Consider the following 43,410-nt stretch of genomic DNA (forward strand, 5'->3'; position numbering starts at 1 on the left):
GCTCCGTTGACCTGCGGCGTGTTGTTGTTATGAGCCGCCGGATAACAACAACACGCCGCAGGTGAACGGGTTCAGAGGAGGAGGGCGGGGTCGGCTATCACGCGGTCCACGACCAGGCCGGCGGCGCCCAGGACGGCGGCGCCCTCGGCCAGGCCGGAGACCTCGACGGGCGGGGCGCCGCGCCGCAGCGAGCCGGAGCCGTTCGCGAGGACGGCCTCCAGCGGCGGGCGGATCCAGGCGGCGAGCGGGGAGAAGACGCCGCCGAGCACGATGGTGTCGGGGTCGATCAGGTTGACGACCGAGGCGAGCGCGCCGCCGAGCGCCCGGCCGGCGCGGGTCACCGCGTCCAGCGCGGCCGCGTCGCCGGCGGTGAGCCGCTCCACGAGCCGGCCGAGCGAGCCCTCCGGCCCGCCGGCCGGCCGCGTCACGGGCAGCCCGGCCGCGCGCAGCACCGCCTCCTGGCCGGCGACCTGCTCCAGGCAGCCGCGCCCGCCGCACGAGCAGGGCGGCCCGGACGGGTCGGCGACGAGATGCCCGAGTTCGCCGGCGAAGCCGTGCGCGCCGCGGAACACCCGCCCGTCCACGACGATGCCGGCGCCGATCCCGATCTCGCCGGACACGTGCACGAAGTCGCCGAGGCGGGCGCCGCCGCCGAACCACAGCTCGCCGAGCGCGGCGAGGTTGGCCTCGTTGTCGTACTCGGGCGGCAGCGCGGTCGCGAGGCCGGGCGCGCCGGTGACGGGGACGTCGCTCCAGCCGAGGTTCGGGGCGTGCCGCACCACGCCGTTGTCGCGGTCCAGCAGGCCGGGCAGGGCGACCGCGGCGCCGGCGACGGTGAGGCCCTGCCCGGCGGCGGCCGCGACCGCCTCGGCGGCGAGCGCGGACAGCGCGGCGAGGACGGCGCCGGGCTCGCGGCCGCGGTTGCCGGAGCTGATCACGTGCCGGTAGCGGACCTGCTTGGCGAGATCGAGGACGCACGCGGCCAGGTAGTCCACGTTCACCTCCAGGCCGAGCCCGGCGGCGCCGTCGCCGTGCAGGGACACGCCCACGCCGGGGCGCCCGCGCTCCCCCTCGTGGACGGGCGCGCCGTCCCGGACCAGCCCGGCGCCCTCCAGCAGGGCGACGAGGTTGGACACGGTCGTCTTGGTGAACCCGGTCAGCTCGGCGAGCCGCGCCCTGGTCACGGGCTGGTGGAGGGCCACGTGCTCCAGGACGACGGCGAGGTTCCGCTCGCGCATCGTCGCGTGCCGGACGGGGGCGTTCGCGGACTTTGTCATGAATCAACCCTAAATGAAGCGCGACTATAGGCAGGGCCGTGGCCCTCTGCTACGTTAATTAGTCCAAGCTGTTTACGAAAGGGGGCGGGATGGCCGAGGGCCTGGTGGCGGGCGTCGACTCCTCGACGCAGTCGACGAAGGTCGTCCTGTGCCGCGCGGCGGACGGCACCGTGGTGGCGGAGGCGTCCGCGCCGCATCCGGACGGCACCGAATGCCATCCCGACCACTGGTGGGGCGCGCTCTCGCAGGTCCGGGAGCTGCTGGAGCGGGCCGACGCGGTCGCCGTCGCCGCCCAGCAGCACGGCATGGTCGCGCTCGACGGCGCGGGCGAGGTCGTCCGGCCCGCGCTGCTGTGGAACGACACGCGGTCGGCTCCGCAGGCCCGCGCGCTCGTCGGGGAGCTCGGCGGCGCGGCGTCGTGGGCGGAGCGGACCGGCAGCGTCCCGCGCGCGTCGTTCACCGTGACCAAGCTGCGGTGGATGGCCGAGAACGAACCCGCGAACGCGCGCCGCACCGAGCAGGTGATGCTCCCGCACGACTGGCTGACGCTGCGGCTCGGCGCGTCCGAGCCGGTCACCGACCGGGGCGACGCGTCCGGCACCGGCTACTGGTCCCCCGCGGCCGGCGCGTACCTGCCCGACCTGCTGCGCGCCGCGCTCGGCCGCGACGCCGCGACCCCGCGCGTCGCCGCGCCCGGCGCCACGGTCGGTGAGACGCCCTGGGGCGCGGCGCTCGGCGCGGGGACGGGCGACAACATGGGCGCCGCGCTCGGCCTCGGGCTGCGGACCGGCGACGTCGTGGTGTCGATCGGCACGTCCGGGACGGCGTTCGCGGTCGCGGACGGGCCTGCCGCCGACGCCTCCGGCCTGGTCGCCGGGTTCGCCGACGCCACCGGCCGGTTCCTGCCGCTCGTCGCCACGCTGAACGCCGCGCGGATCCTCTCGTCCGCCGCCGCGATGACGGGGGCGTCGCTGGAGGAGCTGTCCGCGCTGGCCCTCGCCGCCGAGCCCGGCGCCGGCGGTCTGACCCTGCTGCCCTACCTGGACGGCGAGCGCACCCCCGACCGCCCGGACGCGACCGGCGTCCTCGCGGGCCTGACCACCGCGAACGCGACGCGCGAGAACGTGGCGCGGGCGGCGGTGGAGGCGCTGCTGTGCTCGCTCGCCGACGCGGTCGACCACCTCGCCGCGCAGGGCGTCCGGCCCCGCCGCACCCTGCTGATCGGCGGCGGCGCCCGCTCCGGGGCCGTCCGCACCCTGGCCCCCGCGATCTTCGGGACGCCGGTCACCGTGCCCGAGCCCGCCGAGTACGTCGCGCTCGGCGCGGCCCGCCAGGCGGCCTGGGCACTCGCCGGCACACCGGAACCGCCCGCATGGCCCGCACCGCCGGCCACCGAACACACCGGCACCGAACACACCGGCGGCCGCACCGCGGCGGACGTCCGCGCACGCTACGCCGCGCTGCGCGACGCCGCCCCGGAGATCTGAGGAGGAACCCCATGACCGACTACGCACCGACGCCCGAGGACCGGTTCTCGTTCGGCATCTGGACCGTCGGCTGGCAGGGCGTCGACGTGTTCGGCCCCGGCACCCGCCCGCCGATGCCCGCCGACCGCGCCGTCCGCAAGCTCGCCGAGATCGGCGCCTACGGCGTGAACTTCCACGACAACGACGTGTTCGACTTCGACGCCTCGCCCGGCGAGCGGCAGGAGAAGGTCGGCGCGTTCCGCAAGGCGCTCGACGAGACCGGCCTCGTGGTCACCACCGCCACCACCAACCTGTTCGGGCACCCGATCTTCAAGGACGGCGCGTTCACCGCCAACGACCGCGACGTCCGCCGGTTCGCGCTCCGCAAGGTCATGGACAACCTCGACCTCGCCGCCGAACTCGGTGCGAAGACCTACGTGTGCTGGGGCGGCCGGGAGGGCGCCGAGTCGGGTGCCGCCAAGGACGTCCGGGCCGCGCTGGACCGTTACAAGGAGGCGTTCGACGTCCTCGGCGACTACGTCGCCGACCAGGGCTACGACCTGCGCTTCGCGATCGAGCCGAAGCCGAACGAGCCGCGCGGCGACATCCTGCTCCCCACGATCGGGCACGCCCTCGCCTTCATCCAGACCCTGGAGCACGCCGACAAGGTCGGCCTGAACCCCGAGGTCGGGCACGAGGAGATGGCCGGGCTCAACTACGCGCACGGCCTCGCCCAGGCGCTGTGGCAGGGCAAGCTGTTCCACATCGACCTGAACGGGCAGACCGGCCCCCGCTACGACCAGGACCTCCGCTTCGGCGCCGGCAACACGCGCGGCGCGTTCTGGGTCGTCGACCTCATCGACGGCAGCGACTACAGCGGCCCGATCCACTTCGACTTCAAGCCGCCGCGCACCGAGGACGACGAGGGCGTGTGGGAGTCGGCGGCCGCCTGCATGCGCAACTGGCTGATCCTGCGCGACAAGGTCCGCGCGTTCCGCGCCGACCCCGACGTCCAGGACGCCCTGCGCCAGGCCAAGCTCGACGAACTCGCCCGGCCCACCCTCGCCGAGGGCGAGGACTGGCGCGCCGTCCGCGGCGCCACCGCCGACGCCGACGCCCTCGGCGCCCGCCGCACCGCGTTCGAGCACCTCGACCAGCTCGCCCTGGAGCACCTGTACGGCGTCCGTTCCTGACGCCGCCGTTCCGCACGGAAGCCCGTCCCTACCTCCCTGGGGGCGGGCTTCCGCCGTGTCCTGCCGGGTCCAGTGCGCCGTTCACCATGGCTCGGGTGAGGGTGCGGGCTTCTTCTAGGGTCACCGTTTCTGCGGGGCGGGTCACCAGGCCGAACAGCGTGGCGCCGTAGAGGGTGATCAGTGCCTGCACCTGGGCACGGGACGTTTCCAGCCCCAGGTCGCGGTGCATCTGGACGGTGAAGTCGAGGGTGGGCTCTTCCAGGTGGGCCAGTGCCTCGCGCAGGCGGGGGCGGCGGGTGGCCTCCAGGGTCAGTTCGTAGACGGCCAGGTAGCGGGTGCGCTGCTCGGTGGCCGAGTAGTGGAGCGACAGGGCGATCAGCTCGATGAGCGTTTCACGGTCGACGGGGGTGGATGTTCCGCCGGTCGCCGCCGTCATGTCCTGCTTGTGCAGATCGATCACGCGGTCGGCGGCGGCCTGGAGTAGAGCGTCCCGGCTGCGGAAGTAGTTGGACGCCGTGCCCGGCGGGAGGCCGGACCGCTCGTCCACCGAGCGGTGGCTCAGGCCGTGGATCCCGGCGTGTCCCAGCACCTCGATCGCGGCGTCGGCGAGGGCGCGTCGGCGCTCCAGGTTCTGCGGTGGGGGCACCCCGCCAGATTACCACTAGGGAGTCAGTACTATCATCGTAGTGATAACGAGCCTCGGGAGGCGTCATGCGGGTACTGGTGATCGGTGCGGGAGTCGGGGGGCTGGCCGCGGCCGCCGCGCTGCTGGCGGACGGGCACGAGGTGCGCGTCGCCGAGGCGGCGGACGCGCCGCGCACCGGCGGGGCGGCGGTGACGCTGTGGAGCAACGGGACCGGCGTCCTGCACGGCCTCGGCGTGTCGCTGGACGGGGTCGGCGCCCCGATCGACGTCCTGGAGCAGCTGTCCGAGGACGGACGGCGCCTGGTCACCATCGACGTCGCGCGGGCCGCGCGGGTCCACGGGCACCCGCACATCTGCCTGCCGCGCAGGCGCCTGCTGGAGCGGCTCGCGGGCGCCCTGCCGGGCGGGGTCGTCGAGTTCGGGCGCGCCTGCACCGGCGTCGTCCAGAAGGGCGAGACGGTGCGGGCCGAGTTCGCGGACGGGTCCACGGCCGAGGCCGACCTGCTGGTCGGGGCGGACGGGCGGCGCTCGGTGGTCCGCGACCACCTGTGGGGCGGCGATCCGGGCGAGCCGAGCGGCTGGGGCACCTGGCAGGGGCTCGGCGCCGTCCCGATCGGCCTGGTGTCCTCGCGCACCGGGCTGATGATCGCCGGCCGGGCCGGCAGCGTCGGGCTGATGCCCGCCGGGGAGGGGCTGCTGCAGTGGTGGTTCGACATGCCGTGGTCGCCGGACGAGCCGCCGCTCGCCGCGCCGCTCGCGGAGATCCGCCGGCTCTTCGGGCACTGGTGCGCGCCCGTGCCGGACGTCCTGGCGGCGGTCGGGGAGAGCGACGTGGAGCTCTTCCCGCACTACCGCCACCGCGTCCCGAGGACGTGGGGGTCCGGGCGGATCACGCTCGCCGGCGACTCCGCGCACTCGATGCCGCCGACCCGGGCGCAGGGCGCCAACCAGGCACTGGAGGACGCGTGGACGCTGGCGGCGGTGCTGCGCCGGACGCCGGGCGACGTGCCCGCCGCGCTGCGCGAGTACGAGCGGAGGCGCTCGCGCAAGGCGGGCATCGTCGCCCGGCACGCCGGCCGCGAGGACCTCAACCGGCTGCCCTCGTTCGTGTCGCGGCTCTTTCCCGACGGCCTGACCAGCGTCTACTACACGCGGTGGCTCGCGCAGATCAGCGACTTCCTGTGATCACGGGGCGGCTAGGGCCTCGGTGGGGGCGAGGCGGGCCGCCCGCACGGCCGGGTACAGGCCCGCGACCGCGCCGATGAGCAGGGTCGCGAGGACGCCCCCGGCCATCGCCCAGACCGGGACGACGGTCGGCCAGCCCTGCGTCACCGCGAACACGGCGGTGACGACGATGCCGATGGCGACGCCGCCGGCGCCGCCGAGCGCGGCCAGCAGCTGCGACTCGGTGAGGAACTGGAGCCGGATCTGGCCGCGGGTCGCGCCGAGGGAGCGGCGCAGGCCGATCTCGGCGCGGCGCTCCAGCACCGAGATCACCATCGTGTTGGCGACGCCGACGCCGCCGACCAGCAGCGCGACGCCGCCGAGGCCGAGGAGCAGGCCGGTGAACGCCTTGTCGGTGGCGTTCTGCGCGGCCAGCGCGTCGGAGGGCCGACTCACCTCGACCTCGGTCGGCGCCTGCGGGTTCGCGGTGGCGGCGAGCAGGTTCCGCACCTTCTCCACCGCGTCCTTGCGGGCGCGGGTGTAGACGGTGGTGGGGTGGCCGTCGAAACCGAGGTGCTCCGCGGCGGCGTCCCAGCCGACGAGGGCGGTGGAGTCCACCTCCGGCACCAGCTCGTTCGGTTCGAGGACGCCGACGACGGTGAACCACTGCGCGCCGAGCCACACCTGGACGTTCGGCGCGGCCACCCCGAGCCGGTCGGCGGTGTCCGATCCGAGCACCACGGCCGGGTACCTCGCCGTGCCCGCGTTGAGCCACGTGCCCGCGGCCATCCTGAGGCCGACGGTGTCCGGCAGGTCGAGGCGGGCCGCGAGGACGGCGATGCCGCCGTTCTCCCCCGCCGGGATGCGGTCGTTGCGGTAGACGCTGGTGTCGTCCAGCGTCGCGGTCGCCGACGCCGACTCGACGCCCGGCATCCGCCCCACCATGCCGACCGACGCCTCCGGCAGCTTCGCGTCCGCGCCGAAGAAGTCCCGGCCGGGCCCGACCGTGAGCAGGTTGGTGCCGAGCCGGTCGAGGGTGGCCTGGAGCTGGGCGCGGCTGGACGTCGAGATGCCGACCACGCCGATCATCGCGGCGATCCCGATCGCGATGCCGAGCGCGGACAGGAACACCCGCATCGGGCGGGACCGCAGGCCGAAGGCGCCGGTGCGCAGGACGTCGCGGGGGCCGAGCCGGGCCGGCGCGTCGCCGCCGGGCGGGGCCGCCGCGCTCATCGTGCGGCCTCCGCCCGCGCGTCGTCGTGGACGACGCGGCCGTCGCGCATCCGCACCTGGCGGGGCAGCAGCGCGGCGATGTCCCGGTCGTGGGTGATCAGCACGACGGTCGTGCCGCCGCCGGACAGCTCCCGCAGCAGGTCCAGGACGCCCGCGCCCGACGCCGAGTCCAGCGCGCCGGTCGGCTCGTCGGCGAGCAGCAGCGCGGGCTCCCCGACGACCGCGCGGGCGATCGCCACCCGCTGCCGCTCCCCGCCGGACAGCTGGTGCGGCCGGTGCCCGAGGCGGTGCCCGAGCCCGACGCGCTCCAGCGCGCTGCGGGCCCGGCGGCGCCGCCGCGCGAGCGGCACGCCCCCGTACAGCAGGCCGTCCGCGACGTTGTCCAGCGCGCTGACGCCGGCGGCGAGATGGAACTGCTGGAACACGAACCCGATCCGGCGGGCGCGCAGCGCCGACAGCCGCCGGTCGGTCAGCCGCGACACGTCCGTGCCCCGCACGAGGACGGTGCCGGTGCTCGGCCGGTCGAGCGTGCCGAGCAGGTGCAGCATCGTCGACTTCCCCGACCCGGACGGCCCGACGATCGCGACCAGCTCCCGCTCCGCGACGGTCAGCGACACGCCGTCCAGCGCCGTGACCCCGCCCGGATAGGTCTTGCCGACCTCCCGCAACTCCACGACCGGTGTCATGAGGGCACCCCTACCTTCATTCCTTCGCCGAGGCCGGATCCGGAGATCTCGACCCGGCCCTCGGTGAACACGCCGGTCTCCACCGGGACCGTGCGGACCCGGCCGTCCTCGACGACCTGGACGGCGTAGCCGCCGTCGCCCTGGGCGAGCAGCGCGCCGATCGGCACGGCGAGAACGCCGCGGTGCCGGTTCGCGGTGAGGCTCACTTTGACGGGCGCCTTGTCGTAGGAGCCGAGCGACTTCTGTGACGTGACCGATATCTCGACTTCGACCGTTGCGGGCTGGTCCTCCTTGGCCTTCTTCGCGACCTTCCCGACCCCGGTGACCCTTCCCTTGACGGTGTCGTCCGACGGCAGCTCCACCTTCACCTCGGCGCCCTTCTTCACGAGCCGCTGGTACCGGACGTCCAGGTCGACGGTCACGACGCGGGTCGTGCCGGTGTAGGTGAGGACGGGGCCGCCCGTCCGGTCCCCGACGTTCGCCCTGCGTTCGGCCACCCGGATCCGGCCGGACGCGACGACGGCCGCACCCGGCTCGACCCGGCCGGTCTCCGCGACGCCGAGGGCGTCCTGCCAGCGCTTCACCGCCGCGGCGGTGGCGGCGCTGTAGGTCTCGTCCACGGTGAACCCGGTGTAGCCGAGGGCCCGCAGGTTGCGTTCCAGCTGCTCGACGTCGTCGCCCTCCGTCCCGTCGGCGAGCGTCCTGTACAGCGGCAGCTTCCCGTACAGCAGCGGCACCGGCCCGTCGTCGACCCGGTAGACCGGCCGCCCCCGGGAGACCACCGCCCCGGGGGCGGCCAGCCAGGTCAGGGTGCCGCGACCGGCGGCGGTGACGGTGCGGGTGCCGCCGTAGCCGAGGGTCCCGTCGACGTCCTGGGTCTCGACGAGCGTGGTCCGCTCGATCGGCGCGGTCGCGGGCGGCAGCGAGCCGCGCGCGGCGGCGGGGTCGCCACCGCCGCCGAGGCCGGCGGTCGCGAGGCCCGCACCGCCGACCACGACCACCCCGGCCGCGCTCAGGACGATGGTGCGCGTCCTCGGCACTAGTCGTCGCCCTTCTTGCTGGACAGCCCCATCCCACCCGGCTGGAGCTTGTCGCATACTTTCTGCGCCGCCTTGAACTCCGTGCTCTCGGGGTCGATGCCGGTGCCGGGACCGGCCTTGAGCAGCATCGTGCCGTCGGGCTTGGGGTCGGGGAACTCGCCGACGCCGTGGTCGCGCATGCACTTGGAGAAGGCGCGCATCTTGGCGATCTCCTCCGGCTTGGGCTTGCGCGGCTTGCCGCCGTTCGGCATCAGGTGCGCGCACTTCTTCTGCGCGGCCTCCATCTCGGAGTCGTCCTTCGGGCCCGCGCCGGGCCCGCCGGGTTCGGCGGACGCTCGTATCTCGACCTTGCCGTCCTTCGGGTCCGGCATGTCCACCCCGTTCTTGCGCATGCACTGGGCGAACTCGCGCAGCTTCGCGTCGTCGCTCGCGCCCTTCGCGGTAGCGCTCCCACCCGCGCCGCCGCCGTCTCCCCCGCAGGCCTGCAGCCCGAGGACGAGGCCGGGGACGAGCGCCAGCGCCGCGAGCGTCTGTCGTCGCATCGGTCGTTCTCCTTGGTCGCCTCCGCCGGGCGGTGCGCCGGCGGCGGGGGCCAGTCCAGCGCCGGCCGGGTAACCCCGGCGTAACCGGATCGCGTTATGCCGGCGTTACGCCCGCTCCCCCAAGCTGGTCCCGGCAGGAACGGCGGCGCGGGACAGGGGGCGGCGGACGTGCGGGTACTGATCGCCGAGGACGAGCGGATGCTCGCCGACTCGATCGCCGAGGGGCTGCGGGCCGAGGCCCTCGCCGTGGACGTGGTCTACGACGGGGACGCCGCGCTCGAGCGCCTCGGCGTCAACGACTACGACGTGCTCGTCCTGGACCGGGACCTGCCCGTGGTGCACGGCGACGACGTGTGCCGCGCGGTCGTGGAGTCCGGCGCGCTCGTCCGGGTGCTGATGCTCACCGCCGCCGTCACCGTCCCGGCGCGGGTCGACGGGCTGCGGCTCGGCGCGGACGACTACCTGACCAAGCCGTTCGCGTTCGAGGAGCTGGTGGCGCGGGTGCAGGCGCTCGGCCGGCGGGCCCGCCCGGCGGCGCCGCCGGCGCTCGAGCGCGCCGGGATCCGGCTCGACCCGGCCCGCCGGGAGGTGTACCGGGACGGCCGGTACGTGCACCTGGCCCGCAAGGAGTTCGGGCTGCTCGCCGAGCTGCTGCGCGCGGAGGGGACGATCGTGTCCGCCGAGCGGCTGCTGGAGAAGGTGTGGGACGAGCACACCGACCCGTTCACCAACACCGTCCGGGTGACGCTGATGAAGCTGCGCCGCAAGCTCGGCGACCCTCCGGTCATCGAGACCGTCCCGGGAGTGGGGTACCGGATTCCATGACGCACCTCGGCGAGCGGCTGCGGCCGACGATCCGGATGCGGCTCACGCTGCTGTACACGGGCCTGTTCCTGTGCGCCGGGATCGTCCTGCTCGGGCTGACCTACCTGCTCCTGCAGAACAGCCTGCCGAGGAAGGCCGACCCGGTCGACGTGAACCAGGTCTTCACCAGCGGCCCCGCCGAGTGGTCGCTCACGCCGCCGCCCGGCGGGCCGCCCGCGGAGACCACCGTCCGGCGGGTGGAGGGGGTGCTGACCAAGGAGCGGGAGAACTACCAGCGCGAGACGCTGAACGCGCTGCTCACCCAGGGCGGCGTGGCGCTCGGGCTGGTGGCCGCGGCCGGGCTCGGGTTCGGCTGGCTGCTCGCCGACCGGGCGCTGCGCCCCGTCCACACGATCACCGAGACGGCGCGGCGGGTGGCGCGCAGCCACGACCTCACCGAGCGCATCTCCTACGAGGGGCCGCGCGACGACGTGAAGGAGCTGGCCGACACCTTCGACACCATGCTCGGCCGGCTGGCGCGGGCGTTCGACGGGCAGCGGCGGTTCGTGGCGAACGCCTCGCACGAGCTGCGCACCCCGCTCGCCATCAACCGGACGCTGGTGGACGTGGCGGTGCGCCGCCCGGACGCGACCGACGACGTCAAGCGGCTCGGCGAGTCGCTGCTGGTGGTGAACGGACGGCACGAGCGGCTCATCGACGGGCTCCTCACCCTCGCGGGCACCGAGGACGTCGTGGTGGACGCGGCGCCGCTCGACCTCGCGGAGGTGGCGGCGCACGTCCTGGAGCAGTCCGCGCCCGAGGCGCGCGAGCACGGCGTGACCACCGGCCGGCGGCTCGGCCCGGCGCCCGCGTCCGGCGATCCGGTGCTCGTGGAGCGGCTCGTGCAGAACCTCGTCGAGAACGCGATCCGGCACAACCACGACGGTGGCGAGTTGTCGCTCGCCACCCGCGGCCGGGGCGGCTGGGCCGAGCTGGAGATCGCCAACACCGGGCCGGCCGTCCCCGGCTACGAGGTCGAGACGATCTTCGAGCCGTTCCGGCGGCTCGGCAACGACCGGGTGCGCTCCGACCGCGGCTCCGGGCTGGGGCTGTCGATCGTCCGGGCGACGGCGACCGCGCACGGCGGCACGGTGACGGCCGCGCCGCGCCCCGGCGGCGGGCTCGTCGTGACCGTCCGGCTGCCCGCCCGCGCGCCCGCCGGCGAACAGGCCCCGCCCGGGCCGGGAGATCCGTCCCGATCGGGGTAGCGTCGTTCCAATGACCAGTGCGCAATTGCTCACCGACGGGTTCGGCAGGATCCGGGAGGTCGTCCACCGCGCGGCCGGCGGGCTCTCCCCGCGGCAGCTCGTCCACCGGCCGGCCGAGGGTGCCAACTCGATCGCGTGGCTCGTCTGGCATCTCACCCGCATCCAGGACGACCACGTCGCCGGAGCCGCCGGCACCGCGCAGGCGTGGACGGACGACGGCTGGGCCGACCGGTTCGGCCTGCCGTTCGACCCGTCCGACACCGGGTACGGGCACACGCCCGGCGATGTCGCGGACGTCCGGGTGGATTCGGCGGACCTGCTGACGGGCTACCACGACGCCGTCCACGACCGGACCGTGAAATACGTGTCCACGCTGACCGACGGCGACCTGGAACGCGTCGTGGACCGCGCATGGGACCCGCCGGTCACACTCGGGGTGCGGCTGATCAGCGTGATCTCCGACGACCTCCAGCACGCCGGCCAGGCCGCCTACGTCCGCGGCCTCCTCGAAGGCGACTGAACCGGCCGGGCGGCTAGGCGTCCTTGAGCGGGACCCGCCACACCAGGATCGTGCCGCCGCCGGCGCGGGCCCGGGTGCTGAAGGACCCGCCGAGGTCCTCGGCGCGCTCGCGCATGTTGCGCAGGCCGCTGCGGCGGCCGCCCGCGGGGATGCCGACGCCGTCGTCCTCGACCCGGAGCGTGAGGTCGTCGCCGACGTCGATGACGACGGCGGCCTCGCCGGCGCGGGCGTGCCGGGCCACGTTCGACAGCGCCTCCTGCACGACCGCGAGGAGCTGCTCGCCGACCGGATCGGCGACCGCGGTGTCCAGCAGCCCGGCGAGCCGCACCGACGGCGCGAACCCCAGGCGCTCGGCGGCGGCGTCGACCATCGCGTGCACGCGGCTGCGCAGCGACTCCTCGTCCGGCGGCGCCTGCAGCGCGAAGATGGTGGAGCGGATCTGCCGGATGGTGTCGTCCAGGTCGTCCACCGCCCGCTGCACCCGCGTCGCGACCTCCCGCTTCTGGGTGATCTTGATGGCGGCCATCAGCGTCATCGCGGTCGCGAACAGCCGCTGGATGACGGTGTCGTGCAGATCCTTGGCGATCCGGTCGCGGTCCTCCAGCAGCGCCAGCCGCTCGGTGTCGCGGCGCCGGTCGGCCAGCTCCAGCGCGACCGCCGCCTGCCCGGCGAACGCCTCCAGCAGCCGCCGCGTCCCATCGGAGAACAGCGCGCCGCCCGGCGGGTTGATCACGGTGATCGTGCCGCGCGCGGACGGGCCGGTGCCGAGCGGCACCACCAGCAGCGGCCCGACCGGCACGTCCGCCGGCGCGCCCGCCTCCCGCACCGCCGCCGAGCCGTCGGCCAGCCGCAGCGCGGTCCCCTCGGCGAACACCCGCCCCGAGACCGAGCGCTCCAGCACGAGCCGCTTGCCCCGCAGGTGGTGGGCGCCCTCGCCGTCCGCCGCCGCCAGCACGGCCGCGCGGCCCGTCTCGTCCACCAGCGTGACGCTGCTCAGCCGCGCGCCGGCGATCTCCCGGGCCCGCCGGGCGACGAGGTCGATGACGTCGTGGGTGTCGGTGCCCGACAGCAGCGCGGTGGAGATCTCGGCGGACGCCTCCAGCCACCGCTCCCGGCGCCGCGTCTCCTCGTACAGCCGGGCGTTCTCGATCGCGACGCCGGCGGCCGTGGCCAGCGCGGTCACCACGACCTCGTCCTCCTCCTCGAAGGGGCCGCCGCCGGCCTTCTCGGTGAGGTAGAGGTTGCCGAACACCTCGTCCCGCACCCGGATCGGCACGCCCAGGAACGTCCGCATCGGCGGATGGTTCGCCGGGAAGCCCGACGACGCGGGGTGCTCGGCGAGGTCCTGGAGCCGCAGCGCGCGCGGCTCCCGGATCAGCAGCCCGAGGATGCCCTCGCCGTGCGGCCAGTGCCCGATCGACTCGATCTCCTCGTCGCTCACCCCGGTCGTGACGAACCGGACGAGCCGCTCGCCCTCCTCCCCGATCACGCCGAGGGCGCCGTAGCGGGCGTCGACCAGGGTGGCGGCGGCCTCGGCGATGCGCCGCAGCACCGTCGCCAGATCGAGCTCGCCGCCGATCGAGACGACGGCCTCCAGCAGCGCGTGCACGCGGTCGCGCGTCGACCGGGCCGCCTCCAGCCGGGACTGCAGTTCGGCCAGCAGATCGTCCAGCTTCAGCTCCGGCAGGACGAGCCGGGCGCGCTCGGCGCCGGATCGGGACTCCTCACTCACACCGCCAGTATTCCCGTGCCCGCCCGGTGCTCCGCATCAGGGCTGCCGCGGCGATCCGGCGCGTCCGCCCCGCCCGCCGGGGGCGACCGACGCGATGAGGCCCGACCAGCGGGGGCCGATGTGGTCGATGTCATGCCGGCGCACGGAGCGCAGGGCGCGCTCACCGAGCCGGTCGCGCAGGCCGGGGTCCTCGATCAGCTCGCGGATCGCCGCGGTGAGGGCGCCGACGTCGCCGGCCGGGACGAGCAGCCCGTCCTCGCCGGAGGTGATCAGCTCGGCGGGACCGTACGGGCAGTCGAACGACACGACCGGCAGGCCCATGCCCATCGCCTCGATGACGACCATCGGCATCCCCTCCCGGCGCGACGACAGGACGTAGACCGAGGCGCGCCGCATCTCGGCGGGCAGGTCGCGGGTCCGGCCGCGCAGCTCGGCCCGGCCGGTGAGGCCGAGGTCGGCGATCAGCGCGCGGAGCCGGTCCCGGCGCACCCCGGAGCCGAAGACGCGCAGGGTCCAGCCGGGGTGCTCGGCGGCGATCGGCGCGTAGGCGCGCAGCAGCAGGTCGAAGCCCTTGGTGCGGACGAGCCGCCCGGCCGCGAGCACGACCCGGTGCTCGCGGCGGGACGGCGGCCCGGGCAGCGGCGGCGCCGCGTTCGGGATCGCGACGACGCGGACGCCCGAGCCGGCCAGCGCCCGCCCGTAGTCGGCGCGGGCGGCCTCGGTGAGCACGGCGAGGGCGGTGAGCCGCCGGTAGGCGCGGACGACCTCGCGGCGGAGCGCGGGCCGGTAGGAGCCGAGGTCCATGTGGTCCTGCCCGATCGTCGCGACGCCGCGCGGGCCGAGTTCGGCGGCCAGCAGGACCAGGGAGGGCCGGGTGGCGATGAGCACGTCCGCCGGCGCGGCGTAGAGGGCGCGCAGGAGGCGGACGTCCGTCCAGAGGGTCATGTGCCGGAACGACGCCTCGTCGACCGGTGTCAGCAGGCTCGGCAGCCGGGCCAGGAGCCGGGCCGCCCGGTTCGCGCGGGCGAGGCCGTCGTCGGCGTAGGTCACCGCGACTCCGGCGGGGACCGGGAAGAACGGCGTGCGGCTCCGCCTCAGCACGCTGACGATCTCGACGTCGTGGTCGCGGGCCAGGTGCCCGCACAGGTTGAGCACCGTGCGGATCGTGCCGCCCGTCCCGTGCGCGTTCTGCAGCAGGACGCGGACGCGCGGGCGGTCACCGGGCGGCGGGACGCGGCGCCGCGGCCGCAGCGGGCGCAGGGTCCGCAGCGCCGCGCGGCGCAGGGCGCGGTGCGCCCCGCGCCGGACGCGGCGGCGGAGCCGGAGCGGTCGCGCGGATTCGGTCACCGGACCCCCGATCGTTGGACGGCCGTGTCCCGGCCCCTTCCCGATCGCGGACCCGGCGAACGCCCGCCCGGTGTCGGGATCCGGGCGTCAGGGTCCGGGCGTCACGCGGTGGAGACGGTGCGGTCGAGGGCGCCGCCCTTGACCCACCGGCTCCACGACATCTCGTAGTAGCTCCAGCCGTTGTTCCAGTCCAGGCCCCGCTTGCTGCCGGTGATGATCACCGGGTCGCCGCGGTAGGAGAAGTTGTAGAACCACTGGGCGTCCTTGGGCGGGGAGTTGACGCAGCCGTGGCTGACGTTCTGGCGGCCCTGCGCCCAGACGGTGCCGGCCATCGAGTGGACGTACTCGCCGCTGTTGGAGATCCGCACCGCGAACGGGATGACCTCCTTGTAGCCGCCGTTCTTCTTGTCCTTCGGATCGACGCCCATCCACTCCGACGTCATGATCGCCGGGTTCTCCTTGCCCATGGTCAGGTGGATGCCGCTGGTGGTGAGGAAGGTGTCGACGCCGTTGACCACGCGCCCGCCGCGGCCCGCGCTGATGGGCCAGCTGCGGACCTTCTTGCCGTTCTTCTTGACGACGGCCTTCTTGCTCTTGGTGCTGATGTGGGTGATGTGCGAGTCGCCGATGCGGAACGTGCGCTTGTAGTCGGACATGCCGTACGTCCGCTTGCCCGACTTCACCCCGGCCAGCCTCGCCCGGAGCATGACCTTCTGGTTCGGCTGCCAGTACTGGCCGTTCTTCGTCCGGAAGACGACGGTGGTGTCGTTCATCCAGTGCCACGCCCCGGTGGCGGGCTTGGTGGACTTGACCTCCAGCGCCTTCTCCACGGCCTTCTTGTCGGCGACCGAGCGGTTGAACACGACCTGGATCGGCATGCCGACGCCGACCTTCTCGTTGCTGCTCGGCGTGACGTCGGCGATCTCCAGCTTGCTCGCGGCCTTCACCGTCGCGAACGTGGCGTTGACCGTGGTCGACTTGCCCTCAGGGCTCTTGGCGACCGCGGTGACCTGGTACTTGGCACCCGGACGCAGCGTGCGCGACTGCCACTTCGTCTTGTCGGCGGCCATCTTCCCGGCCACCGGCTTGCCCTTGAGGAGCACGGTGACCTGTTCGAGCGTGCCGCCCGCGGCCGTGACGACGACACCGTCCTCGGGCGCGGCCTTGGTGTTGCCGTTGCCCGGGTCGATCGTCACCTCCGGGACGCTCGCGTCGGCCTTCTCCCCGACGGTGACGCCGGAGTCCTTCTCTCCGCCTCCGCTGCAGGCGGTCGTGAGGAGGAGCACGGCCCCCGCCAACCCCGCGCCAGCCCGGACCCCTGCGGAAACCCTCCGCTGCACCACGACCTCCCGATACCCCGCCGTCTATCCCAGAGACATTAGCGACAAAATCCGTCGATCATGCCATGACCCGGGGTTTTGGCCGGTGTCCGAGATCAAAGCGTTGCCAAGGGCGGCACCGCCGCTCCGGGCGCCTAGCGGAGGGCGCTGCCCTGGCTCCACTTGGCGAAGGACATCTGCCAGAAGCTCCAGCCGTTGTCCCACTCGACCTCGCGGTCGGACCCGGTCAGCTTGATGACGTCGCCGCGCTGCATGGTGTCGTAGAACCACTTCGCATGGGACGGGCTGACGTTGATGCAGCCGTGGCTGACGTTCGCCGACCCCTGCGAGCCGACCGACCAGGGCGCCGAGTGGACGTACTCGCCGCTGTTGGAGAAGCGGACCGCGTAGTTGACGACCGTCTTGTAGTAGCCGGGGTCGCCCTCCTTGCGGCCGGGAGAGATCATCGTGACGGGGTTGCCCTTCTCCATCAGCAGGTGGACGCCGCTGGTGGTGGTGTACTCCCGCGTCTGCCCGTTGCCGGCGCTGAACGGGATCGTGCGCAGCTTCTCGCCGTCCCGCTTCACCGTCATCGTGTGCTCGCCCAGGTCGCCGGTGGTGATCTGCGCGGCGCCGATGCTGATCGCCGCCTGGGCGTCCTTGGCCCCGTACACGCCGCCGCCGGCGTTCACTCCGGCCAGCGCCGCGTGGAAGCGGACGGTCTGGTGCGGCTGCCAGTACGTCTTCGTCCGGTAGACGGCCTGGTCGGGCGCCACCCATCGCCAGGCGCCCTCGACGGGCTTGTCCGGGGTGACGCGCAGCGTCCGCTCCACGGCGGCCTTGTCGGTGACCGGGCGGTCGAACCTGACGAAGATCGGCATGCCGATGCCGACCTTCTCCCCCTTCACATTGGGGGTGACGTCCACGATCGACAGCGTCTTGGCCGGCTTGAGCGTGGTGAACGCGCTCGTCACCGTCCGGACCTTGCCGTCGTCGCGGGCCTGCGCGGTGACGGTGTAGGACGTCCCGGGCGTCAGCGTGCGGGTGGAGCGCCACGTCCGGTGGCCGTCGCCGAACGTCCCGGTGATGGTGGCGCCCTCGCCCTGGACGGTCACGTTCTGCAGCCTGCCGTCCGAGGTCTTCACCTCGATGGTGCCGTCCGGCTTGGCCTGGGCGGTCCCGTCGGCGGGGGTGATCGTCACCTCGGTGTCCGATCCGCCCGAGGCCAGCTTGCCCTCGCCGCCGGCGCCGCAGCCGGTCACGAGCATCGCCACCGCGCCCGTGCCGCCGGCCAGCACGACCCCCGCACGACCCTTGATCGCCACAAATCCCCCAAGCCCGTCGAATTCACCCCGTGTACGGTGAATCTACCTACATATGGAGACGCCCCGAACCTCGGGGAAGTTCGGGGCGTTCGACGGGGAACCGCTGCTCAGGCCGCCGCCGTGCCGGCGGAAGCGGGCTCGCGGTTGATGCGGCGCACGACGCGCTTGAACCCCCAGACCGAGATGGCGATGCCGATCCCGCCCAGGCCGGCGACGATGCCGGTGCGGATCCACAGGTACGTGCTGATCGACTCGTTGAACAGCATCCAGAGGCTGACGCCGACGTTGGCCAGCAGGACCGCCGACCACAGCAGCGAGATCTTCAGGAAGAACCGGTGCACCCGGTCGTTCTTGTAGAAGGCGTCGGGGATCGGCGCCATGTCCTTGGCGAGCTTCATCGCGAGCGGCTTGCCGAGCGGCACCGAGGCGAGGAACGCCAGGCTCACGCAGAGCGTGCCGAGCGTCGGCTGCAGGAAGTAGATGACCGCGCTGTGCGTGGCCGCCGCCAGGCCCGCGCGGACGGTCACACCGACCGCGGCCAGCAGCAGCAGCCCCGACACCGGCCGCTTGCTCACGTACCGGTAGATGATGCCGCCGTAGACCCAGGCGACCGCGGCGACCAGCGCGCCGTTCAGCCCGAGGAGCACCAGCGCGGTGTAGAACACCGCCACCGGGGCGATCACGCCCTCCACGAAGCGCGGGAGCGCGTGCAGGAGCAGCGCGGTCACCCGCGGCAGCTCGAACGCGTGGTGCCCGCCGGGCGGCCCCTGGCCGTCCCTCTCCTCGGGCGGCCCGGTGAGGCCGCCCGGCGCCCCGGGCGCGATCGCCGTTGGTTCCATCGAGTACTGTGCTCCCCGATCGGTGTGCATGAACTCGGATGTGCTCACGATTCGCCCCACGGTACGTGATGATCCGCAGGCGTCCGTCCCTTTTCAGACGATTCGCTCTGCGCGGCCGATTCCCTCGTTAGTTCGGCTCCGGGAGCCGCCGGGTGCGGGTCGCGGCCGGATGCGGCCACGATCGAACCGCTGCCTCCGGCTTCCCTCCGACTCTAGGTCCCCCTCCCCCGAGCCCTTATCCGGGGTCGGCGCTCATTTGGGGTGCGCCCCGCAGACCCTTGAACCGGGACGGCACCGGCCCGCTCCGGCCCGCTCCGGCCATGGGTGCCGGTCAGTCCACGGGCGGTACGGGCTGGGCGTCCCGCGCTGCGGCGTAGATGGCGCGCAGCGTCACCGCCACCGACGGCCTGCGCACGCTCGCGGTGCGGGTGACGGCGTACACCTCGCGGGCGAGCGTGCACTCGGGGATCCGCCGCACCGCCACGCCCCGGTCGCCGGCGGCGAGCGCCAGCGCGGGCACCGCGGTGATGCCGATGCCCCGCGCCACCAGGCTCAGGATCGTGTGCAGCCCCTCGAACTCCCAGGGCACCGGACGGGCGCCGCCGACGGTGTCCAGCAGCCGCTCGACGGCCTGCCGGGACGGCTCGCCGGGCGGCGCGGCCAGCCACGCCTCCTCGCGGAGCCGCTCCAGGTCGACCGGCCGGTCCGGGTCCGACATCGGATGGGCCTCGGGCACGACCAGGACGAGCGGGTCGCGGCGCAGGTGGAAGAACTCCAGCGCGGCGGGCGCCTGGTCGGGGACCTTGCCCGTCCAGTCGTCGATCAGCGCGATGTCGACCTCGCCGCTCTGCACCTGGCGGATGCCGGTGCCGGGCGGGGTCTGCCGCAGCACGAACGTGAGCCCGGGATGCTCGCCCAGGCTGCGCGCCAGCGCGGGGGCGAAGGCGACGGCGGCGGTCGGGAACGCGGTCACCACGACCCGCCCCGAGGGGGCGTCGGCCTGCGCCGACAGCTCCGCCTCGGCCGTCTCGACCAGGCCGAGGATCTCCTCGGCGCGCTCGGCGAGGCGGCGCCCGGCGTCGGTCAGCTCCGCGCTGCGGGCGGTGCGGTCCAGCAGCGGGACGCGGGCCTCCCGCTCCAGCGCGGCGAGCTGCTGGGAGACCGCCGACGGGGTGTAGCCGAGGGCGGCCGCGGTCGCGGCGATGCTGCCGCGGCGGGCGAATTCGGCGAGCAACCGCAGCCGGCGCAATTCGAGCATAAGAACAGCTTACGGTAACCATCGATGAGACTCGCTTGTAATGATGCTTGCAGCGGGCAAGAGTGAAGCGAGCCCGGCCGGGTCGCACACGGGGATTCCACGGTTACCCACCGTTATTTCGTCATGCCCTTTGGAGTATTGATGCCTGCCCACAATGAGTCCGCGTCCGTCCGGCCGCTGTCGTTCGCACCGCGCCCGGTTCCCCTGTCGGCGACCCTCGCGGTCAACGAGGCGATCGCCCGCAAGCGCCGGGCGGGCGAGCGCGTGCTGCCCCTCGGCTTCGGCGAGGCCGGGATCCCGATCCACCCCGCGCTGATCCGCGAGCTGGAGTCGGCCGCCGGCCGGGGCGCCTACGGCCCGGTCGCCGGGTCGGCCGCGCTGCGCGCCGCCGCGGCCGGGTACTGGGCGCGGCGCGGGCTGCCCACCGACCCGTCCGCGATGGTCGCCGGGCCCGGCAGCAAGCCGCTGCTGTTCGCGCTGCTGACCTCGCTCGGCGGCGACGTCGTCGTGGCGGCGCCGAGCTGGGTGAGCTACGCGGCGCAGGCGTCGCTCGCGGGCGCGGCGCCCATCCGCGTGGCGACCCCGCCGGGCGAGGGCGGCGTGCCGAGCCCGGCCCTGCTGGCCGACGCCGTGGTGCGGGCCCGCGCGCGGGGGCGCGTCGTGCGCGCGGTCGTGGTGACGCTGCCCGACAACCCGACGGGGACGCTGGCGTCGGAGGACACCGTCCGGCGGCTGTGCGCGGTCGCGCGCGAGCACGACCTGGTCATCATCTCCGACGAGATCTACCGCGACCTCGTGCACGAGCCGGGGCGGACGGTGCCGAGCCCGGCCCGGTACGCGCCGGAGCGGACCGTCGTGACGACCGCGCTGAGCAAGAGCCTCGCCGCGGGCGGCTGGCGGCTGGGCGTCGCGCGGCTGCCGGACGGGCCGTTCGGCGGCGCGCTGCGCGACAGCCTGCTCGGGGTGGCGAGCGAGATCTGGTCGAGCGCCCCCGCCCCGATGCAGCACGCCGCCGCCTACGCCTTCGCCGAGCCGCCGGAACTGGTCGAGCACGTCGACCGCAGCCGGCGGCTGCACGCCGCGGTCACCGGCGCGGTCGCCGACCGGTTCGCCGCCGCGGGCGCCCGGGTCCGGCGTCCGGAGGCGGCCTTCTACGTCTACCCCGACTTCGGGCCGCTGCGGGACGTCCTGCGGGAGAACCACGGCGTCCGCACGGCCGCCGACCTCACCGGCCTGCTGCTGGAGCGGTACGGGGTCGGCGTCCTGCCCGGCAGCTCGTTCGGGGACGCGCCGTCGGCGCTGCGTATGCGGGTGGCGCCGAGCCTGCTCTACGGGGAGGACGACGAGCAGCGCCGCGCCGCCCTGGCGTCCCCCGCGCCCGCGGCGCTGCCGTGGATCGCGAGCGCCCTGGACCGGCTGAGCGAGGCCCTCGCCGACCTGACCGCGAGCGTCACCACGGGGGAGCCCGCCCTGGCCTAGCGAGGGACCCGTGCGAGCGCCGCGGGCCGTCCGTTCGCGGGCGGCCCGCGGCCCGCTGCGTGCAGGGCCGGACGCGCTACGTCACCCCTGCCCGCAGCGGCCGGGACCGGCCGCGGGGAGGTTCTCCGCCCGGTCCGACCGGCGCGGATAAGCGTGGTGTAAGGTCCAACGACGCACGGGGCGAACGTCACCAAATGACCAGCGGCAGGGCGGGGCGCACCCGGTCCGCCCCGCCCGTGCCGAAGCCAGGACGAGCGCGTGGTCACGCGAGTGATGAAAGAAGGCGAGGGGGCCCGTCATGAGGCATGCACGGGACGGGGCTGCCGCGGCGATGAGCGCCGCCTCCAGGATTCTGGTCGCGCGGGGCAAGAACGAGCCGCAGGAGATGGAGAACCCCGACGTCGCGTGGGGCCAGCGAGCCCGTGACGGGGTGTGGGTGCCGACCAGGGACGGGCAGCGCATCCACCTCGGCATCGACCTCACCGCCGCCGACACGGTCGCGCAGGTGCTGCGCCCCAGCCTGCGGGTGTTCGTCGGCGTGGACGTCGACACCGACATCGTCGCGCAGACGACGGCCGGGGGGGTGCGGCTGCTCACGGTGATCCACGGGCCCGACGCGCCCTCGGAGTTCCGTTTCACCGTGTCCCTGGCCGACGGCCTGGTCCTGGAGTCGATGCCGTCCGGCGGCTACGACGTCGTCCACCTCCGCTACGGCGCCACCGTGGGCCGGCTCTACAACCCCTGGGCGAGCGACTCGATGTTCCGCCAGGTCAAGGCCGACTACACGCTGGACGGGACGGCGGTCACGATGCGCGTCCAGCACACCGACGCCTACTACCCGGTCGTCGCCGACCCGCACTACGAGCGCTGACGCCACCCGGCGGGAGGGCGCCGAGTCCGCGGCCCCCGGTGGAACGTTCCGGCCGGATCGGGCCACCGGGCGCGCCGCCGCGTCCCGCCGGGGCGGGCCGCGCCCGGCGCGGCCCGCGTCATAGGGTGGAGGCCACGGGCCGCGATCCGGCCCCGGCGACGGAGCCGGGAGCACGACCGCCCCGGTCCCCCGAGACTGGAGTCATCGTGATCTTCACTCATGACACCGAGCACGCCCTCGCCGTCGTCGTCGACCTGATCAACACCGGTGCGGCGACGTCCGGCGCCGAGGAGCTCGGCGGGCTGGACGGCCTGCGCGCGTTCGTGGACCGCAACGCGTTCAGCGACGTGGGCGCGCTCACCGAGGCCGACCTGCTCCGGGTGCTGGACCTGCGGGCCCGGTTCCACGAGGTGTTCCGCGCCGGCGACGTGCCGTCCGCCGTCCGGCGGATCAACGCGGTCGTCGGCGAGGTCCGCACCACCCCGCACCTGACCGACCACGACGGCTACAACTGGCACGTGCACTTCTTCGCGCCGGGCGCGCCGCTCGGGGAGCACCTGGCCGCCGACTGCGGGATGGCGCTGGCGTACGTGGTGGCCGCCGGCGAGCTGGACCGGCTGCGCACCTGCGAGGCGCCGGACTGCGCACGCGTCCTGGTCGACCTGTCCCGCAACCGCTGCCGCCGCTACTGCGACAGCCGCACCTGCGGCAACCGCATGCACGTCGCCGCCTACCGCGCCCGCCAGCGCGAGGCCGCCCTCTAGCCCGCCGCCGGCCGCCCGCCGCGCCGGGGGTCTCGCCGGTGAAGTGGGCCGCGGCGGGCGAACCAGAAGTGAATTCGGTTCAAACGGAGCCCTCCCTCGTCATCGCCCCGTCGTGGTCGGTAATCTCATATTTCACGCTCACCCCGGGTTCACCGCGGTGGGCCTCGCATCGACCTATTTCAGCCATGGAGGATCCGCTGTCCAGGCGAGCACTCATCACCGGCATCACCGGACAGGACGGCTCGTATCTGGCCGAGCATCTGCTTGAGCTGGGATACGAGGTCTGGGGCCTGGTGCGGGGGCAGGCGAACCCCCACGTGTCGCGGCTGCGCAAGCACATCGGCGACGTGCAGATCACCGCCGGCGACCTGCTGGATCAGGGCAGCCTGATCTCGGCGGTGGAGCGGGTGCAGCCCGACGAGGTCTACAACCTGGGCGCGATCTCCTACGTCCCCATGTCCTGGCAGCAGGCCGAGCTCACCGCCGAGGTCACCGGCATGGGCGTGCTGCGGATGCTGGAGGCGATCCGCGTGGTGTCGGGCATCAGCCCGTCCCGGACGCCCGACCGCGAGCAGATCCGCTTCTACCAGGCGTCGTCGTCGGAGATGTTCGGGATGGTCCGGGAGACGCCGCAGAACGAGCGGACCCCGTTCCACCCCCGCAGCCCGTACGGGGTCGCGAAGAGCTACGGGCACTACATCACGCAGAACTACCGCGAGTCCTACGGGATGTTCGCGGTCAGCGGGATCCTGTTCAACCACGAGTCGCCGCGCCGCGGCGCCGAGTTCGTCACGCGGAAGGTGTCGCTGGGCGCGGCGCGCATCAAGCTGGGCCTGGCCCAGGAGCTGCGCCTCGGCAACCTGGACGCGCGCCGCGACTGGGGCTACGCGGGCGACTACGCCCGCGCGATGCGGCTGATGCTCGCCCAGGACTCCCCCGAGGACTTCGTCATCGGAACGGGCCAAACGCAGTCGGTGCGGGAGCTGGTGGAGTTCGCGTTCCGCACCGCGGGCCTGAATTGGGAGGACCACGTCGTCCTGGACGCCAAGTACACGCGTCCGGCGGAGGTCGACCTGCTGTGCGCCGACCCGAAGAGGGCCCGCGAGCAGCTCGGCTGGGAGCCGGAGGTCACGTTCGAGGGCCTGGTGACGATGATGGTCGAGTCGGACCTGCGGCTGCTGTCGGAGTCGGCCCGCCCCGAGGACGAGCCGTTCAGCCCCGACCATTGGTGATCCCCTGACCGTCCGCGTGGCACCATGCACATATGGGCTTTTGTGAGCACGTGCAATCCCTTCCGGCGACCGATCCGCCGCCCGGCACTCCGCAGGGATGCCAGGAGTGCCTGGAGGAGGGGACGCGGTGGGTGCACCTGCGGCTGTGCCTCGGCTGCGGGCATGTGGGCTGCTGCGACTCCTCCCCCATGCGGCACGCCACCGCGCACTTCCAGAAGGAGGGGCACCCGGTCGTCCGGTCGTTCGAGCCGGATGAGGACTGGCGCTGGTGCTTCGTCGATGAACTGATCGTCTGATGCCGGACGTCCCGCTGCGAAGCGGGCCGGGGCGCTGGATCCTGCTGGCGACCGTGCTCGGGTCGGGCGTGGCGCTGCTCGACTCGACGGTCGTGAACGTGGCGCTGCCCGCCCTCGGGCGGGACCTGGACGCCGACATCTCCGGCCTGCAGTGGACGGTCAACGCCTACACGCTGACGCTCGCCGGGTTCATCCTGCTCGGCGGGTCGCTCGGCGACCGGTTCGGGCGGCGCCGGGTGTTCCTCATCGGCGTCGTGTGGTTCGCCGCCGCGTCCGTGCTGTGCGGGCTCGCGGCGAACATCGAGATGCTGATCCTGTCGAGGGCGCTGCAGGGGGTGGGCGGGGCGCTGCTCACACCGGGGTCGCTGGCGATCATCCAGTCGTCGTTCGCCGCCGACGACCGGCCCCGCGCGGTCGGCGCCTGGTCGGGCCTCGGCGGCGTCGCGGCGGCGATCGGCCCGTTCGCGGGCGGCTGGCTGGTGGAGGCGGCCGGGTGGCGGTGGGTGTTCCTGCTGAACGTGCCGCTGTCCGCGCTGGTGGTGCTGGTGTCGCTGCGGCACGTCCCGGAGAGCGCCGACCCGGACGCGCACGGGCGGTTCGACGTGCTCGGCGCGGCGCTGGCGGCGCTGGCGCTGGCCGGGACGACGTACGCGCTCACCGAGGCGCCGGGCGGCAACGCCGCGCCGCCGGTGATCGGGGCGGCGGCCGTGCTGGGCGTGGCGGCCGCCGCCGGGTTCGTGCTGGTCGAGCGGACCCGCGGCCGGGGCCGGCGGCTGCCGGGCGCGCGGCGCGGCGGCTCGGGCGCGGTACCGCAGCCGATGCTGCCGCTCGGCGTGTTCGGCTCCCGGCAGTTCTCCGCCGTCAACGTCGTCACGTTCCTGATGTACGGCGGGATGGGCGTGCTGTTCTTCCTGGTCGTGCTGAACCTCCAGGTCGTGAGCGGGTTCTCGCCGATCGCGGCGGGGGCCGCGCTGCTGCCGGTGACCGTGCTGATGCTGCTGCTGTCCGCGCGGGCGGGCGCGCTCGCGCAGAAGGTCGGGCCGCGGCTGCCGATGACCGCGGGGCTGCTGGTGGCCGCCGGCGGGATGCTGCTCGTCGGCCGGATCGGGCGGGACGCCTCCTACCTGCGGGAGGTGCTGCCCGCCGTGCTGGTGTTCGGGCTCGGCCTGTCGGCGGTGGTCGCGCCGCTCACCGCGACCGTCCTCGCCACCGCCGACGCCCGGCACGCGGGCGTGGCCAGCGGCGTCAACAACGCGGTGGCGCGGGCCGCCGGGCTGCTGGCGGTCGCGGCGATCCCGCCGCTGGCCGGGCTGACCGGCGACGCCCTCGCGGACCCGGCGGCCTTCTCCGGCGGGTACTGGACGGCGATGGCGGTGTCCGCCGTGCTCCTGGTCGCCGGGGCCGCGCTGACCTTCTTCACCGTCCACGACGACACGCTGCGGACCCCGTCGGGGGCGGCGCTCCAGCCGGAGTGCCGGAGCCACTGCGCCGTCGGGGCGCCGCCGCTGCAGCCGGAGCCGGACACCGTCGCGTCCGCCGACGGTCCGGCGCCCGGACCGCGCGCCTGACCGGCCCGGGGGCCCGATCCCCCGGGCCGATTCCGGCTATGTCCAGGACCGGAGCGGTTCGGTGGCATACGGTCGGCACATGAATCTGCGGCAGCTGCGCTATGTCGTGGCGACCGCCGACCACGGCACGATGACGTCGGCGGCCCAGGCTCTCTACGTGGCCCAGCCCGCGCTGTCGCGGGCGGTGCGCGAGCTGGAGCGCGAACTCGGCGTCGAGCTGTTCGCCCGGTCGGGCCGCGGCGTCGTCCTCACCCCCGTCGGCGAGCAGGTCGTCCGGCAGGCCCGCGTCGCGCTGGACGCCGTCGAGGCGATCGAGGGATTGTCGGTCGCCCGCGCCAACGGGCGCGGCGCAGAGCTGCGCATCGCGGTCACCGCGTCGCTGGAGCCGGAGCTGACCGGGCGGCTCGTCCCCCGCTTCGCCCGCCACCAGCCCGCCACCCGGGTCCGGGTGGTCCGCTGCGAGGACCGCGACCAGGTCGCGGCGGCGCTGCGCGCGGGCCGCGCCGACCTCGCGCTCACCGACCTGCCCGTCCCCGGCGACATGTCCGCGCACCCGTTCGAGCAGCGGGAGGTGGTGCTGGTCTCGCCGCCCGCGCTGCGCGTGCGCGAGCCGGTGCCGCCCGCGGCGCTGGACGGCATGCGGCTCGTCCTGCCGTCCCGCGGCACCGCCCTGCGCGCCGAGATCGACGCCGTGCTGCGCCGCGTCGGCGCGACCCCGGTCGCCGCGGTGGAGTCCGACGAGCGGGGCGCGTGGCTCGGCTGGGTCCGCGCCGGGATGGGCTCCCTGCTGTGGTACCGCAACCAGATCGAGGACACCGAGGGCGTGGCGGTCCGCTCGTTCCTGCCGCCGATCACCCGCATGATCGGGCTCGTGCACGCGCACCGCCGGCTGCCGCCCGCGGCGCGCGACTTCCTGGCCTTCGCCAAGGAGTCCGGGCGCGACGCGCACTGACCAGGCAGGACTGCTCGGGCGGGTGCCGGGCGTCCCCTCCGCGTGACTCGGCCGACCGCCGTGCGCCGCCGGTCATGTCATGATCTGGCGAGTGGAGACGACGCACGCACTCTGGCTGCTGGCCGTCCCGGTGGCGGCGCTGATGGTGGCCGCGGGGGCGCGGCGCGCCGGGCTGCCGTCGCCGCTGATCCTGGTGATCGCGGGCCTGGGCGTCTCGTACGTCCCGGGGATCCCGGAGTTCGAGCTGGACCCCGAGTTCGTCCTGTTCGTGTTCCTGCCGCCGCTGCTGTTCGCGGCGGCCTGGCAGAGCTCGTTCGCCAACATGCGCGAGAACGCCTGGTCGATCGGGCTGCTGTCGGTCGGGCTGGTGCTGTTCACCACGTTCGCCGTGGGCTACGCGGCGCACCTGCTCGTCCCCGGGCTGCCGCTGCCGGCGGCGTTCGTGCTCGGCGCCATCGTGGCGCCGCCGGACGCGGTCGCGGCGGTGAGCGTCGCGCAGCGCCTCGGGCTGCCGCGCCGGACGGTGACGGTGCTGGTCGGGGAGAGCCTGTTCAACGACGCGACGGCGCTGACGGCGTTCCGGGTGGCGCTGACGGCGGCGACGGGCGCCGGGTTCACGCTGGCCGAGGGGGTCGGGCGGTTCGCGTTCGCCGCCGCCGCGGGCGCGGCGGTCGGGCTGCTGCTCGGCCCGCCGCTGCACTGGCTGCGGACCCGGCTGCACGACCCGCTGGTGGAGAACGGCGTCGCGCTGGTCGCGCCGTTCGCGGCCTACCTGATCGCCGAGAGCGTGCACGCCTCCGGGGTGATCGCCGTGGTCGTCAGCGGCCTGTACCTCGGGCACCGGGCCACCGAGTCGGCGGCGGTGACCCGGCTGATCGGCCACTCGTTCTGGAAGGTCATGGTCTTCCTGCTGGAGTCGGTGGTCTTCCTGCTGATCGGGCTGCAGGTGCGCCCGGTCCTGCACGGCCTGTCGGAGCGGAGCTGGCAGCAGCTGGCCTGGTGGGCGGTCGCGGTCTTCGCGGTCACCGTGGCGGCGCGCTTCGCCTGGGTGTTCCCCGCCTCGCGGATCCCCCGGCTGCTGTCGCGGCGCGAGCGGGCGCGGGAGGACCAGGGGTGGCGCGGCCTGACGGTGGTGTCGTGGGCGGGGATGCGCGGGGTCGTGTCGCTGGCCGCCGCGTTCGCGATCCCGTTCACCGCGGCCGGCGGGCCGTTCCCGGGCCGCGACCTGATCCTGTTCCTGACGTTCACGACCGTCCTCGGGACGCTGCTCGTGCAGGGGCTGACGTTCCCGGCGCTGATCCGCGCGCTGCGCATCGGCGGGGCGCGGGAGCGCTACGCCGACACCGTCGCGGAGGCGGGGGCCCAGCACGCGGCGGCGCGGGCGGCGCTGGAGCGGCTGGAGGAGCTGGACGCCGCGGAGCGGCTGGACGAGGCGGTGGTGGAGCGGCTCCGCCGGATCGCCGAGCAGCGGCAGCTGCGCGCCTGGGAGCGACTCGGCGGCGGGACGGGCCCGGCGGGCGAGGAGGTGCCGACCGCGACGTACCGGCGGCTGCGCCGGGAGATGCTGGCGGCCGAGCGGCGGGTGTTCGTCCGGCTGCGGGACGAGCGCCGCATCGACGACGAGGTCCTCACCCGCGTCATGCACGAGCTGGACCTGGAGGAGGTCGCCCTCGACCGCGACTAGGAGGTGCCGCCCCGGCCGCGGGGGTCGCCGCGGCCGGGGCCCGGGTCGGTCAGGACGACCCGTTGAGGCGCTGCTCGGGAAGCTCGACGGCGTAGGACTCCTTCACCACGTCCAGGTGGTGCCAGGACTCCCGCACCGTCGCGCCGGGCACGGACCTGACGGCGTCGAGCACGGCCACCAGCTCGGCGCGGGACGCCGCCTCGGCCTGCCCGACGATGTCGTAGCGGCCGAACCCGGTCGCCAGGTAGCGGATGCCGTCCTGGGCGGCGACCGCCTCCGCGACCTTGCGCAGCCCGCCGGTCACCACGAGGCCGAACCCGCCGAGCTCGGCGGCGCCGAGGGCGAGCGGGTCGGCCAGCCCGGTGACCTGGATGACGCCGGTGCGCATGAGCCGGACCACCCGCGCGCGGGTGGCGGCCTGCGACAGGCCGATGACCTGGGCGAGCCGGGTGTAGGGGGCGCGCCCGTCGCGCTGCAGCTCGTGCAGCAGCCGCCAGTCGATGTCGTCGAGGCTGACCTCGCCGAGCTCGCGCACCACCGCGTGCTTGTCGCGCACGGTGGACACCGACCGGAACACCTCCGCCGCGCGCACGCCGGGGAGGGACCGGATCAGGTCCACCTCGGCCGCGAGCGCGGCGTCGTCGCGGGTGCGCACCTGCGCGACCAGGTCGTACGGGCCGGCGATCAGCGCGGCGAAGCTGACGGCGGGCCGCTCGGCGACGGCCGCGGCCGCCTCCCGGGCGGAGCCGTCCACGGTGAGCGAGACGTGCCCGATCGCCTCCGCGCCCACGACGGCGGCGTGCACGATGCCGACGACGCGGACGACCTGCGTTTCGAGAAGGTGCTGCACCCGTGCCCGCACGGCCGTGCGGGAAAGCCCGACGCGATCGGCCAGCGCCTGGAACGTCGCCCTGCCATCCCGCTGGAGCTCGCGGACGAGCACGGCGTCGACCGCATCCAGCACGGCTCTCCTCCTCGACGTGTCATGAATCGGTTTGTCGGCAACTGCAAGATCATTCCATTTCGGGACGGTTAGACGTCAAATATTGATCTTGCTCGTGTTCGCCATGCCCGGCGGCCGTCGAAGCGTCGGCGGGCGACGCGGCGCGGCGACGTTTCGGCCGCCGCGAAAACCGCTGCGGCAGCGCAACGGGTCCCGGTCCGGCGCGCATGGCGGACGCGCTCCGGGCGGCGGGCGCGGGGCGCGGCCCCGGCCGCCCCGGCGCCCGCGCCGGTACGCGCCGGGACCGCGCGCGCCGCACGGCCGGGAGGGCGCGCGGCGGGGACGGCGGGCGCGGCTGACCGGGCTCACGTGCCTGAGCTGCATGCGGCTTCTCCCGGTGTTCTGCTGTCACGCCCCTTACGGCGGGTCCGCCGTCCGCGTGAGACACATGTAAAAAAAGTGCATCGTGGGCGCAGTTACGTCAAGAGGTAACTTTACAGAGAGCCAAGCCCCACGTTGCACCGTTTTCGACCGGGTCCGGCGGTTCATTTTCGTTATGCCTGGAAGAAGGCCGGAACATCGCTTCGAATCGGCCGGCCGCACCGCACGGACACGGGGTCATCACCCCTGGGCAGGGGCCCGCGGGCCGCCCCGGCCGCGGGCGTGACCGCACCATCGCCGGGTATGGCCGACAATGTACGGTGGCCCAGCCACTCAGAACCGCGATTGGTGTGTAGTACAGCCGTGCACCTGCTGAACGGTGAGCGCTCCGCTCACGACCTGACCTACAACGACGTCTTCATGGTCCCCCGCCGGTCCCCGGTCGGGTCGCGCCTGGACGTCGACCTGTCGGCCTCGGACGGCAGCGGGACGACGATCCCGCTGGTGGTCGCCAACATGACGGCCGTGTCCGGCCGCCGGATGGCCGAGACCGTCGCCCGGCGCGGCGCGATCGCGGTCCTCCCGCAGGACATCCCCGCCGACGTGGTGGCCGAGGTCATCGGCTGGGTGAAGGGGCGCGACCTGGTCGTGGACACCCCGATCCGGCTGGATCCGGGCAGCACGGCCGGCGACGCCCTCGCGCTGCTGCCGAAGCGGGCGCACAACGCCGTGATCGTCGTCGAGGACGACCGCCCGGTCGGCGTGGTCACCGAGGCCGACTGCCAGGGCGTCGACCGGTTCGCCCAGCTCCGCGACATCATGTCCCGCGACCTCGTGACGGTCCCGGCCGGCGTGGACCCGCGCGCGGCCTTCGACCGGCTGCACGAGCGCGGGCACCGGCTCGCGCCCGTCGTCGACGCCGGCGGCCGCCTCGCGGGCGTGCTGACCCGCACCGGCGCGCTGCGCGCCACCCTCTACCGGCCCGCCGTGGACGCGGCCGGGCGGCTGCGGATCGCCGCGGCGGTCGGGGTGAACGGCGACGTCGCCGGGAAGGCCAAGGCGCTGCTGGAGGCCGGCGCGGACCTGATCGTCGTGGACACCGCGCACGGCCACCAGGACAAGATGATGAGCGCGCTCGCCGCCGTCCGCGGCCTGGACCCGGCCGTCCCGATCGTGGCGGGCAACGTGGTGACCGCCGAGGGCACCCGGGACCTGATCGAGGCGGGCGCCGACATCGTCAAGGTCGGCGTGGGGCCCGGCGCGATGTGCACGACCCGGATGATGACCGGGGTGGGGCGCCCGCAGTTCTCCGCCGTCCTGGAGTGCGCCGCCGAGGCGCGCCGGCTCGGCCGGCACGTGTGGGCGGACGGCGGCGTCCGGCACCCCCGCGACGTGGCCCTCGCGCTCGCGGCGGGCGCCGCGAACGTGATGGTCGGCTCCTGGTTCGCCGGTACCTACGAGTCGCCGGGCGACCTGCAGCGCTCCGCCGACGGTCGGCTGTACAAGGAGAGCTTCGGGATGGCGTCGGCGCGGGCCGTGGGGCTGCGCACCGCCGAGGACTCCCCGTTCGACCGGGCGCGCAAGGCGCTGTTCGAGGAGGGCATCTCCACGTCCCGGATGTTCCTGGACCCGCGCCGCCCCGGTGTGGAGGACCTGATCGACCAGATCGTGGCGGGGCTGCGCAGCTCCTGCACCTACGCGGGCGCGCGCACGCTGGAGGAGTTCCACGAGCGGGCGACGGTCGGGATCCAGAACCCGTCCGGATACGCCGAGGGAATGCCGCTGTCCACGAGCTGGTGACGCCGCCGGCCCGGCGCCGATCGGGCGCCGGGCTCCCCAAAACGGGGCCCGATTCCCTATCCTGATCATCAGCTGTCCCAGAGGCAACACCCGCTCGCATGCGGTCGACTCCCACGCAACCTTTGCCCGGTTCCGCGCGTCCATCATGTGAGCCGGGGCTTAAATCACCGTGGGTGGGAATCGGAGCGTACATGGGTCGGTCGGCGAGTCGACATGCGCGGGAGAGAGACGGAGACGGTTCTCCCGGAGGTGCGCGGGGGCTCCCCCGCGCGCTCGCGCTGACCCTCGCGTCCGCACTGGTCTGGGGCGTCGCCCACTTCGTCACCGGCCGCCGGATCGCCGGCTCCCTGCTGCTCGCCCTGTACGCCGCGATCGCCGCCGCCGTCGCGGCGGCCGCCACCGTGTACCGCTCCGACCTGCTGCACCTCGCCGTCCAGCCGGACGTGCTGCAGCGCCTGTCCGCGGGGCTGGTCGCGCTGGGCGTGGTGTGGGTCCTCGTCGTGATCCGCTCGTACCAGATCCTGCGGCCGCTGCGGATGCCGATCAGCGCCAGGGCGCTCGGGGCGGCGTCGGTCGCGGTGATGTGCTTCGCCGTCGGCGTCCCGGTGGCGTGGTCGGCGCACAGCACCTACGTCTACCGCGACGCGCTGACGAGCATCTTCCGCACCGGCAGCGAGAACGGCAGGCAGGTCGACACCGAGGACCCGTTCAACGGGCAGGCCCGCGTGAACATCCTGCTCCTCGGCGGCGACTCCGCCGCCGACCGCACCGGCGTGCGCACCGACAGCATGACGGTCGCCAGCGTGGACACCGAGACCGGCGACACGGTGCTGCTGAGCCTGCCGCGCAACCTGGAGAAGTTCCCGATGCCGCCCGGCCCGGCCCGCGACCGGTTCCCCTACGGCTTCACCGGCGACGGCCCGCTGAACCCGGGCCTGCTGAACGAGGTGTACGAGTACGCCGAGCAGCACCCGGACGTGGTGCCTGGCGTCCCGAAGAACCACCGCGGCCCCGAGCTGCTGAAGGCCACCATCGCCGGCGTCCTCGGGCTCCGCGTCGACTACTACATCCTCGTCGACATGTTCGGGTTCGCCGACATCGTCGACGCCATGGGCGGCGTCAAGATCAAGGTCACCGAGCCGATCCCGTACGGGCTGCAGGGCGCCGTGCTGCCGCCCGGCTACCGGACGCTGGACGGCAAGGAGGCCCTCTGGTACGGGCGCTCGCGCACCAACAGCAGCGACTACGTCCGGATGGGCCGGCAGAAGTGCCTGATGCGCGCGATCGCCGAGCAGGCCGACCCGCAGACCGTCCTGACCAGCTTCGACAAGCTCGCCGCCGCCGCCAAGCGGACGCTGGCCACCGACATCCCGCAGGAGCTGCTGCCCGCGCTGGTGAAGCTGTCGAACAAGGTCAAGGACGGCGCGGAGATCCGCAGCCTGCAGTTCGTGCCGCCGCTGGTCTACTCGGGCAACCCCGACTTCAAGCTCATCCGCAAGCTGGCGTCCGATGCCGTCAACAGCGACCCGCACGCGGTGAGCGCGCCCCCGAGCGGTGGCCAGAGCGGCTCCCCGGGCGCGTCCCCGAGTACGCCGGAGAGCCCGTCCCCGGACGGGTCGGCGCCGCCGAAGCCCGACAGCAAGCCGGTGTCGCTGGAGGCCACCTGCCCGTGATGGCCGGCAGCGGGCCGGACCGGGTGGATCATAGAGGGAGACGACCTCGGCGAAAGGGCGGGTGAGGGGTGCCTTCGATCCAGTGCTGCGACGCCTTCCAGGTGGCGATGCCGCGCGGGCGGCGGCCGCAGAGCGTGCTCGTCCGGCTCGACGCCGGCGACGCGGTCGGCTGGGGTGAGATGCCCGTCGCCGCGGGGACTTCGGGCACCGCCTGGGCGGACATCGAGCAGCGGATGGGGCCCGCCCTCATCGGCCTCGACTGGGACCGGCCCGAGGACGTGTCCGCCGCCGCCGACCTCGGCGCCAGCGAGGCCGCCGCGGCCGTCGACACCGCCTGCTGGGACCTGTGGTGCCGGACGCGCGGCCTGCCGCTCGCGCACGCGCTCGGCGGCACCCGCACGTCCATCGTGACGGGCGCGCGGATCACCCCCGAGCCGGCGCTCGACACGATCACGGCCCGCGTCAACAAGGCCGTTGGAGCGGGCCACACCCGCGTCACGCTCGACATCCGCCCCGGCTGGGACGTCGAGCCGGTCCGCGCGATCAGGCAGGCGTATCCGGCGCTGGCCCTCGTCGCGGACGCGGGGCACGGCTACACCGAGTCGCCGGGCCACCTGACGGCGCTGGAGGCGCTGGACGCCTACGGCCTGGCGGCGCTGGAGCGCCCGTTCCCGGCCGGCGACCTCGCCGCGCACGCCCGGCTCCAGGTGCGGGTGGGCACCGCCGTCGCGCCGGCCGCCGGTGACCTGGAGGCCCTGGAGGCGGCGCTGTCGCTGGGCGCGGGCCGCGCGCTGCATCTGCGGCTGGACCGGCTCGGCGGCCTGACCGCGGCGCGCAGCGCCCACGACCTGGCGTACGCGGCGGGCTGGGACGTGTGGTGCAGCGGGACCGGCGCGTTCGGGATCGGGCAGGCCGCGGCGGTCGCGCTCGCGGCACTGCCGGGCTGCACACTGCCGAGCGACGTGTCGGACCCGGCGGGCGGGCCGGTGTTCGTGACGCCGCCGGTCCGCTCGTCCGGCGGCGTCGTCGGCGTCCCGCTCACCCAGCCGGGCCTCGGCCACGAGATCGACGAGGCGCGCATCGAGCGGCTCGCGACGCGGCGCATGCGCCTGGCGACGTGACGGCGGAGGCTGCCGCGGCGCCGGTGTGGGTGGTGGCGGGCCCGCCCGGCAGCGGCAAGACGACCGTGTCCGGCCTGCTGCTGCGGCGGCTGCGCCCGGTGCCGGCGCTGCTGGACAAGGACACGATGTACGGGCCGTTCGTGGCGGCGGTGCTCGCGGCGTCCTCCCGCGACCCGGGCGAGCGCGAGGGCCCCTGGTACGACGAGCACGTCAAGCGGCACGAGTACTCGGGGATGACCGCGACGGCCCGGGAGGTCCGGTCGCAGGGCTGCCCGGTGCTGCTGAGCGGGCCGTTCACCGGGCAGATCCGGGACGCGGCCCGCTGGGCGGAGTGGGTCGCGGAGCTCGGCGGGCCGCCCGTCCGGCTCGTCTGGATCCGGTCGGACGCGGTGACGCTCCGTCACCGCCTGGAGGGTCGCGGGTCGCCTCGCGACACCGCCAAACTGGCCGCCTTCGAGGCGTTCACGGCACGGATGCGCCCGGACGAGCCTCCCCCGGTACCGCACCTCGCCGTCGACAACCGCCGCACCGCGCCGGTGCCGCTCGAAGCCCAGCTGGACGCGCTGCTCGCCCCGCTCGCCTGACGCCCCGGCGGCGGCGCCGGCGGACGGGCGTCTCGCGGATGCCGCCCGGCGGAGGTCGCGGAGACCTCCGCCGGCGGGGCCGATCAGGTGTTGATGTTGATATTGGTGTTGATGTTCTCGTCGTGGTCGTGGTGGTGACCGCAGCAGCCGCAGCCGCAGTGCTGCATGGCGGACGCGTGGACCGCCGGCGCGGCGGGAGCCGCCGGCGCCGCGGCCGCCACGCCGACGAACCCGGCGAGCGTCGTGCCGGCCGTCAGGACCAGAACCGAGAGAAGCCTGCGCATGATCGTTCCTTTCGCCCTCACTGAATGCTTCCTCGGCGATCCTGCCCTGGCTACTACAGAGAGTAACTAGATCCCCACTCCAGGTAAGGCAAGGGCTGGGGTGATCCTTGGGTCAGTACGACTTGGGGAGCCCCAGGGAGTGCTGGGCGACGAAGTTGAGGATCATCTCGCGGCTGACCGGGGCGATGCGCATCAGCCGGACGACGCCGGCGAGCATCCCGACGCCGTACTCGGTGGTGAGGCCGTTGCCGCCATGGGTCTGGATGGCCTGGTCGACGCAGTGGATCGCGGCCTCGGCGGTCGCGTACTTGGCCATGTTCGCGGCCTCGCCCGCGCCCGCGTCGTCGCCCTCGTCGTACAGCCAGGCGGCCTTCTGCCCCATCAGCCGCGCCAGCTCCAGCTCGATCTTGGCGGCGGCGAGCGGGTGCGCGAGCCCCTGGTGGGCGCCGATCGGCGTCCTGAACACCTGCCGGTCCCTGGCGTAGCCGATCGCCTTGCCGAGGGCGAGGCGGCCGATCCCGGCGCCCATCGCCGACGCCATGATCCGCTCCGGGTTCAGGCCCGCGAACAGCTGCAGCAGGCCGCCGTCCTCGTCCCCGACCAGCGCGTCGTCAGGGAGCCGGACGTCGTCGAGGTGGCAGATGAACTGCTTCTCCGGCGACACGATCTCCATGTCGATGGGGGTGTAGGTGAAGCCGGGCGTGTCCCTGGGGACGATGAACAGCGAGGGCCGGAGGTTGCCCTTCTGGTCCTGGCTGCGGGCGACGAACAGGACGGCGTCCGACTCGTCCACGCCCGAGATGAACGTCTTCTGCCCTTTCACCACCCAGCCGTCGCCGTCCTTTCGCGCGGTCGTGGTGATGCGGTGCGAGTTGGAGCCGGCGTCGGGCTCGGTGATCGCGAACGCCATCTTGACCGAGCCGTCGGCGAAGCGCGGCAGCCAGTGCCTCTTCTGGTCCTCGGTGCCGGACCGGGCGATGATCGTCGCGCAGATCGCCGGGGACACGACCATCAGCAGCAGCGGGCAGCCCGCGGCGGCCAGCTCCTCGCAGACGGCGGCGAGGTCGCCGATGCCGCCGCCTCCCCCGCCGTACTCCTCCGGCACGTTGACGCCGAGGTAGCCGAGCCGGCCGGCCTCGGCCCACAGCTCGTCGGTCTTCTGCCCCGACTTGGCCTTCTCCACGTAGTAGGACGCGCCGTACTCGGCGCCCAGTTCGGCGACGGCCGCGCGCAGCGCCTGCCGCTCCTCGCTCTCGACGAAGCTCATGGGGGGATCTCGTTTCCTTCTATTCGATGACGGCGAGGACGGCGCCGGACTCGACCTGCTGCCCCGCGGCGACGTTCAGCTCCGCGACCGTCCCGGCGGACGGGGCGGCGATGCGGTGCTCCATCTTCATGGCCTCCAGGACGACGAGGGTCTGCCCCTCGGCGACGTCCGCGCCCGCCTCCGTCTCGACGCGGACGACCGTCCCGGGCATCGGGGCGAGGAGGGAGCCGGGAGCGATCTGGCCGCTCGGGTCCGCGAAGCGCGGGACGGCGCGCAGCGCGACCGGGCCGAGGCGGGAGTCGACGTGGACCTCGTCCCCGGCCGCGGTCACCGTGAAGGTCTCGCGGAGGCCGTCCAGGTCGAGGACGACCCGGTCCGGTGCGGCGCCGACCAGGGACGCGCCGGGGCACAGCTCGGAGGTCAGCCCGTCCCTGCGCAGGTCGTAGTCGACGTCGACCGTCCCGTGGGGGCCCTCGAACGTCCTGCGCTGCGGCTGGGACCGGACGTTGCGCCACCCGGACGGCAGCCGGCCGAGCACCGGTGCCGCGGCCCGGTTCGCGGCGGCCTGGGCGAGGGCGGCGGCCAGCGCGGAGACGTCGACCGCCGCTTCGTTCGCCAGCGGTGCCGCGAGGGTGCCGAGGCCGACGCGGTCGAGGTAGCCGGTGTCGGTGTCGCCGTCCAGGAAGCCCGGTTCCTCCAGGATCCGCACGAGCAGGTCGCGGTTCGTGGTGAGGCCGTGGATGCGGGCGCCGCGCAGCCCGGCGGCGAGCCTGCGGGCGGCGGCGGCGCGGGTCGGCGCCCACGCGATCACCTTGGCGAGCATCGGGTCGTAGTGGACGCCGACCTCGGCGCCGCTCCGCACGCCGCTGTCGAGCCGCAGCCCGTGCGCCGCGGGGACGGCGAACTCGGCGTCCACGCCCGGCACCTCGAACGTGCGCAGGGTGCCGCTGGCTGGACGCCAGTCGTGCGCGGGGTCCTCGGCGTACAGGCGGACCTCGATGGCGTGGCCGCGCGGCTCGGGCACGGCCTCGGCCAGGCGGGCGCCCTCGGCGACCTCGATCTGCAGCCGGACGAGGTCCACCCCGTACACGCACTCGGTGACCGGGTGCTCGACCTGGAGGCGGGTGTTGACCTCCAGGAAGAAGAAGCGGCCGTCCCGCGCGAGCATGAACTCGACCGTCCCGGCACCGGTGTAGCCGATGGCGCGGGCGGCGTTCGCGGCCGCCTCGCACAGCTGCGCGCGCAGCCCGGCCGGCACCGCCGGAGACGGCGCCTCCTCGATGATCTTCTGGTGCCGGCGCTGGATCGAGCATTCGCGCTCGCCGAGCGTCCACACGGTGCCGTGCGCGTCGGCGAGGACCTGCACCTCGATGTGCCGGGCGTTCTCCAGCAGCGGCTCGCAGAACACGGCCGGGTCGCCGAACGCCGATTCGGCCTCGCGGCGCGCCCCGGCCACGGCGTCCGCCAGTTCGCCCGGCGCCCGGACGATCCGCATGCCGCGCCCGCCGCCGCCCGCGGACGCCTTGACCAGCAGCGGGAAGTCGGCGCCGGTGACCCGGTCCGGGTCCAGTTCGGGCAGCACGGGGACGCCCGCGGCGGCCATCAGCTTCTTGGCCTCGATCTTGGAGCCCATCGCGGCGATCGCGTCCGGCGGCGGGCCGATCCAGGTGAGGCCCGCGGCGGCGACGGCCCGCGCGAAGCCGGCGTTCTCCGACAGGAACCCGTAGCCGGGGTGGACGGCGTCCGCGCCGGCGCTCTTCGCGACCGCGAGGAGCCGCTCCGCCGACAGGTAGGTCTCGGCGGGGGCGGCGCCGGGCAGCCGCCCGGCGGTGTCCGCCTCCCGGACGTGCGGCGCGCCCGCGTCGGGGTCGGAGAACACCGCGACCGTCCCGATGCCGAGGTCCCGGCAGGCCCGCAGGACGCGGCGGGCGATCTCGCCGCGGTTGGCGACCAGCACTCTGTTGATCATTGGCCTCACATCCGGAAGACGCCGAAGCCGTCGGCTCCGCGCACGGGCGCGTTGTGGACGGCGGACAGGCACAGGCCGAGGACGGTGCGGGTGTCGCGGGGGTCGATCACGCCGTCGTCGTAGAGCCGCCCCGACAGGAAGAACGGCAGCGACTCGGCCTCGATCTGGGCCTCGACCATCTCCCGCATGGCGCGGTCCTGGTCCTCGTCGTAGGCCTGCCCGCGCGCCTCCGCCGCCTGCCGCGCGACGATCGACAGGACGCCGGCGAGCTGCTGCGGCCCCATCACCGCCGACTTCGCCGACGGCCAGCTGAACAGGAACCGGGGATCGTAGGCCCGGCCGCACATGCCGTAGTTCCCCGCCCCGTAGGAGGCGCCCATCACGATCGTGATGTGCGGCACCCTGCTGTTCGCCACCGCGTTGATCATCAGGGCGCCGTGCTTGATGATCCCGGCCTGCTCGTACTCCCTGCCGACCATGTAGCCGGTGGTGTTGTGCAGGAACAGCAGCGGGGTGTCGCTCTGGTTGGCGAGCTGGATGAACTGCGCCGCCTTCTGCGCCTCGTCCCCGAACAGGACGCCCTGCGCGTTGGCGAGGACGCCGATCGGGTAGCCGTGGACGCGCGTCCAGCCGGTGACGAGGCTCGTCCCGTAGAGCGGTTTGAACTCGTCGAACCGGGAGCCGTCGGCGACCCGGGCGATCACCTCGCGCGGATCGAACGGGACCTTCAGGTCCTCGGGGACGATCCCGGCGAGTTCCTCCGCGTCGTACAGCGGCTCCTCGGCCGGGCCGGGCGCCGGCCCGAGCCTGCGGTGGTTGAGGTTCTTGACGATCTGGCGGCCGAGCCGGAGCGCGTCCGCCTCGTCGGCGGCCATGTAGTCGGCGAGGCCGGACGTGCGGGCGTGCATCTCCGCGCCGCCGAGCTCCTCGTCGCCGGCCTCCTCCCCCGTCGCCATCTTCACCAGCGGCGGCCCGCCCAGGAACACCTTCGCGCGCTCCTTGACCATGACGACGTGGTCGCACATGCCGGGGATGTACGCGCCGCCGGCCGTGGAGTTGCCGAAGACCAGCGCGATCGTCGGGATGCCCGCCGCCGACAGCCGGGTGAGATCGCGGAACATCCGCCCGCCCGGGATGAAGATCTCCTTCTGCGTCGGCAGGTCCGCGCCGCCCGACTCGACCAGGTTGATGACCGGCAGCCGGTTCTCCAGCGCGATGTCGGACGCCCGGAAGCTCTTCTTCACCGTCCACGGGTTGCTGGACCCGCCCCGCACCGTCGGATCGTTCGCCACGATCACGCACTCGACGCCCTCGACGACGCCGATCCCGGTGACGACGCTCGCGCCGACGGGGAAGTCGCTGCCCCACGCGGCGAGGGGGCTCAGCTCCAGGAACGGCGAGTCGGGGTCGAGGAGCAGCTCGATGCGCTCGCGCGCCAGCAGCTTCCCGCGCTTGCGGTGCCGCGCGACGTACTTCTCGCCGCCGCCCTCCAGCGCCCTGGCGTGCTCGGCGTCGAGCGCCGCCAGCTTGTCCAGCATGGCCGCACGCCGCTCCCGGTATTCGGGGCTCCGCGCGTCCAGCATGCTCTTGAGGGTCACAGGACTCCCTCCGGGATGTCGACGAGGCGGGACCGCAGCCACTCTCCGAGGGCCTTGCCCTGCGGGTCGAACCGCGTCGAGGCGGAAACGCCCTCCTGCAGCAGCCCTTCGACGACGAAGTTGACCGCGCGGAGGTTGGGCAGAACGTACCGGTGGACGACGTGCTCCCCGGTCTCGGGCAGCAGCTCTGCGAGCCGCCGCACGGTGAGGAAGGGTTCGAGCCAGCGCCACTGGGCGTCCGTCCGGGCCCAGACGCCGATGTTGGCGTCGCCGCCCTTGTCCCCGCTCCGGGCGCCGGCCACCCGCCCCAGCGGAGCCCGGACGGTCACCCCGGCGTCGGCGACCGCTTCGGTACCGGGTTCGGAAGCGGTCGGCAGGGGGGCCGTGGCCGGCGCGGGCGGAATGGGGACGTGAGCGCCATCGGGCATGACGGCGATGTGCTCGATCACCTCGTTGGGGACGTACGCGGGCGTGTAGACCCCGTACGGGCCGCCCTTTCCGGGCGGGGACGTCATCGTGAAACCCGGGTAGCCGGCGAGTGCCAGTTCCACCGCCGCGTTACTGAAGGCACGGCCGACCTTGCCCGGGTCGGGGTCGAGGACGGCGCAGCGGAGGAGCACGGTCGCCTCTCCTTGCGTGGCCGGGTCCTGCTCGGCGGTTCCGATGAGCGTCCACTCCACGCGGGCGGGCGGAGCGTCTCCGAACGCGGCCGCCATGTGGGCCTTGACCGACTCCGCCTTGGCCTCGATGCCCAGCCCGGTGAGGACGAACGTCATCTCGTTCCGGTGGCCGCCCAGGTGGTTCAGGCTCACCTTCGTGGTGGGCGGCGGCGGTGCCCCGCGCACCCCGCTGATGCGCACCCGGTCGGGCCCGTCCTGCGCCAGCTCGATCGTGTCGAACCGCGTCGTGACGTCCGGCCCGGCATAGGACGGCCCGCCGATCTCGTACAGCAGCTGGGCCGTGATGGTCTCGGTGGTGACGGCCCCGCCCGTCCCCGCGTGCTTGGTGATGACACTGGAACCGTCGCCGTACAGCTCCGCGATGGGAAAGCCCGGCGCCTTTACGTTGTAGATCTCTTCGAAGAAGGCGTAGTTGCCGCCCGTGGCCTGCGTCCCGCACTCCAGGACGTGGCCGGCCGCGGTCGCGCCCGCCAGCGCGTCCCAGTCGTCACGTGCCCACCCGAAGTGCGCGGCGGCCGGCCCCACCACCAGCGAGGCGTCGGTGACCCGCCCGGTCACCACCACATCGGCACCGGCCAGCAGGCACTCGGCGATGCCCCAGGCTCCCAGATAGGCGTTGGCGGTGAGCGGTGCTCCATGGCGGGGGTCCGCGAGGCCGAGTTCACCGGCCCGCGCCATCAGGTCGTCGCCCTCCACGTGGGCGATCCGCACCTCCAGCCCGAGCCGCGCGGCCAGCTCGCGCAGCCGCTCCGCGAGGCCGCGCGGGTTGAGCCCGCCAGCGTTGGCGACGATCGCGGTACGGCGCTCCGCCGCGAGGCCCAGGGACTCCTCCATCTGCCGCAGGAACGTCGCGGCGTACCCGGCGTCCGGGTCCTTCATCCTGCCGCGTCCCAGGATCAGCATGGTCAGCTCGGCGAGGTAGTCGCCGGTGAGGACGTCCAGCGCCCCGCCCTCCAGCATCTCCCGCACCGCGGAGAAGCGGTCGCCGTAGAAGCCCGAGGCGTTCCCGACCCGCAGCGGTTGGCTCATGGCTGAACACTGCCAGCCCGCCCAGAAAAAATCAATCGCGCATGATTGTTTTTTGCCGGGACGATTTGATTGACTGGAGCATCCGCCGAGCCGAGGAACCCATGACCGCCCAGGCACTCCCCCGCGAACCGCAGCAGGACCGCAGCCGCGCCACCCGCCGGCGCCTCCTGGAGGCCGCCATCGGCTGCCTCGCCTCGGTCGGCTGGGCGGGGACGACGGTCGCGGTGGTCGCCGAGCGCGCGGGCGTGTCCCGGGGCGCCGCCCAGCACCATTTCCGGACGCGCGAGGAGCTGGTGACGGCGGCGGTCGACTACGGCTCCGAGGTGCGGATGAGGCAGATGCGCGAGCGCCTGGACGCCCTCGCCGACCACCGCCCGTCCACCCTCGACGTCGTGACCCTGCTCGGCGAGATGTACACGAGCCCGCTGTTCCGCGCCGCGCTGCAACTCTGGGTCGCGGCCGCCTCCGACGAGCAGCTCCGCGCGCAGGTCGTCCCCCTCGAAGCCCGCGTGGGCCGGGAGGCGCACCGCCTCACCGTCGAGGCCCTCGGCGCGGACGAGACCGTCCCCGGCGTCCGCGAGACCGTGCAGGCGACCCTCGACCTGGTCCGCGGCCTCGGCCTCGCCGACCTGCTCACCGACGACTCGGCCCGCCGCACCCGCCTGCTGGACCAGTGGGCCGCCACCCTCGACACGGCCCTCGGCCGCTAAGCCCGCCAGCGGCGCCCGGCTCAGTGGCCGATCTCCCGCAGCGGGTCGCCTCCGTCGATGAAGAGAGGCGGCCCCCAGGAGCCGGCGCCGCCGCGACGCATCGCACGGCCCTGCGGCCGGCGTCCGGACGGCGGCCGTCGAGCGTCCCCACCCCGGACGGCGAACACGAACTCGAAGGGTGCCTCGCCCCCCGTGCAGCGCGAACTCCTCGACGGCGGCCCGCGGTACGCTCATCCGCCCGGACGCGATCTCGTCGGCCGAGGCCGCCATCGCCTGCGCGACCGCCTTGGCAGCGCGTCCACGACCTCCGCGAGGCGGGGCGACAGCGGCGGCATGGGACGACGGTAGGGCATCGGCATTCAGGACGGCCGTGTCGGGACCGCCGGGTTGGGCGAGCGCCTCGTCGGCGGAGGCCGCGTACCGGAAGCTCTGGTAGTCGACGGGCGGCCCGCCGAAATGGCCGGCGACCCGCACGCCGAGCACTCCGACGATGAGGTGCCCGAGCCGCCAGGCGATCGTGGTCACCGGGACGGGCACGGGCTCCGGACGGGCGAAGTCGATGACGTACTCCCCCGCTCCGGCGGCCATCGCGCTCTTCGCCTCGCCGCGCGGACGGACGCTCCACGCGCCCGGCGCCGGCTCCCAGAAGTACTCGCCATCGGTGAGCCCGTCCAGGCGCGGCCGGGCAGCACACCGTCTGGGCAAGTGTTGAAAACGCTTACCAGAAACGCCTCATAGCTCGCCATAAGGCCGAGCCACGGGGTGAAATGAGGAAGGGCCCCGCCGTGTCGGCGGGGCCCTTCCTGCAATATATGTCCGGCGGCGTCCTACTCTCCCACACGGTCTCCCATGCAGTACCAACGGCGC

General features: G+C 74.1%; 37 protein-coding genes. 19 read left to right on the forward strand and 18 right to left on the reverse strand.

Annotation, left to right across the window (positions count from 1 at the left end):
• Positions 1-71: 71 nt before the first annotated feature.
• On the reverse strand, positions 72-1,277 hold the full coding sequence (locus ABZ806_RS33550; RefSeq protein WP_500221471.1) for an ROK family protein: 1,206 nt from the start codon (positions 1,275-1,277) through the stop codon (positions 72-74).
• A gap of 89 nt (positions 1,278-1,366) precedes the next feature.
• On the opposite strand from ABZ806_RS33550, the gene xylB reads away from it, so the two are divergent.
• Both xylB and xylA read left to right on the forward strand, forming a co-directional pair.
• Entirely contained in the window at positions 1,367-2,764 is a 1,398-nt protein-coding gene (gene xylB, locus ABZ806_RS33555; RefSeq protein ID WP_500221472.1) for a xylulokinase, read from the forward strand.
• 11 nt (positions 2,765-2,775) lie between these two features.
• Positions 2,776-3,936: a xylose isomerase gene (gene xylA, locus ABZ806_RS33560; RefSeq protein WP_500221473.1), complete on the forward strand. Its 1,161-nt coding sequence runs from the start codon at positions 2,776-2,778 to the stop codon at positions 3,934-3,936.
• Between the two features lie 28 nt (positions 3,937-3,964).
• On the opposite strand, the gene ABZ806_RS33565 is transcribed toward xylA, so the two are convergent.
• Entirely contained in the window at positions 3,965-4,582 is a 618-nt protein-coding gene (locus ABZ806_RS33565) for a TetR/AcrR family transcriptional regulator (protein WP_500221474.1), read from the reverse strand.
• 65 nt (positions 4,583-4,647) lie between these two features.
• Between ABZ806_RS33565 and ABZ806_RS33570 the strand changes: the two genes are divergently transcribed.
• The gene (locus tag ABZ806_RS33570; RefSeq protein ID WP_500221475.1) at positions 4,648-5,766 is read left to right on the forward strand and encodes an FAD-dependent oxidoreductase; all 1,119 of its coding nucleotides are present in this window, start codon (positions 4,648-4,650) and stop codon (positions 5,764-5,766) included.
• Here the strand turns inward: ABZ806_RS33570 and ABZ806_RS33575 are convergent, their stop codons facing one another.
• The 4 genes from ABZ806_RS33575 to ABZ806_RS33590 are packed head-to-tail and all read right to left on the reverse strand — an operon-like array spanning position 5,767 to position 9,246.
• The gene (locus ABZ806_RS33575) at positions 5,767-6,978 is read right to left on the reverse strand and encodes an ABC transporter permease (protein WP_500221476.1); all 1,212 of its coding nucleotides are present in this window, start codon (positions 6,976-6,978) and stop codon (positions 5,767-5,769) included.
• The gene (locus ABZ806_RS33580) at positions 6,975-7,664 is read right to left on the reverse strand and encodes an ABC transporter ATP-binding protein (RefSeq protein WP_500221477.1); all 690 of its coding nucleotides are present in this window, start codon (positions 7,662-7,664) and stop codon (positions 6,975-6,977) included. The genes ABZ806_RS33575 and ABZ806_RS33580 overlap by 4 nt, the downstream gene beginning before the upstream one ends.
• Positions 7,661-8,704: a peptidoglycan-binding protein gene (locus ABZ806_RS33585; protein WP_500221478.1), complete on the reverse strand. Its 1,044-nt coding sequence runs from the start codon at positions 8,702-8,704 to the stop codon at positions 7,661-7,663. Before ABZ806_RS33585 ends, ABZ806_RS33580 begins: the two co-directional genes overlap by 4 nt.
• Positions 8,704-9,246, reverse strand: a complete 543-nt coding sequence (locus tag ABZ806_RS33590; RefSeq protein ID WP_500221479.1) for a hypothetical protein — start codon at positions 9,244-9,246, stop codon at positions 8,704-8,706. The genes ABZ806_RS33585 and ABZ806_RS33590 overlap by 1 nt, the downstream gene beginning before the upstream one ends.
• 168 nt (positions 9,247-9,414) lie before the next feature.
• On the opposite strand from ABZ806_RS33590, the gene ABZ806_RS33595 reads away from it, so the two are divergent.
• Genes ABZ806_RS33595 through ABZ806_RS33605 form a run of 3 tightly spaced genes read left to right on the forward strand, consistent with a single transcriptional unit; the run spans position 9,415 to position 11,838 of the window.
• Positions 9,415-10,071, forward strand: a complete 657-nt coding sequence (locus ABZ806_RS33595; protein ID WP_500221480.1) for a response regulator transcription factor — start codon at positions 9,415-9,417, stop codon at positions 10,069-10,071.
• Complete coding sequence (locus ABZ806_RS33600; RefSeq protein WP_500221481.1) at positions 10,068-11,318, forward strand: sensor histidine kinase; 1,251 nt, start codon at positions 10,068-10,070, stop codon at positions 11,316-11,318. Before ABZ806_RS33595 ends, ABZ806_RS33600 begins: the two co-directional genes overlap by 4 nt.
• A 10-nt stretch (positions 11,319-11,328) precedes the next feature.
• Positions 11,329-11,838, forward strand: a complete 510-nt coding sequence (locus ABZ806_RS33605; protein WP_500221482.1) for a mycothiol transferase — start codon at positions 11,329-11,331, stop codon at positions 11,836-11,838.
• 13 nt (positions 11,839-11,851) lie between these two features.
• On the opposite strand, the gene ABZ806_RS33610 is transcribed toward ABZ806_RS33605, so the two are convergent.
• The 6 genes from ABZ806_RS33610 to ABZ806_RS33635 form a co-directional block, all read right to left on the reverse strand.
• Complete coding sequence (locus tag ABZ806_RS33610) at positions 11,852-13,570, reverse strand: sensor histidine kinase (RefSeq protein ID WP_500221483.1); 1,719 nt, start codon at positions 13,568-13,570, stop codon at positions 11,852-11,854.
• A 36-nt stretch (positions 13,571-13,606) separates the two neighbouring features.
• On the reverse strand, positions 13,607-14,917 hold the full coding sequence (locus tag ABZ806_RS33615) for a glycosyltransferase family 4 protein (RefSeq protein ID WP_500221484.1): 1,311 nt from the start codon (positions 14,915-14,917) through the stop codon (positions 13,607-13,609).
• Between the two features lie 101 nt (positions 14,918-15,018).
• A complete protein-coding gene (locus tag ABZ806_RS33620) occupies positions 15,019-16,203 on the reverse strand; it encodes a L,D-transpeptidase (RefSeq protein WP_500221485.1) in 1,185 nt (394 codons plus the stop codon).
• Positions 16,204-16,391: 188 nt separating this feature from the next.
• Complete coding sequence (locus ABZ806_RS33625; RefSeq protein ID WP_500221486.1) at positions 16,392-17,561, reverse strand: L,D-transpeptidase; 1,170 nt, start codon at positions 17,559-17,561, stop codon at positions 16,392-16,394.
• Positions 17,562-17,668: 107 nt separating this feature from the next.
• Positions 17,669-18,448 carry a VC0807 family protein gene (locus tag ABZ806_RS33630; protein ID WP_500221487.1) on the reverse strand — a complete coding sequence of 260 codons (780 nt, stop codon included), beginning with the start codon at positions 18,446-18,448 and terminating at the stop codon, positions 17,669-17,671.
• Between the two features lie 283 nt (positions 18,449-18,731).
• On the reverse strand, positions 18,732-19,658 hold the full coding sequence (locus ABZ806_RS33635; RefSeq protein WP_500221488.1) for a LysR family transcriptional regulator: 927 nt from the start codon (positions 19,656-19,658) through the stop codon (positions 18,732-18,734).
• Between the two features lie 141 nt (positions 19,659-19,799).
• Between ABZ806_RS33635 and ABZ806_RS33640 the strand changes: the two genes are divergently transcribed.
• From ABZ806_RS33640 to ABZ806_RS33675, 8 genes are all read left to right on the forward strand, one after another.
• Positions 19,800-21,137: a pyridoxal phosphate-dependent aminotransferase gene (locus ABZ806_RS33640; protein ID WP_500221489.1), complete on the forward strand. Its 1,338-nt coding sequence runs from the start codon at positions 19,800-19,802 to the stop codon at positions 21,135-21,137.
• Positions 21,138-21,435: 298 nt separating this feature from the next.
• On the forward strand, positions 21,436-22,008 hold the full coding sequence (locus ABZ806_RS33645; RefSeq protein WP_500221490.1) for a hypothetical protein: 573 nt from the start codon (positions 21,436-21,438) through the stop codon (positions 22,006-22,008).
• 206 nt (positions 22,009-22,214) lie between these two features.
• Positions 22,215-22,772 carry a CGNR zinc finger domain-containing protein gene (locus tag ABZ806_RS33650; protein ID WP_500221491.1) on the forward strand — a complete coding sequence of 186 codons (558 nt, stop codon included), beginning with the start codon at positions 22,215-22,217 and terminating at the stop codon, positions 22,770-22,772.
• Positions 22,773-22,969: 197 nt separating this feature from the next.
• Positions 22,970-24,004, forward strand: coding sequence for a GDP-mannose 4,6-dehydratase (locus tag ABZ806_RS33655; RefSeq protein WP_500221506.1), 1,035 nt, complete (start codon positions 22,970-22,972; stop codon positions 24,002-24,004).
• Between the two features lie 50 nt (positions 24,005-24,054).
• Positions 24,055-24,300: a ubiquitin carboxyl-terminal hydrolase 14 gene (locus ABZ806_RS33660; RefSeq protein WP_500221492.1), complete on the forward strand. Its 246-nt coding sequence runs from the start codon at positions 24,055-24,057 to the stop codon at positions 24,298-24,300.
• Positions 24,300-25,868: an MFS transporter gene (locus tag ABZ806_RS33665; protein WP_500221493.1), complete on the forward strand. Its 1,569-nt coding sequence runs from the start codon at positions 24,300-24,302 to the stop codon at positions 25,866-25,868. The genes ABZ806_RS33660 and ABZ806_RS33665 overlap by 1 nt, the downstream gene beginning before the upstream one ends.
• 79 nt (positions 25,869-25,947) lie before the next feature.
• Positions 25,948-26,820 (forward strand): LysR family transcriptional regulator, encoded by an 873-nt coding sequence (locus ABZ806_RS33670; protein WP_500221494.1) that lies wholly within the window; start codon positions 25,948-25,950, stop codon positions 26,818-26,820.
• A gap of 91 nt (positions 26,821-26,911) precedes the next feature.
• Positions 26,912-28,504 (forward strand): Na+/H+ antiporter, encoded by a 1,593-nt coding sequence (locus ABZ806_RS33675; RefSeq protein WP_500221495.1) that lies wholly within the window; start codon positions 26,912-26,914, stop codon positions 28,502-28,504.
• A gap of 49 nt (positions 28,505-28,553) precedes the next feature.
• Here ABZ806_RS33675 and ABZ806_RS33680 read toward each other — a convergent pair whose 3' ends face one another.
• Positions 28,554-29,468: an Lrp/AsnC family transcriptional regulator gene (locus ABZ806_RS33680; RefSeq protein ID WP_500221496.1), complete on the reverse strand. Its 915-nt coding sequence runs from the start codon at positions 29,466-29,468 to the stop codon at positions 28,554-28,556.
• Positions 29,469-30,191: 723 nt separating this feature from the next.
• Between ABZ806_RS33680 and ABZ806_RS33685 the strand changes: the two genes are divergently transcribed.
• The 4 genes from ABZ806_RS33685 to ABZ806_RS33700 all read left to right on the forward strand — a co-directional run bounded on the left by ABZ806_RS33685 (position 30,192) and on the right by ABZ806_RS33700 (position 35,006).
• Positions 30,192-31,628, forward strand: coding sequence for a GuaB1 family IMP dehydrogenase-related protein (locus ABZ806_RS33685; protein ID WP_500221497.1), 1,437 nt, complete (start codon positions 30,192-30,194; stop codon positions 31,626-31,628).
• Between the two features lie 191 nt (positions 31,629-31,819).
• Positions 31,820-33,301 carry an LCP family protein gene (locus ABZ806_RS33690; RefSeq protein WP_500221498.1) on the forward strand — a complete coding sequence of 494 codons (1,482 nt, stop codon included), beginning with the start codon at positions 31,820-31,822 and terminating at the stop codon, positions 33,299-33,301.
• Positions 33,302-33,369: 68 nt separating this feature from the next.
• On the forward strand, positions 33,370-34,422 hold the full coding sequence (locus tag ABZ806_RS33695; protein WP_500221499.1) for an enolase C-terminal domain-like protein: 1,053 nt from the start codon (positions 33,370-33,372) through the stop codon (positions 34,420-34,422).
• On the forward strand, positions 34,419-35,006 hold the full coding sequence (locus ABZ806_RS33700) for a P-loop nucleotide/nucleoside kinase family protein (protein WP_500221500.1): 588 nt from the start codon (positions 34,419-34,421) through the stop codon (positions 35,004-35,006). Before ABZ806_RS33695 ends, ABZ806_RS33700 begins: the two co-directional genes overlap by 4 nt.
• 83 nt (positions 35,007-35,089) lie before the next feature.
• Here the strand turns inward: ABZ806_RS33700 and ABZ806_RS33705 are convergent, their stop codons facing one another.
• The 5 genes from ABZ806_RS33705 to ABZ806_RS33725 form a co-directional block, all read right to left on the reverse strand.
• The gene (locus ABZ806_RS33705) at positions 35,090-35,290 is read right to left on the reverse strand and encodes a hypothetical protein (protein WP_500221501.1); all 201 of its coding nucleotides are present in this window, start codon (positions 35,288-35,290) and stop codon (positions 35,090-35,092) included.
• 112 nt (positions 35,291-35,402) lie between these two features.
• Positions 35,403-36,557, reverse strand: a complete 1,155-nt coding sequence (locus ABZ806_RS33710; RefSeq protein WP_500221502.1) for an acyl-CoA dehydrogenase family protein — start codon at positions 36,555-36,557, stop codon at positions 35,403-35,405.
• A 19-nt stretch (positions 36,558-36,576) separates the two neighbouring features.
• Positions 36,577-38,526, reverse strand: coding sequence for an acetyl/propionyl/methylcrotonyl-CoA carboxylase subunit alpha (locus ABZ806_RS33715; RefSeq protein ID WP_500221503.1), 1,950 nt, complete (start codon positions 38,524-38,526; stop codon positions 36,577-36,579).
• A gap of 5 nt (positions 38,527-38,531) precedes the next feature.
• A complete protein-coding gene (locus ABZ806_RS33720; RefSeq protein WP_500221507.1) occupies positions 38,532-40,109 on the reverse strand; it encodes an acyl-CoA carboxylase subunit beta in 1,578 nt (525 codons plus the stop codon).
• Between the two features lie 11 nt (positions 40,110-40,120).
• Positions 40,121-41,833, reverse strand: a complete 1,713-nt coding sequence (locus ABZ806_RS33725; protein WP_500221504.1) for an acyclic terpene utilization AtuA family protein — start codon at positions 41,831-41,833, stop codon at positions 40,121-40,123.
• A gap of 101 nt (positions 41,834-41,934) precedes the next feature.
• Between ABZ806_RS33725 and ABZ806_RS33730 the strand changes: the two genes are divergently transcribed.
• Positions 41,935-42,543 (forward strand): TetR/AcrR family transcriptional regulator, encoded by a 609-nt coding sequence (locus ABZ806_RS33730; protein WP_500221505.1) that lies wholly within the window; start codon positions 41,935-41,937, stop codon positions 42,541-42,543.
• Positions 42,544-43,410 lie beyond the last annotated feature (867 nt).

Source organism: Spirillospora sp. NPDC047418 (genome assembly GCF_040643275.1).
Taxonomy (GTDB): Bacteria; Actinomycetota; Actinomycetes; order Streptosporangiales; family Streptosporangiaceae; genus Spirillospora.

Coding starts and splice junctions, on each gene's coding strand:
- ABZ806_RS33550 (WP_500221471.1), bottom strand. CDS start 1,277: ATGACAAAGTCCGCGAACGCCCCCGTCCGGCACGCGACGATGCGCGAG.
- xylB (WP_500221472.1), top strand. CDS start 1,367: ATGGCCGAGGGCCTGGTGGCGGGCGTCGACTCCTCGACGCAGTCGACG.
- xylA (WP_500221473.1), top strand. CDS start 2,776: ATGACCGACTACGCACCGACGCCCGAGGACCGGTTCTCGTTCGGCATC.
- ABZ806_RS33570 (WP_500221475.1), top strand. CDS start 4,648: ATGCGGGTACTGGTGATCGGTGCGGGAGTCGGGGGGCTGGCCGCGGCC.
- ABZ806_RS33575 (WP_500221476.1), bottom strand. CDS start 6,978: ATGAGCGCGGCGGCCCCGCCCGGCGGCGACGCGCCGGCCCGGCTCGGC.
- ABZ806_RS33580 (WP_500221477.1), bottom strand. CDS start 7,664: ATGACACCGGTCGTGGAGTTGCGGGAGGTCGGCAAGACCTATCCGGGC.
- ABZ806_RS33590 (WP_500221479.1), bottom strand. CDS start 9,246: ATGCGACGACAGACGCTCGCGGCGCTGGCGCTCGTCCCCGGCCTCGTC.
- ABZ806_RS33600 (WP_500221481.1), top strand. CDS start 10,068: ATGACGCACCTCGGCGAGCGGCTGCGGCCGACGATCCGGATGCGGCTC.
- ABZ806_RS33605 (WP_500221482.1), top strand. CDS start 11,329: ATGACCAGTGCGCAATTGCTCACCGACGGGTTCGGCAGGATCCGGGAG.
- ABZ806_RS33635 (WP_500221488.1), bottom strand. CDS start 19,658: ATGCTCGAATTGCGCCGGCTGCGGTTGCTCGCCGAATTCGCCCGCCGC.
- ABZ806_RS33640 (WP_500221489.1), top strand. CDS start 19,800: ATGCCTGCCCACAATGAGTCCGCGTCCGTCCGGCCGCTGTCGTTCGCA.
- ABZ806_RS33645 (WP_500221490.1), top strand. CDS start 21,436: ATGAGGCATGCACGGGACGGGGCTGCCGCGGCGATGAGCGCCGCCTCC.
- ABZ806_RS33665 (WP_500221493.1), top strand. CDS start 24,300: ATGCCGGACGTCCCGCTGCGAAGCGGGCCGGGGCGCTGGATCCTGCTG.
- ABZ806_RS33670 (WP_500221494.1), top strand. CDS start 25,948: ATGAATCTGCGGCAGCTGCGCTATGTCGTGGCGACCGCCGACCACGGC.
- ABZ806_RS33690 (WP_500221498.1), top strand. CDS start 31,820: ATGGGTCGGTCGGCGAGTCGACATGCGCGGGAGAGAGACGGAGACGGT.
- ABZ806_RS33705 (WP_500221501.1), bottom strand. CDS start 35,290: ATGCGCAGGCTTCTCTCGGTTCTGGTCCTGACGGCCGGCACGACGCTC.
- ABZ806_RS33710 (WP_500221502.1), bottom strand. CDS start 36,557: ATGAGCTTCGTCGAGAGCGAGGAGCGGCAGGCGCTGCGCGCGGCCGTC.
- ABZ806_RS33715 (WP_500221503.1), bottom strand. CDS start 38,526: ATGATCAACAGAGTGCTGGTCGCCAACCGCGGCGAGATCGCCCGCCGC.
- ABZ806_RS33720 (WP_500221507.1), bottom strand. CDS start 40,109: ATGCTGGACGCGCGGAGCCCCGAATACCGGGAGCGGCGTGCGGCCATG.
- ABZ806_RS33725 (WP_500221504.1), bottom strand. CDS start 41,833: ATGAGCCAACCGCTGCGGGTCGGGAACGCCTCGGGCTTCTACGGCGAC.
- ABZ806_RS33730 (WP_500221505.1), top strand. CDS start 41,935: ATGACCGCCCAGGCACTCCCCCGCGAACCGCAGCAGGACCGCAGCCGC.